We start from the raw sequence: 57,371 nt of genomic DNA, 5'->3' as shown, positions 1-57,371 counted from the left end.
GTGACACCGGATAGTTTCACAAAGGTACTCCGCAATGTCGCAAATGCCGAGAATAGTTGAGTCAAAGGACTTCGAATTCGCACATTTGAAGAAGCGCTAGAACATCTTTTTCCCTGCAAAGACCCGTACCCTCTGTCGCCATTGTTGCAGAAGAGGCAGAAACCCCCCACCGCAACGCATCTTGCAAACCCTCTCCTCGTTGCAATGACAGGGTGAACCCCCCGATGAAGGCGTCGCCCGCCCCGATTTTACTGACAACCGGAACCTTTGGGGTCCGGCATAAGTATCGCGCCGCTGATGTCACCAGCAGCGATCCCTCGGCACCAAGGCCCATCACAATCGTTTCCGCAACGCCCCGCGAAATCATACTGGTCAGAAAACTGATACTCTCCTGCAATTCTGCAAGCGGCCGCCCCGCAGCGCGTTCAGCCTCTCCATGGTCGAACCGCAGAACATGCAGAGGAGCAACAGGTTCGGATATCAACCGATGCAGTGCGCCCTTGGAGGTATCCACGACAAGCCTGTCCGTAATTCCTTCAAGGGCGGTCCGGATTTTCTCGGGAAAACGATCGCTGAGACCGGGCGCGACGCCACCGCTCAAAACTACCAACCCATTGCGCGGGGCTTGCGAAACGATTCCCTCTATAAGAAGCTCGCCGATCTCTTTCGTCAGCGTGTCTCCGGGAAGGCTGAACCGGTATTGATCACCGCTGCTCTCGTCCGTCACGGCAAAACTCAGTCGGGTTTCGCCGCCGACGTCCACGGCATGAACGGGAACACTCTCGGCTTCAAGCATCGCGCACAGCTTCTGACCGCTCGCGCCGCCTGTCGCAACAAGCGCCTTTGCCCGTCCGCCGAGCATGCAGATGGCTCTGGCAACATTGACGCCACCACCCCCCGGATCGACTCTGGGTGTTTTACAGTACAACTTCGGACCCGGAACAACAGCCTCAATAGAGGTCGCATAGTCCACTGCCGGGTTGAGAGTTATGGTAAGAATTTCATCCAAATGCACACACGAAATAACGCGATATCAGCCCGTTTTTAACCCGCGCACTCATCTCCTTGCTCAAGCCCGGCCGACGCACGAAGGCGGTTCAATCTGGCTGTAGTGACATTGCGAGCCGCATGGTCGCGGCAAGTATGGCTTGGGACAAGACGGGGGAACTACCTATACCGATCACCGCATCATTATCCCTGGCATCGCTTTCGCGCAACGAACACCTCCAATGTCCATCTTTTTCGTTGGCTCGGCCGTGGATATTCACAGACCAGTTGGGAAATGCCACATCCGCAATATGCAATGCCTGCTCTGCGCCAGAGACGTCCTGCGCGGAAAGGTCTGCAAGACTTTCTCGATCCGAAAATAAGAAGGTCAAACCGTGGGCAACGCCATCAAGGTCACCTACAGACAAATCTGATCTGGTCTCAAGCTCTTTGATCAGGATCGTAAGCTCCGGATCTTTCATATGTGTCGCTCCTTTTCTTGGGCTGTCGTTTCAAATACCTGTTAAGAAGTTCCCTCTCACAAGAAACTCAGCGGCAAAGTTTGGTTCCTTTTAGCAGGACGCGGCTAGCAGCTCTTTGATCAAACGCAAATGATACGGATCATTGGCCGATGTCTCAGAGGAGATTGTTAGATGAATAGCTTCCGGCTACCGGAACAGCGCACCATTGATCTGAGCGGCAAGACGGGGCTTGTCACCGGCTCCGGCCGTGGAGTTGGTGAGGCAATCAACTGGGTACTGGCCGAATGTGGCGCACGGGTCATCGGGGTCGGTACAACCATCGAGACCGACGACTTTAGCCTTGAAACCAAGATCGAAGCGCAGGACGGAACCTTCCGCGGCCGATTTGATAGATAAGGTTAGCTCAGGCCATCTCGTGTGCAGTCCGGGGTTCAGTTGTTGCATCTTCTTCACCAAAACCTTTTGGAACAGGCAGATCGGGTAAAGTCGCTGCACGCTTTTGCAAAGCCCGCCCAATGACAACGCGGCTGATCTCCGTTGTCCCGTCAACAATCCGAAGCATCTGCGCAAGGCGGGACAATCGGTCCAGACCATATGATTGCAACAATCCCATACCGCCCAGCACTTGGGTGCAAGTGTTCGCAGCTTTGACCGCAGCGTCAGGGACAAAGCGCTTCGCATGCGCTGCCATCAGCGGCCCTTCGGGAGTTCCAAGCACCTCTGCCGCTTTGCGATACAACAGTCGAGATGCTTCAAGCTCTGTCGCGACTTCGCCCAGCATCCACTGAATGCCATCCAACTCCAGATTCTTGCCGCCAAACATCTTGCGGTTCTTCGAATAGGACAGCGCGGTGTCCAGCGCGGATTGCATCAATCCGCAGCAACCAGAGGCGATGGACACACGTGCTATATCAATGGCCATGAGCGAACCTTGCAGGCCCTGACCTACTGGCAGGATGATATTGTCTTCACTGACAACTACCTGGTTCAGATACATTTCGGACATAGGTAGAAAATTATAAGAGGGTGTATCGTACAGTGGCCCAAAGCTGATCCCCGGTGCATCGGCGGGAATAGCGATCATTGCCATATCCTGGTGTCCGGGTGTGTCACTGGTTTTAACCACGGTGAAATAGATATCCGCCTCAGTCGCCAGGCTGACCCAGGCCTTGGACCCGTTGATGGTCCATGTGCCATCTCCATTTATTTTAGCGCGAGTGTACATCTTCATCGGATCAGAACCCGACTGTGGTTCGGTCAGTGCGAAGTTCGCCAGTTTGCGACCAGAAGTCAGGTCACGTGCCCATTTTTCCTTGAACGCCTCCGTGCCATAACCACACCCAGCAAACGTACAGATGTTGTGCATCGACAAGGCAAAGGCATAGGCACCGTCGCCGAGTCCGAGTTGTTCATAAACCTGAATGCCATCAGATAGTGGCAAGCCTTGGCCGCCAAACTCTTCTGGTGCGTAGAGACCGGTCAGGCCTACTGCACCGGCCTTGTTTGACGCATCGCGGGGCCATCTTTTTGTGGCGTTCCATGTATCAACATTGGGCAAAATGACCTGCTCTGCATGATCGCGGGCAGCATGCAGTATTGTGGCGAGTTTATCTGTCATCTGAGAATCCTTTCACGGCAGCGCATTCTCGAATAACGCCATTCCAAGCTTAGCAACGATGGCGAACAAGATTGGACTGAGTACTGAATGCGGTTTAGAACGACTGTATTAACGGCGGATTAGCGAAACTGCCCTCCGAGCTCTATCTCTTTGGGTGACAATGCATTGTCCGAAAGTGACAAAACTAAGGATATTTCGAATGATGTCGTCGGTAAGTGCTAGGCGTGCTGCCGGTCCAGCGCTGGAAGGCGCGGTGAAAATTCGCAGCGGAGGAAAAACCGACATCAAGCGCGATTGCTTCGACGCTCTTGCGTCCGGCATGTAGATCACGAATAGCAATGTCGCGCCTCAGCGCATCCTTGATGGCCTGAAAAGAAGTCCCATCTGCCTCCAGCCTCCTTATCAGCGTACGCGGCGTCATGTGCATCGCTCGCGCTGCTTCGGTCAAATTAGCCGTTTCCCATGGTGTCTGGGTCAAATAGGTTCGCACGCGCAACGATTGCGTGTGTTCACGGGAGCTTGTGAAAATCCAATCTCGTGGTGCGTTTTGAAGAAACTCATCAAGATCAGAAGGGCTGCGCGGCTTCACTGGAGAGAGCCGCGCCTCATCGAACGAGATTGAAGTCTCCGCCATGCCAAACTGCACAGGCGCAGGAAAGATAGTTGCGTAGTCTTGATTGAATTCCGGTCGTTCAAACACGAAACCAACACCTTTGACCGGCACCTCGTGACCTGCCAGCCATGACATGAGACCGTGCGCGAGTTTGAGGATCAACATGTGCCCGAATCGTTGAACCGGGACATCGCCTTGCGGCTTCAGGGTCAGCTTCAAGGTGCCTGCTGAATCATCCAGTTCAAACTGATAATCATCCAACAGTAAATTCCAGAATGTCGAAAACCGATAGAGCGCAGAGGGAATAGACGTGGCTTCTCGTACGCACGTCAATAGGTGTTGCAAGGCCCTGGGACGGATGGGTCGGGTCCAGAGTCCCATCATTTCATCGCCGGTTTCCACGGCAGCAAGTTGATAAAGACAGACGATTTGATCCAGCGTCACCCGAGCATGAGGTTGAGCTTGATCCGCAACCAAACCGGATCTGCTGATAAGCGACGACATGTGCGCTTCCGAACAAAGAGCCTCCAGCGCACTTAACCAGTCATCGATAAACTGGCGTGAAACAGTAGAAAGGATCGTCGGTGAGGTATTGGTCATGCTGTTCTAGTGGGTAGCACTGAATTGATCTGCAAAAAAGAAGCTGAATGATGCTTTCCGGTACCGACATCCAAGGGCGCTCGATTTCATCGAATGCGCTGCGTTTCATTCGGCGATCTGTCCTTCCACAACCATATCAATTTGCGGATCTTGGCCAAGAAAGCCCCCTGCCCGGAACAAAAAGGTTCTGTTGACAAGACCCTAACGCCAACGGTCAAACACCCTGCCAAATCTCAGGTGCTGAACCCAACATACAATGTTTGCAAACAGCGCTTGCGCCAGATCATTGACGCCCGTTGGCCTCGCGTGCTTTTTATCTGCCGCCGCCAAGGAGCATACGGTGCAGGGTAGATTGTCAAATGTGATTAGGCCGTATTTTTGCAGGTTTCTGGTGTTGCTTTGGGTCGTTCTTCTAGGGGCGCCCACAGCAGCGCAAGAGGTGACGGTTTATGTTTTCTGGCAGGAGGGTTGCCCGTACTGCAGCAAGGCAATTACCGCGATCACTGAGATGGCCGAGACGGACCCGGAACTGGTAGTGGAACGCATCGAGCTCGGGGCGTCCACCGAAGACAATACACTTTTTCAGACGGTAATAGATACACTTAGAGTCGAGCGCCCAGCAGTACCATTGGTCGTCGTCGGCTCAAGGTATCAGCTGGGCTATGCTGCTGGGCGCAGCGAAAATGGCTATCTAAGAATGATTGAAGCCTGTCGGTCTGAGCGCTGTCCAGACATTGTCGCAAAACTGCGGTTAGGCGAAAAGACCAGCGGTAAGGTCCAAATGGATGCGACGCCAGAGAATGATGCAGAAACCGTCGCTCTTCCCTTTATTGGTGAGACAAGTCTTTCCAATCTGTCACTTCCTGTTCTGACTTTGGTGCTGGCAGCCATCGATGGCTTCAATCCATGTGCGATGTGGGTGTTGGCACTTCTGATTGGAATGTTGTTGGGCGTCGAAGACAGCCGACGCATGTGGACACTGGGCCTCGTGTTCTTGGTGGCGACTGCGCTAATGTATTTTGCTGTGCTCTCGGCCTGGCTGAACGTCGTGCTTTGGATTGGTGCAGTGGCTTGGTTGCGGCTGGCCATCGGTGTGCTGGCTTTAGCGGCAGGCCTGTATTACCTGCGCGAGTATTGGACGAACCCAGAGGGGATCTGCAAGGTAACCAGTCTCGACCGAAAGCGGTCGGTGACCGCATCCTTTCGTCGGGTTGTACAGGAGCCCAGCCTTCTTATAGCGTCGCTTTCCATCGGTTTACTGGCGGTCAGCGTGAATTTGATTGAGCTGGTTTGCTCGGCGGGCGTACCAGCTGTGTACACCCAGGTTTTGGCCATGCACGAACTCCCGTCACTAGCCCATTACGGATATCTGCTCGTTTATATTTCGGTCTTCCTGCTGGACGACATACTCATCTTCGTGATCGCGATGGTAACACTGCGATCGGTTGCGGCAACAGGGCGTTTTTCACGAATCTCGCACCTAATCGGTGGCGTCGTACTACTTGTTCTGGGTGCCGTTATGGTGCTCAGGCCAGACTTGCTCGGCTAGCTTAAGGGCGCCAAGCCAGATTGAACGGCACTGGGTTTGCCGGAGGCTGATTTCAGTCACACACGCGGCAGTATCCCCAGTTTCCGGAGCAGCTTAGTAATTGGCCTCTGCCTCCGCCAGCGGAATGCCCCGTATAGGCTCATGCAGTCCGCCTATTACGCTAGGCCTGCATCTCCTGCAGATATGACACGGCCAAACGCGTGGTCGCAATTTTGGGGTAATCCGGTTCGGGGATACTGACACCAAAAGCTTTGTGGAGCGCAGCCACGAGGTTCAGAATATCCATCGAGTCCAGCCCAAGATCATCCTGCAGGCGCTCATCTTCGCCAATATCCTGAGCATCGAGATCAGGTGCGATTTTCACTAACTCATTAATGAAAACAGCGCGGATGTCTTCTTCGGTCATAGGCTATCTGGGTCCTTAATCCGGGTCTCAAATTCGGTGATAAACCGCGCCGCCAGACGGCCATCGCTCACTCTATGGTCAACTGACAGTGTCAAAGTGACCACGCGGCGGGGCACGATGTCGCCATCCACTACCCATGGCCGGATTTGCGGCGCGCCAATACACAGGAGTGCTACCTGCGGAGGGAAGATGATACCAGCCATCGCTTCGGCGCCCGTCTCGCCCAAGCTTGAAATTGTTATCGTTCCTTCTGTCATCTCGGAATTGCGCAACCGCCCGGAACGCGCGCGGCTGACCAGGTCTCGCATTCCGTCCATCGTTTCGCTGAGGTTCAGGCGGTTTGCGTCCATCAGAGCAGGTGCAACAAGGCCACCTCCGCGCAAGGCAACGGCAATGGCCGCGTTAACGCTTTCAGAAGGCTGGAACGCACCATTCACATAGTGACCGTTCAGTTCCTGCACCTTTTCTGCCGCCAGAACAGCACAGCGCACAAACAGCGCACCACTGAGAAGCCGCTCTGCTGGCGAAACCGCTTTGTTGTGTTCCGCTAGCCAGTCCATCGCGGGTTGAACGTCGATCATGTGCGACAAATAGAAATGCGGAATCGTTTGTTTGGATCGAGCCATTGAGGCACCAATCGCCTTGCGCATTTCCGCCATTGGCGAGGGCTTGGAGGATGTCGCGGACCCACGTGCCGATACCGCCTCGACATCGGCCAGAACGATGCCGCCACCCGGAAAAGACCCGCTCAGATCTTTCAGGTCAACATTCAACTCTCGCGCGCGCAAGCGCGCCGCCGGGGACGCCCGCACCTCTTCGAAGGGCAAAGGGGCAGCTGGCGTTTGTTGCAACTTTGGCTTGACGATGGAGGGGGCTGCTGGTGTTGTATCCGAACGAAGCTCAGCCGTATCGTCGGGCGGGGCCTCTCCGGGAGCAAGCAGTATGGCGAGAGGTGCCCCCACCGGGAGTTCTTCGCCGGTCTCCGCCATCAGCGCATGGACGGTCCCTTCTTCGTAGCACTCAATCTCAATTGCGCCCTTTTGGGTTTCGATGACGGCGACGACGTCACCCCGACTGACCCTGTCGCCCGGCGAGACAAGCCACTCGACGAGTGTTCCAGCCTCCATATCCGAGCCAAGCGATGGGAGCGTAAAAATGGCCATCAGCTTCGCCCTAAAACGGCTTTTGCGGCTGCAACGATTTTGTCGACCTGCGGTATTGCGGCATCTTCAAGATGTTTGGGATAGGGGATCGGCACCTCTTCCGAACATACACGACCAACCGGTGCATCCAGCGTCCAGAAGACCTGTTCCATAATGCGCGCAGAAACCTCTGCCGCAAGAGACCCACTTCGCCACCCTTCGTCGACGATTACAGCGCGGCGCGTTTTGCCCACTGAAGCCATGATTGTTTCGTCATCCAAGGGTCGAAGAGACCGCAAATCTACCACTTCGGCCAATATCCCCGTTGCAGCGAGTGCATCCGCTGCATCAAGGGTTTTGTAAAGCGACCCACCATAGGTGATCAGGCTGAGATCGGCGCCTTCGCGCCTGATGGCGGCCTTAGTGATGTCAACCGGACCTGCATTGGCATCAATCGATCCCGCCCGGTTATAGAGCATCACGTTTTCGAAAATCAGCACCGGATCCGGGTCTTCCAGAGCCGTCCACAACATGCCGCGCGCATCTTCCAACGTTGCCGGAGCCAATACCTTCAATCCGGGAATGTGAGCGTACCACCCTTCAAGACTGTGCGAATGCTGTGCTGCAAGCTGCTTTCCCGCACCGGTGGCCATACGGATCACCAACGGCACGCCGAAGTGCCCTCCGGACATATGACGGATCGTGGCCGCCGTGTTCATGATCTGGTCAAGCGCAAGGAGCGAGAAATTTACCGTCATCAACTCGACAATTGGACGCATACCAGCGGCGGCAGCCCCGATACCCGCACCGGTAAATCCGCTTTCGGACAAGGGCGTGTCACGAATGCGGGCTTCACCGAATTCTTCCATCAGTCCTTTTGATACGGCGTAGCAGCCTCCATATGCGCCAACGTCTTCGCCCATAAGGAAAACACGGTCATCCCGGATCAGTGCGTCGCGCAAGGCGTCCCGAACGGCGTCACGATAGGTTGTTTCGAGGGTCTCGCCCGATGGGGTCAGTCCCTCTGGCGGTTCTGCCTGACGGCCCAGCGTATTGACGTAAAGACGCTCCACCGGTTCCCAGGTGCCGGCTTCTGCGAAGGCCACGGCGTCGGCAATCTCTGCGTCAATCGCGGCCTCAATATCCGCGACCTCTTCTTCATGAACCAGCCCATTTTCTAAAAGCCAGCCTCGGAACTGAACGATGGGGCCGCAGTCGCGCCATTTCTCAACCTCGGCTTTGTCACGATACAACTGGGCGTCAAACATGGAATGCGCACGAAACCGGTACGTTCTGCATTCAAGAAAAGCCGGTTTTCCAGTCGTCCGAATGTTGTGAATGGCCTTTCTCGCCGCAGCTTCGACGGCAACGACGTCCATACCGTCGACGCGATGCGCTTCGACCTTATACGCAGAGGCTTTGGCGGCGATATCGGTCTCGGACTCTGTGCGTGTCAAGGCACTGCCCATGGCGTAGCCATTGTTTTCGCATACGAAAAGCACCGGGAGGTTCCAAAGTGCCGCAAGATTCATTGCCTCGTGAAACTCACCTTCTGCGACAGCCCCCTCGCCAAAAAAACAAGCCGTGACAGTGTCCTGATCGCGCATCCGGTCAGCCAAGGCGAGGCCTGCGGCAAGGGGCAAGCCACCGCCCACGATTGCATTGCCACCGTAGAAATGAGTTCCGGCGTCGAACAGATGCATGGAACCGCCACGCCCTCCGGAACAACCTTCGGCCTTACCATACATTTCGGCCATCACGGTTGTCATCGGCACGCCCCGTATCAGGGCATGCCCATGTTCGCGATACGTGGCAACAATGCGGTCGCGCGCTTCCAGAACTGGGATAACACCTGCGGCAATCGCTTCTTCACCGTCATATAGATGAAGAAATCCGCGGATCTTTTCCTGCGTGTAGAGTTCTGCGCACTTGTCTTCGAACTTCCGTACGCGGATCATGTCGCGAAGGAGCGACAATACATGGGCCCGGTCGAGTCGTGGCTTATCGATTGTCGTCATGTCTCATCCGTCTCCAGCGTGGAAATGTCACCCTCAGGCAGACCCAGTTCGCGCGCTTTCAATAGCCTGCGCATGATCTTGCCGGATCTTGTCTTGGGCAGCGTGTTGCGAAAGATTACTTCCCGCGGAGCGACCGCAGGGCCCAGCCTCTTTCGTGTATGGCCACGGATGTCGCGCTCCAAATCTTCGTCGGGTGTAAATCCCGGGTTGAGTGTGACATAGGCCTTGACGATTTCACCAGCGGTTTCATCGGGCAGTCCGATCACACCTGCCTCCGCTACCGCTTCGTGTTCGAGCAAGGCGCTTTCGACTTCAAACGGACCAACAAGGTGCCCCGATGTCTTGATCAGATCGTCCGCTCGACCAACAAACCAGAAGTATCCATCCTGGTCTCGGGTCGTGAGGTCGCCGGACAGGTACCAACCATCCTTGAAACACTTGTCATAGCGGGCTTGCTCATGGAGATAAGCGCGCATCATGGAAGGCCAGCCAGGTTTTAGGGCCAATTCGCCAATTTCTCCGTCAGCAAGTTCGCGCAGACGGTCACCTTCATGTTCCATGATGCCTGCTTGGATGCCCGGCATCGGCTTGCCCATGGACCCAGGTTTTACTTGTGCTCCAGGGCAGTTGGCGATCATGATGCCGCCTGTCTCACTTTGCCACCAGTTGTCGTGAAACGGCTGTCCGAAGACTTCTTCGCTCCACGTAACGGCTTCGGGGTTTAGCGGTTCCCCCACGCTTGCGAGAAATCTCAACGATGAAAGATCATAGGGCTTAGCGGCTTCCGCACCGGCGCGCATCATCAGGCGGATTGCTGTTGGCGCAGAATACCAGACCTCAACCTGTTCATTCTCAACAATGCCGTACCAGCGGTCGAGATCAAATTCAGCCTCGTCTACGATTATGGTCACGCGGTTCACCAGCGGGGCGATGATCCCGTAGGATGTACCTGTGACCCAACCCGGATCTGCAGTGCACCAGAAAATCGTTCCGGGCGTCAGATCCAGAGCCACTTTGCCTGAAAAGCCGTGGTACAAGACTGCATTGTGGACATGGACAACCCCTTTGGGTTTCCCTGTCGTGCCAGACGTAAAGTGCACGAGTGCGGGATCTTCCGGCCCCGTTCTGGCGGTCGTAAACTTCGATGACGACCCCGCCATCTGTTGATCAAGTGAAAGGCAGTCGTCGGGGGCAACGTCACCTGTGATCAAAACAAGCTTCAGCGTCGGAATTTCTGAGCGCCATTTCGCGATCTTGCGCCGGTACAACTGCAGGGTCGTGATCAAAACCTTGGCATTGCCGATTTCCATCCGCGTACGAATGGGTTCCGGTCCGAACGCAGAAAAAAGCGGAGTAAAAACGAGCCCGGCTTTGAGTGTGCCCAAAGCGGCAATATAGACATCCGGACCTCGGCCAAGGAGGCTGAAGACCGCATCCCCCGGCTCTAGCCCATGCGAGACAAGAATATTAGCGAATTTGGCCGACGCCTCCGACAGATCGCTGTAAGTAAATACCTGTCGAGACCCATTCTTGCCGAGAAATCGCAGCGCCTGATCTGCGCCGTGGCCATTTTCTACGTGACGGTCAACGGCTTCATGCGCGATGTTTATGACGCCCCCCGGGGCACCGATCATGCCGCGTGTATCGGCCCATGGATCAGCGTCAGACTGCAAGGCCCGAGATGGGCTCGGCGCCATTCGAATAGACTCATCCGATTTGGACATAGTTCCTCTCCCCTATACAAGGATCAGTCAGAACCGCTCTGGTTTGCATGACCTACATCAAGGACCGGACTATATTTGTTAGAACCCTGGACAGGACCTCAAGCCAAGTTCAGCAGAGAAGGCTTTTGCTGACGCAAAGCCCGATTATTTTGGGGAAAGTCAGCAACTCACTTGCGCTGGAGGTTTTCTGCTCGAAACGCGTCTGCTATGATTTGTGCACCTTCGTGCTGCATCATGGCAGCCGCAAGAGCTACGACCACGTCGGCATGCATGTGTTCCGTCGCCAGCCCAAAGTCATTCATCACCATAGACTTGGCAATATGAAGATAGGCTTCCGCTCTGCTTTGCGAAAGTTGCATCATTTCTTCCATTTCCGCAGAAGTCACTTTCAGCTCCCTCCTGAATTGTGATTTCAAACCGGCATAGGCCAGCTCATTTGCATTGTTCCTTGTTCTTCACTGCGGGCCTGCATGGTTTGACTATGCACCAGCCCAGACACAATTGATCGCAAAGTCTTTGTGAAACGCCCGCGATCGTTAGAAAAAGCCGTCCTGCTTTCTCAACTTGCAAACCTCAACACGGGCATTTCCGAAAGTGCCAGGAAAGCGATTTGGACATACCTGATTAATAACCAGCCTCTGCCACATCTTCAGGCATGTCCTTCAACGAACTCTCGATTGCGCTTTCAAGCTGTTAGCCTTTACGAATTTCTACTCTTGCAGTCTCATGTTTTTTGGGTTTCTTCTTGGGAATTGTGATTGTCAAAACACCATCCTTTAGTTGAGCGTCGACCTTTTCCCCTTCCGCGTCTGGTGGCAAACGAAAAGAACGACTAAACGAGCCATACTGCCGCTCAGAGAAGAACCAGGTCTCTCCGCTTTCTTCACGCGCCGATCGCTTTTCACCTTTAAGATTAACAACGCCTTCTTCTACGCTCAGGTGAATATCCTTTTCCTCTACGCCGGGAAGTTCCACAGCAATTCTATATGAGTTGTCGCTTCCAACGGCTTCGGATGCCGGCGCCAGCCACTCTGCTACTCGTTCACCCAGTTGGCGCAAGGGATCATAGAGCGAAGGCCAAAAGCCGCTGGTGTGGGATTTCTCAACCATCTCAATTCTCCTTCCGGTGTGTTCTCAGCGAAAACAGTATGTAACCAGAAATCGGCATCTCTCCTTGACCCTGATCAACATACGGTTCCGCCAGTAGCTGACAGTTTCATGACTTGCTTCTATACCAAGCTCATACCAGTAAGGAGACATCCAAGCTTTCCCCGGTGGGCCGCTTTGTTTGGTGTCAGCGTCCTGCAAGTGACCGAAGCACTCGCTTGCGCGGGGTCGGAAACCATCTCGGATGTGTGGGAGTGTTCCGGTCGAGCGTAAAGACCGCAGCAATGGCTCCGCAACCGTCTTAGGCAATTGATTTTTACGCCATTGACCAACGTCTGGGTCGCGGACGCAGCAACCGGGCACCCTGCGACCGGGCTTGCAGAGATCTTGTTCTAGCCCCTTGCCGAGAGCGGTACAGTCGGCAGTCCGATGGCTTCTCGAACATCACTTGGTAAGTTGACATTTTGTGCGAGGATATCGGCCCGTTTTGGCGCGCTTTCTGCCATTTCGGCAGCCGTGTTCGCCTCTTGGTTTCTGCCTAACTCGCTCAAAATCCAAGCACGTACAAGCCAGTAATGCCGACAATCAGGACGCAATTCTGTTGCGTCTGAAATAGTTGCAAGCGCTGGCTGCGGCTCCCCTGCCATCAATTGCGCGATTGCAAGCAGATAAAGTCGGAATGGTAAAAACGGATCGTCCGCGGAACGTTCAACAGCGTCGGTCAGAGATTTCGCAGCGATTATCCAATTGCCCGCAACCAACTCCGTGACGCCGCGGGCTTCCATTCCAAGGACATAGCCGGGGTTTAGTTGAGTGATGCGATCGATATCCTTGCGCGCTCCCTCAACATCGCCACAGAGCCGCGCACGTACATGCGCCCGGACATACCAGGAATAGTCGGACCGCGGTGACGCTTGTACGGCCTTGTTCGAAAATCTGATTATCTTTTCGCGCAGGGCCGCCTCGGCTTCGTCAAAGCAAGCTTCCAGGATGAACAGTTGACCTTCACTCCACATGGCAAGTGCGGATCCGTTTTGAGGGTCAAGGCTCAGCGCCCGCTCCAGCAAGTCGAGGGCGTGACGATAGTCAGCAACAGTGGCGCGATAAAACAGCATTGCGGCACGCGCTCTTAGTTCGCTGGCGCTCAATTGATCATCGGGAATATCGGCAAGCCGATCCCCATCGAAAGCATTGATTTGCAATCGAAGGGCGTCCGATAGCTGCTCTGCAGCCCTGTCCGTCAAAGCAAAAAGATTTCGCGGATCGCCGAAGAATACACGCGACCAAACCACCTGTCCGTCACTAAGCCGGGTCAGGCTTGCCGTAATTTTCGCCTCGGAATCGCGGCATCGGAGCCTGCATCTCAGGCTATAAGTCGCCTCGGCATCGTCCAATGAATCGGTGGCAAGCACCCGTACACCTGTCCGGCGCGACAGATTATGAACCAACTGCTCCTGCAAGTCCGCGCTGACTTCAAGCGTCTCCTGTGTTTCAGGCGCGCTCGTTACCCGCTCTACAGCGATCGCAGGCACGTCGAACTGCCCGACTTTCGGCTTGATAACCGGTCGCCATTGAAATCCGTTTACAGGATTGGCCACGTTTTTTAGCTCAAAAGTTCCAGCGTCACCAAAATCCTGGGCAAGACGGGCATCCAGCTGCCGCTTGAGGTCTTCTGAGATCATCACACCGCCGGGCGGCGCCTCAGTCTGCAAACGCGCCGCGATGTTAATGCCCGCACCGTAGACATCAGCCTCGTCTTCCGCAATTTCCCCGAGATGTACGGCCACTCTCAACTGGATTTTTTCATGGCCAGCCAATGCCTGTTGCACGGCCTGAGCGGTCTCAACAGCCTCCGTGACTGACAGAAAGGCGATGATCCACCCGTCGCCCATCCGCTTGAGAATCCTGCCACCCCGTCGTTCGGCCTCAGGCTCCAACCAGCGTTCTCGAAGTTCGCGGATCAATTCAATCGTACCGGACTGGTCCCTGCCCATGGCAGCGGAATATTCTACCATGTCGGCCATCAAGATTACGGCGAGGCGGCGTTCCATACAATTGACATTAGGTCAGCCCAAGCAAGTTGTCATCTTTGGAAATAACTGCTTCGGGCCTCTCAGAGACATCCGGGGATTTTCATCCGATGAGTGCACACCCATTTTTTGCAGTTACGCGGTGCCGCCAAACACCGCGACAGAGGCTGCCTTCACAGACCAGTGTCGATTAACGCGGGAACCGGTCCTTCGGTTGATCAACGCCCATGTCCGGGTCGTGGACGGAGCAGCCATCGATTTTTACACCCGCTCGCACGGTTCAACCTAGCGACGAAATTCGCCAAACAGGCTTCAGTTTCGCCAGATTGCAGCACAGGGCAATGTGCCCATGCAGGTTATCACAGCACGGCACAGGCAACTGGCTCAGATCGGAATATTGGCGCGGGTAATAGCCTGGTCGAGCGCCCCTCGTCGCCCCTTCGGGACATAAGAATTGATTTCGCACCGGAGGGCTTCCGGCACATCGCAGCCGGCAAGGAGTGGAGTTGAGACAGAAACCCGGGGCATGCAAATGGCCTGCCGGGAAGGTCGAGACAGATGTTCGTCGGCGCACCAGCAAGCAGCATTCAACCGATCAGAATATCTGGATCGCTGGCGGGTTTACGCGACCAGTACAGCGTAGTTGAACTGTACCGCCGCGAGGTGATCGCGACGAGCCCCCACGACAGGTGGTCGAAAGAGTTTCTTGAGGCCGGCAAGACGCGATCCACGGGCGACACCGCGCGCCAAGCCACAACCCTGAGATGAGGGGGCGACTCTGAAGGAGGCGGTGGCCGATCAGACCTAGAAGAACCGCATGCAAAAAAAACGAATGATCGGGGATGAAGGAGATGGGGAATAAGATATACGTCTGTTCTGCGTCATTGTGCTCTAATTCAGCTAGATCCTTGCACGGTTCGCACGCTATCGAGGATAATTCAGCTTAAAGGGCAATCAATTCGGTGTGTAAATGCGAATGTATGTTTGGCCGTCATCGTGCAAAAGGCGCTCGTTGAACGCAGTGAATTGATCAACGTCTGCAAGCTCTCCGGCCTTCAAAAGTTGGGTTAACGCATGATCATCAGCTATGCGGGCTCTGCCGTTGAGATCGATAGATACCAGCGGCGCTAAAGCATCGAACCAAATGCCGGTTTGCCCTGGGTCGTCTGCCGTCAGCTCCACGCGTTCCACAAGACTTTCGGCTGTTGCGACACCTGATCGCTTTCGATCAGCGTGACTTTCCAAACGTAGATAATACCCGCCTTGAGGCGAAAGTTCGAACGACGCAGATCAAGACTGTAATGGCCCTTGCGCAGCGGACCTTGCCGTTCGAGCGCAACACCCGTCGCGCCCGGCGCGGAAATTTGGGTTGTCATTTTACCGCGGAACCCTGTTGAAAGCCGCCAAACCAAAGGTGGTGTTCCAGATGACGTCAACCCGCCATTCGGCGGTACAAGCAGGAGGAGTTCCTAAGTCGCACTATCAATATCACGCGTCCCTGCCCCTAGGCGGTCAGCCGGCGCGCCGATTTCTGGAGGCACAAACACCGGGCCTTCCACAGGCGCGTCCGCCTTATCATTCGAGTCAGCGCTAGCCACCGTACAAAAGCCCAATGCGAGCGCAACCACCACGCTGTTTATCGTTGTCAGTCGCAATCCATACCTAGACATTCAGGTGGCTCGAGCTAGCAAGCCACCGAGCAAACAAATCCCTTCAGAACCAGACCCACTACGAAAGCGCAGATTCCCGCCATGTTGCATCGAAACTTTTCTGCACGAACGAGCTCGAAAATGCACAAACCAATTCGCAGATTTTGCATCCTGATCAGTGTTAAGCCTATATGCCATTTCTCTGCTAAGTTGGATCAAATGGAAAGAATCGTTTGCTGAAACGGGAGAACCAACATGAACCGTCGTGACTTTTTCACCGCAAGTGCTTTGGCTGCGGTCGGCTTGGCCGGGCTTCGGGTAGCACCTGTCAAAGCAGCGGGCTCTGCGGGCACAGGTCTTGTGGCTGCGCGAGAATTTCAGATCGGCGACGCGAAGGTCACCGCGCTGTCGGACGGGTTTCTGCCCATCGATGCCTCAGCGCTGATCGGGATCGATGCCGAAGGGTTTGCTGCTTTGCTTGCAGACGCATATCTTCCCGGCCCAACTCATCCAACCGGGGTAAACGCCTTTCTCGTCGACCATGGTGGGCGGTTGACACTGATTGACGCCGGTACCGGCACAGCATTTGGCGACGGCTTGGGCCATCTGGTGTCTACGATGACGACACTCGGGCTTGATCCGGCTGCCGTAGACGCCGTGTGCGCGACCCATCTGCATCCTGATCATATCGGCGGCATCTTGACCGAAACGGGCAACCCATTCGCCAACGCAACGCTGCATGTCAATGAGGCTGATCTGGCATTCTGGGGTGATGCCGATATCAAGTCCAAGGCGCCAGCAGAGTTTCAGGGTTTCTTTGACATGGCAACTGGGGCGGTCGCAGCGTTTGGAGACCGGTTGATGCCGTTTACGGGGGAAAGCGATCTGGGCGCAGGACTAACTGCCATGCCGCTCCCGGGTCATACGCCGGGGCATACCGGATTCATGCTGAGTTCAGGCGATGACACGCTACTGTTTTTTGGGGACATCGTGCATGTCGGTCCTGTCCAATTTCCACGCCCCGAGGTCACTATCGGCTTTGACGTCGATACGGAGATGGCGGCGGCCACGCGGGCGCGGGTTTTTGACATGGCAAGCGCAGATCGGTTGCGGATCGCCGGCGCGCATGTTTCTTTCCCAGGTGTGGGCTTTGTCGAAGCGGAATCCGAAGGCTATCGCTTTGTGCCGCAAAGTTGGCAATATGGCTGAGATTTGAGCCGCAGGGGGTCTGACGGCTTAAACGCTTGAAGGCATTGTTTTTCACGTTCGCCCATATGCCTAACTGGACGTATTGCTGACGGGTGTGGGTGTTTTTCGAGCCGTCGGTTCAATACCCTTTTCTTTTTTGATTGCTTACCGAACCGCTTGCTAATGCCACGGCTTTACGCCCGTGCAGCACTTTGAACTGGCGCTTTTTGATAGAAATTAACCCCAATCATCCAGGAGTATCGTGTAGGGACAAATTCCAAGTTGATTCCCGTTCGTAGTGCTTTCCAAGTGAGTTGAGCTCATTAACCTCTCCGGATAGGCGTTCAGGAAAATTTGCAATCTGCGTTTGGAAGCCGGGGTGTAGCGAAGTCGAAGCCGCCGTCAGTTCATCCTGTTCAGCATGTCTGAAAATGCCAAAACGGCTTTCTCTTCTGCCCGCCTCAAGTTGGTTTCTTCTGTTAATGCTGGTCCGCCTTTTTTCAAAGCAATGCGACTTTGGCGCGGCATCAAGGTCATCCCTTCTGGCCTGGCCGAAGTTGGTTCGAATTGGCTTCAAAGCATCGCTCAATATACGGATTGATCTTTGTCAAGACTGACTGGGGTAAAAAGTGGTACAGCTAATCGCAACGCAGGGGGTGCTCATGGAAGGCTTAGTTGAAATCGGAAGATCATTCGTTCAGGCCATGCGGGAACGCAGGGGAATTGCAAGTGTCGATGAAATGTATGCCGAAAACGCACAGTCGATAGAGGCGGTTGTGCCTCCGGTCCGACAATTCCGCGTTACGAAAGGTCGGGAAGCGATAAAGGGAAAAAGAGAGGATTGGCTGGCGACGCATGAGCTTCAGGAACTCGACGTGGATGGCCCCTACGTCCACCCTCCCAACCGTTTTGGAGTGCGGTTTAGGGCTGAAGTAACTCAGAAAGCTACGGGAGAGCGCATGACCTTGCGCGAGATCGCTATATACTCGGTGTCCGAAGGCAAGATAGTTCTGGAAGAGTTTTTCATGCTGCCGAAGTAAGACGAGAGGTCGGCAAAATTATCTCAGTTTTGGTTGAAATAGCGCGTTCTGCTTCCTGGCGATGTGGGATTCTGGATGGAGGTAAAGAATGCAACACGGAACTTCGACATATTTTTTAGGAGTCGATACTGATGACGCGCAGATTTTGAAATGCGCGGAGGCTGCCCGTATACAGAATAGCCGTTTAATTTGCGTTCTGACCACGGCTTTGCCTAACCTGCCTTACCTAAAGTATGAATCAAACAGGTTTGTTAAAGCAGGTCTGCCTTCAAACTGGCTGGATGCTCTGAAAGAAAAAGACGCCGCCTTAAAGTCTCGTGCCGCTAAGATTGAAGCCCTGATTGTGCGGCATGGCGTATCAGCAAACGTCATCGCCTTTATGGGTTCGGGAACAGATTTACAGCATCTTGCAGCACGGCAAGCTTATAGCTCCGACGTCGCCTTTCTGGACGCTGAGTTGCGAAAAGACCCCGACGTGTTTCACAAGATCGCATATGGGCTATTATTCCATTCACCGGTCGCTTTGATGGTCAATGGAGATCCGTTTGCCCAACGCGATTGCGTTTTTCTGGCATGGAATGATAGCTTGCCTGCGTCCAGGGCGGCGCATTTGGCCTTACCCTATTTTCTGGCGGCCAAAGAGGTTGTGGTCGGGTGTTTTGATCCGCCATTGCTTGGTGACGCGGAAGATCAAGAACCGGGAACTGCCATTGCTGCATGGCTCAACCATCACGGTTGCAACGTGGTCGTTTCGCGGCTCCCGAGTGGTGGACTATCGATTGAACACTGTATTCAGGAGAGCGCAAGAGAAATGGGGGCGGACCTCGTTGCAATGGGTGCTTACGGGCATTCCTATTTGCGTGAGTCCGTTTTTGGGGGAACAACGCAAGCAATGTTGGAACAAACCAGCGTTCCAGTTCTTTTCGGGCACTAAAGAAATAAATGGGTACCTCTGCTTTGCAATGTGTCGAAGCCGACGCGTATTATAAGCTGAGCCATCAGACCGAAAACCGCGAGCGGCGCCAGAAACATCGCCCATTTCACGATTTTCATCGAGATGGATAACAAGGCTTCCATCAGCAACAGGAAAGGCTCGGCTCTTGCACTCCGAATGGTCTGCGCAATCGAAGCCGATCCAAAGTACCGCGAACACCTGCGAGGTGAGACGATTCAGCATCGCATTAAATGGTACTAAGCCGGCGGGTTTACTTGGACGAAAGGCCCGCGATTCCCGCCCAGACCTCTTGCAAATAAACGCCTAAACCTGAGATCTTCGGACAAAGCCCTCGTCTGAACTGCCATGGCAGCGCCGGGGTAAGTCATCGACGATGGACCTTTGGGAAACGGTCAAGGTCTCCGAATTTTGCGGCAGCAGCAGTGACCACCGCAGGCTGCGTTCACCCAAAAATGCGAAAAAAACAGTCCATCACGTAGGCAACGGCATTTGCATTTCTAACTGGAATGTTCCGCATGCCCAGCCGCCGGTATCTTTGTAACCGAGCGCGGGACCTGCCGAGGCTGTTGCACGCTATGTTCTGGATCGAGGCACAACTGGATCTCATCGAAATCCAGTGTTTCTTTGGCTTCAAGCGTCGAGACCAGTTCTTCTATCCTAAGCTTGTGTTCTTTAAGAGTGGCGGTTGCCCGCGCCTCGGCCTCGTTGAGCAAATTGATAATAGCTTGGTCCACTTGGGCTGCAGTTGTGTCGGAATGACTTCTGGGCTGCGCGATTGACCGCCCCAGAAACGGGTGATCTTCGCTTTGCCGCAGATCGATGGGGCCGAGTTCTTCAGTCATCCCCCAACGCGCAACCATTGAACGCGCGATTGCAGTGGCTCTCCGGATATCGTCATCGGCACCCGAACTCACAGTCCCAAGGAACAAGCGTTCAGCGGCACGCCCTGCAAGCAGTGTTACAAGTTGGTCTCGAAGGAAGGCCTCATCAAGTGTATGGCGCTCTGCCTCTGGTAAGGAGTGGGTTCCGCCAAGAGCATGGCCACGCGGTATGATTGTAACCTTGTAGAGCGGATCAGCTTCGGGCATGAAGTAAGAAACGGCGGTATGGCCAGCCTCATGTACCGCGAGACGGTGACGTTCCTCCGGTCTAATTGCCAGTGTGCGTACCGTTCCCATCATCACCTTGTCACGCGCTTCGTCGAGATCAGGGCGCGAAATCAGACTTGCATTGCGCCGCGCCGCGCCGATTGCGGCTTCGTTGAGGAGGTTTTTCAAATCTGCCCCCGAGAAACCCGGTGTCCCAGCTGCGATGTGGTCAAGATCACCGGAATCTTCCAACGGCAGTTTCCTGGCATGGATATCGAGAATCGCGCGTCGCGCTTTTTTGTCAGGAAGGTTAAGCGTGACGTGCCGGTCAAACCGGCCCGGCCTGAGTAGGGCCGGATCCAGCACGTCTGGCCGGTTGGTTGCGGCCAACACGACAACCGCTTCGCGTTCGGTGAACCCATCAAGTTCGGCAAGTATCTGGTTCAGTGTCTGTTCCCGCTCATCATGGCCACCGCCAAGCCCGGTGCCGCGTGTGCGTCCGACACTGTCCAACTCATCAATAAAGATGATCGAAGGGGCCGCTTTGCGTGCTTCTTCAAACAGCTTGCGGACCCGACCTGCACCGACACCTACGAAAATCTCTATGAATTCAGAACCTGACGTCGAAAAGAAAGGGACATCCGCCTCACCGGCAAGCGCCTTGGCCAGCAAGGTTTTGCCGGTACCGGGCGGACCGACAAGCAAAACACCATGCGGGACCTCAGCGCCAACGCGGGTAAACCTTTCCGGGTCACGCAGGAATTCGACCAATTCCGCCACCTCACGTTTGGCCTGATCCTGGCCTGCGACATCGTCAAAGGTTAAAGTTTTCCCCGATTTTGCCGGCTTGGAAAAGCGGCCGCTGAGAAGGCTACCGGTCATGCCGCCAGGGCTACCCGGAACACCGCCCATCATTCGCCGCTGAAGCCACAAGTAGATGCCAAGGATAAGGACCCAAGGCAGAATATAGGTGAAGAGCGAAATATCAGCTGGTTCAGTAGCAGTGATATCGACACCTTGGTCTTCGAGCAATTCCAGCAATTCCGGATCACCCACAGGCGGTATGACAGCTCGCAGAACCTGCGTGTCATCTCCTCCTTCTGTTATTGCATCTATGACAATAACATGTTCGCGCAACTCTGCTGATTGAGCCCGGCCTTCGCGCAGAACCTGTTTCAACTCGGTGTAAGTTACCGTTGTTTCCTTTTCGCCGGGCTGAACGAGGAAGTTGGCGATCAATACAAACACCAGAATGAACGCGAAGACGATGTAATTGGTCCAAACCGACCAGTTTGGCCCGTTGCGTGGACTTTTAGGGGGCTCTTGCGGCATTGGTTTTTTTGCTTCCGGTTTGATCAGCGCTTTGTTCAAAAGGACCAGCAGACGCAACACTTTAACGAGAAGCACAAACTATGCAACATCGACCGGCGTGCAGGCGGCGGCTGTTCCCGATACGGCCAACGCCCGCACCAAAAGCACCGTCTCACATTAGCAACCAAGGTCCTAGAATTGATGTCAGGACTACAGTGATGACCAAAGCAATCAGATCCAGCGGCGCACCCGCGCGTAGCATGCTTTGCCGCGTAACAGCGGGGTTGGCGAAGACGATGGCATTCGGTGGTGTTGCCACGGGAAGCATAAAGCCTATCGAGGCGGCCAATGCGATTGGCAGCAAAAACGTTACTGGATCAGAGCCAAGTCCTGTCGCGATTGCACCGGCAATTGGCAAAAATATTGCCGCCATTGCAGTATTGCTTGCCAGTTCTCCAAGATAAACAATAAGCCCCGCTATGGTGAACAAAACAGCCAACTCCGGCCAGTGAGCGATCACCTGAAATCTCCCGCCCATGCTTTCCGCCAAACCGGAGCTTTGAATAATATTGGCAAGGGCCAGACCGCCGCCGAAAAGAATAAGTACGTCCCAGCGTATTGATGACCCGGTCTCCCAGTCGAGCAACCGACTACCTTTCCCGTCCGAAACGATGAAAAGCGTAACAGCCGCAATCATTGCGATACCCGCGTCCGAAAATTCAAGTGTCGGCAACAGCCATTCCACCAAGGGGCGCGATAGCCATGCGGTCGCTGTCAGACCTGCGACAATTGCGACTCGGCGCTCGGCCAAACTTACTTGCATGCCCGATCGCTCATCCAAAACGTGCAGTTCACCCTTGCGCACACCCGGTGAAACCCAAGCGAGAAAGACCCATGTCACCAGCAACAGAACAAACGCGACAGGAATGCCAATCACCGCCCATTGCGCAAAACCGACGGTGACATCGTAGGTGGTGCTGACATAGGCCGCAAAAATCGCATTGGGCGGTGTGCCGATCAAGGAGCCCATCCCCCCAATCGTGGCCGAAAATGCCACGCCGAGCATCAGCGCGGTACAGAAGCCTCTGTCATCGTCGTGCGCACTCACAATCGCAGCAGCAATCGGAGCCACAACCATTGCAGAGGCCGTATTGCTGATCCAAAGGCTGAGAAATGCGGTGCAGGCCATGAACGCGCCAAGAACACGACGTGGACTCGTACCTGCCCGTCGCACCAGCGCAGTCGCGAGACGGCAGTGCAAATCCGATTTTTCGATAGCCTTGGCAATAAGAAAACCGCCCAAGAACAATATGACCAGCGGATCACTGTAAGATCGAGCCACGTCGTCCAGTTCGGCAAGAGCGAGGATTGGAGCGCAAGCCAAAGGTAGTAGCGCTGTTGCAGCTAATGGCAGCGCTTCCGTGAGCCACCAAAAAGCCATGGTAACGGCTAAGCCAGACGCTCGCCAGCTTGGCTCTGACATACCAGCCGGAGCCGGTACGAGGACTGGCACCAAAAGCACGACCAAACCGGCGGCAATGGTCAATGTGTTCAGTTTCATCGCGCAAGATTAACAGCAAGTCATTCGGGTTCAGGCAATCATCTTATCGATCTGTGCGTTCTCGGCCAAACAAAGAATTCTCAACACAATCAAAGTAGTGAAAGTATTTGCAGCGGCTGCCACTTACATTCGACGCCTCCCAAAATCTGTAGCTTGGTCATGCAAAATGCTGACGGTTACAGCACCGATCGGTTGAAGCAGGATGCAGGCGCCCAATTTTTGGCTCCGCTTCGCGATGAACAGCAATATCTTTCCATCCCCATTCAAACGGTGTTGCCGTCGCGTCTCGGAAGTTCCGCGCTAAAACTGACGACACAGCTGAGCGACCCGAACAAAGCTCATCACCACAAGTCCCGATGAGCGAGATCGCATCCCCGTCAACGAAGAGGGTCATCAACCGTTCAAGGTCCTTGGCACAGTGCGCATGAGCGTATTCCTCCAACGTGGCGAGTATTGGCTCAAGATTAGTCATTGCGGCCTCTAATTCGTGTGACCCAACGTAGTTCTACCACAAGCCGGAAACTGGTTCGTATTGGGCCCTTGAACGGAGGGGGCTTTCAGATGTTGGCAGTGTCTGGTCTGATATGGCGGACGACTGCCACCAACCGACAAAAGCTGTTCTCTCAATCTTCTGGCGAACCGAAACGGCCAGCCCGTATTGCTGTGGATGACAAGGTTTAACAGCGCCAAGTCTTACAAATTGTCCGTAAGCTCAGGCTTTGCCACCGCGCCGATGCACGCACCCTACTGTCTCTGGACCAACGGCCGCTTTGAGACCAGAGGAAACAGAAGGTGTCGCTCCGGCGCAATCGTGCGCGTTGAGCTTAGAGCAGGCATTTCAACCAGACCCCATGGAAACCCCTTGCCCGCCTCAGCCCAAGTTCTTCTTGTATGGCCCTCGCGTGTGACCGCCTTGCGGGCAAAATGAACCCTCGCTTCGGATGCACTAACGGCATTTAGGCACAGCGCGATATGTGCAATCAATGGTAGAGTTTTGTGAATGCTCTCTCATAGCGCGCTAGAATTTGCGGACGCTTGGGCTTAAGTGTCGGCGTGATTAGACCGCTTTCGAGACCCCAGGGTTCAGTTTCAATGACAATGTCGCGGATGCGGGCAAACGGTGGGATATCTTCCAAACCAATGGCTAAAAATTTGACCAGCTTCCTTCGTACTTGTTCGGACATTGGGTCAGCCAGAGAAATATCCAACCCTCGGCACCAAGCTTGGAATTTCGGTACATTTACAACAACAACCGCTGAGCACCACGGCTTACCGTCACCCAAGACGCAGACCTGATCGACCAGAGGATTGGCAGCCAGAGCTGTTTCTATAGGCGTTGGGTTTACGTTTTCCCCGGTCGATAGCACGAGGATGTCCTTTATTCTCCCGTTTATGTAGACGCGTTCATCAATTATTTCGGCAGCGTCCCCCGTACGGAGCCAGTGATCTTGATCGAAAGCGGCGTTTGTGGCGTCTGGATTGTTCCAGTATCCGATCATTGCGCTTGGCGAGCGGATCAAAAGTTCTTGGCGGTCGCCTATTCTCAGTTCGCTGCCAGGTAGCGTGAACCCGACGCTGTCACAGCGACGATCCTCAATTGTCGACCCGGTAACTGCAGGTCCAGCCTCGGTAAGCCCGTACCCTTGAAGCAGAGGTATTTCCATTGCTGCAAAAAACCGGGACGTGTCTGCAGACAAGTGCGCGCCACCGCAAATCAACATCCTAATTTGACCCCCGAAAGCTGCGTGTACACGCCTTGCGACACGTTTGCCGATCAGGCTCCAATAAAGTTTCGCCATAGTAGAAGGGGGAGGTAGGTTTTTTTCAATTACTTGCCGACGGTGCCAGCCGATTGCCTCGGTCCAAGCTAACAACTTGCGTGCGATTAGCGAACTTTCTGCTTCAGAAATCACCTTGTCATGGAACCTTTCGAAAAGTCGTGGCACCGCCAGCATCACGGTTGGATGCAAAGTTTCCATGTCTTGAGCTAGTTCTTGTATGGAACGCGTGAAAGCTACCGGGCTGTTCGCAAGCATCGGACAGATATAGCCCAAGGTTCTCTCGAATGCGTGAGCCAAAGGAAGGACAGACAGGAATAAGTCCTTATTTGAAATCGGATTAATTTTCCCCACTGTCGCCGCGTTCCAAAGGAGTGCTTTGTGAGCTAGCATCACCCCCTTTGGAGCCCCCGTGGTCCCGGAAGTGTAAATAAGTGTCGCCAGGTCATTTGGCGAACCGAATTCCCCTGGATCTTGTTGGTGACGTCCCTTTGCTGGGTCGGGGCAGGCTATCGCTCGTCCTCTGGAAGGCTGTTCCCCGTTGAGCAGCCAAACGTGACTTAATTCGTGCAGGGACTTACGGTCAGGCCCCAACCCTTCCCAGCGATCTATACTGTCGGTCACACATAAAGCCGCACCGCTGTCGTTCAGGACGTGGCAAATATTGGCGGCACTATCCCGCGTGTAGACCGGAACGGTTACAAGCCTCTCGCTCATGGCTGCCAGATCGGTGACTATCCACTCAACACCGTTGGGTAAGAAAATCCCGATCCGATCACCGGAACGTAAACCAGTTTGCGCAAAGGCAGCGCGTCGTTTGTCGACACGTTCCTTCACCATGCGCCAAGTCAGTGTCTGCCAGGCACCGTTCACGAACTGAATATAGGCGGGGCTGTCAGGCGTATCACTGACTCTTGCTTCAAATGCCTCTGGAATCGTTTGGCATAGCGCATCCCCTACCCCGCTGGTTGGCGACCTTTCAAGCATGGCCGATCTTCCCAGTTGGTGTTCAAAACCTCCATGATTCAAATCAATTTCATTCAACGTTGAGGGGGTTAACCTTTCGAAGTGGGTCTTGAATTGCTCGAAAATTCGAGGCTTGGAAAGAAAGGTTCGACTAATGGCAGGAACTGCTTCTTCACCCGCTGCGCGAATAAAGTCTTTGACAGAACTCGTGCAAAATTCGGGACTTTACCCGAACAATCCCATCGTAAACAGTGCGACGACTGAGCCTGTAATATGGGTCGACGGTCGCGATCATCTGTTATTTTGCTCCAACAACCTGCTTGGCCTATCCAACCATTCAGAAGTCAAAGCAACAGCCCAGAAAGCGCTCGAACGCTATGGGCTTGGTTCCGGCGGATCACGACAGATGGCGGCGAACATCGATGTTCACAGAGCGCTTGAGCAGCGTATCGCCGAATTTGTCGGCCAAGAAGACGCTATCTGTTTTGCAGCAGGGTACATGGCCAACGTTGGGGTGATCCCAGCGCTTATGAAGGTAGACTTTCTTCAGTCGTTGGCTGAGACCCACCTTGGCAATTCTAGCGTAGATAAGATAGGAGAGGATGATACCGCTGGTTGGGAAGTTTTCAGTGAAGAACTGAACCACGCAAGCGTCGTAGATGGTGTACGCCTTGCAAAAGCTAAGATCAGCAAGTTCCCCCATAAAAATATAAAACGCCTCGCTGAGGCTCTTGGCATGTCGAAAATGCCATCCAAGCTTATCGTAAGCGACGGCGTGTTCAGCATGGATGGAGACATCGCACCGATCCCGGCGATTGCCGATTTGGCACGCGAACACGACGCCATGCTGATGATCGATGATGCGCACGGGGTCGGCATGCTCGGGGCAAACGGACGGGGCAGCCTTGAACACCACGGGGTCGCTTCCACCGACGTCGACTTGCAAATGGGCACATTTACAAAGGCCTTCGGAGGCGTTGGTGGATATGTTGCTGGAGATAAGGAAGTTATCGACTTTTTACGTATTTCCGCACGCACCTATATATTTTCGGCGCCATTGCCACCCGCCATCGCAGCCGGGGTTACTGAAGCTATCGACATTGCTGAACGCGAGCCCTGGCGACGCGAAAAAGCGCTTGAGAACGCATTCTACTTTAGGCGTGAAGTGGAATCGCGAGGGTATAGAACGCTTGGCAGCGAAGCACACATTGTCCCGACCTTGATTGGCGATGAACTAAAAGCGGCAGAGGTTACCCGCTTGCTAAGACATCGCGGTATCATTGCACCGCATGCTCGTTACCCCGCTGTTGCACTCGGCCAAGCTCGCATCAGGTTCGTGATGACATGCCAACACGAACGTGAACAGATCGACTTCCTGCTGGGCTGCCTTGCCGAAATGCGTGAGACCCTGAACCTTTAGGAGCGCGTGACGTTGGAAACCCTAAACAACAGAACCGCGCTCATCACGGGGGCGTCCTCGGGTATCGGACAGGCTTTTGCGGAAGAATACGCATCCAAAGGCGTCAATTTAGTCATCGTCGCACGTCGTATTGATCCCTTACAAAAGTTGGCGTCACGGCTGCGATCACAACATGGCATAGACGTAGTAGTTTGGACCGGAGACCTTGCCATACCTGAGACGCCTCGACGCCTGTTCGATTACCTGACGGGGCAACACATCCACGTGGATATCCTCGTGAACAATGCCGGATTCGGGGTTCCCGGAACTCTGTGCGAAGTGGAATGGGACAGGCATCGTGAGGCCATCGAAGTTATGGGCGCGGCCCCGGTTCGGCTGTGCTATCTTTTTGCTCCGACAATGCAGGAAAGAAGGTCGGGTTGGATCATAAACGTATCCTCACTGGCGGCTTTTGTCCCACCTCACGCAGGAGGAACTCTGTACTACCCTTTAAAATCGTACCTCGCTCGGTTTTCAATCGCGTTGCGGGCGGAATTGAAAGCGAGTAGCGTACACGTCACCGCCGTTTGCCCGGGGTTCACACATACTGGGTTTCAAGCCGCGGCGGGTGGGACTGTGGAGTCTGTCGCAATCCCGAAGTGGATGTGGAGCGAACCGAATGATGTTGCGGCCGCCGCTATACGCGCCGTGGAAAAAAACCAACCAATCTGTATTCCGGGCCTGTTCAACAAGGCAGTGGCGTTGTTCTTCAAGGTCATACCCGGTGCTCTGGGGCGCAAGATAGTTGGCGAGTGACCGATCAGAAGACGTCACCAGCACTCACCATTACAGGTCCGTTTCGCAACTTCGCGATCATATCCTCGCCCATTCCCACAACGTCGATCCTCAGTTTGGCGGACCCTGACATGGCATGAGATAGCAGTCCCATTTTTCCACTTTCTCGAATGCGGCGTAATACGCTGCTTCGTTCATCAAGCATTATGAGGCCAATTTTGGCTTGGTAGTGATACAAACAGGCTTCCAACAGCTTAAAGAACGCTGCTTCCTGTCCCTCTTTCACAACCAAATTCCCCAATCTGACCACCCTCAGGTCCCGTAAGTTCAAAACGCCATTTAGTCCCGGCAAAAAAGGAAGAACCCTCAGTAAAAAAGCTCCCCGGATTCCGGGTATCGAGATGATCGACCACCGCAACAGTTCTGCCTGAGCAAGCGCTACTATTGTCGCTCCTTCTCGAGCGACGAAACACTCGTCCGGTTTGAATGATGAGCGGAAATCGGTCAATTCGTGGCCTTCGTATGTCTGCTCCAAGTCAGCCAAAACCTGTTCCGCTTCCCCGGGCAGGACCAAGCCCACATTGGGATCATTACGCGGAGAAACCCGAGTAAAGAGCGCCAGAGCAATGTTTGCCTCAACTGTGTGACCAATCTGATCCGATAGGTGCAGCGAGTATTCAGTTGTTTCTTCGACATAGGCAAATCCGAACCCCGGTGACCCGACGGTCGAGGTGCAATAGTTCCGGACATGCTCAATCAGCTGTCCTGCAAGTCCCTCGTGCTGTCGATCAGGCCTAGTCGAGGCCATTACGAAGTGGAAGCCATGGCACCTTTTCCCCATCAACAGTTTCAAACACTTATCCAGAACGAATACGCAAAGCTCCTGCCCGGCATCTGACAAAACAAAATAACTTGGGTCACGCAACCGAGCCAACGTTTTGGCGATATCAATAATGCGGTATTTCGTGGACCGGCTTCCCCAGACTGTTTGAGCAAGCAACTCAACGGTTGCCGCTGAAGGTTCGTCCGATCGCGTGATCATTCGGCGTGAACTGGGGTCTTGCCAAATCACCTCAACCGTCATGACTTTGACCTTCGGTTGCCTGGCTCAAAATAGCCTTGCGCATGTCATCGAACAAACTGGCGTCCGTCACGAGCCTGGGAACCTTATACTGGCCGCCCAAACCGCGGCGAGATTTCATCCATCTGAGGAACCCTCCCTTGGCAACGAAATTCACCTCTGGTGCAGACAGAGCGAGACCTCCTGTACGCAATTCTGAATAGTCATCATTTTGCGCGCACAAAACTTTGTCGACTATTGCCGCGAACGATTCTGCGGCATTCGGCTGAGGTTTTCTTTCAACTTCGATGAGATAGAGGTGGCGATTGCGTTGATCTTGGCAGACGGTACCAACGCTATAGTCGATAACGGAGAGTCCTGTGTTCGATGCAGCGGCAGCTACTGCGTCCGCGATCTCGGCCTCAATCAGATGTTCACCGAAGACGGACAACCCGTTTTCCACTCGCCCGACCACCAACAAGCGTGGTGGCGAGATATCCACGAAGCGTACGATGTCCCCCACAATATATGACCATAGCCCAGCGGCCGTTGAAATTGCCAAGGCGTAATCGACTCCGGTTTCAATATTACCAACCCAGTGCCGATCGGGGCTTTTGGAATGGATCTGTTCCGCAGGAATAAACTCGAAAAACACATTCCCGTTCAAATGCAGGCGCATCCCCTCCCCGTCGCCTTTGTCGGCATAAGCAAATACACCCTCACTTGCAGAGTACATCTCTCGTGTTTCTGCATGACCTCCCTGCATCAATCTTAAAAACCGCTGCCGGTAAGGGGCGAAGTTTACACCTCCATGAACGATGAGCTCCAGGTTTGGGTACCAATCGACCAGTTTTACACCTGAAGTGTCCCCCGCTTGGGCCAATTCGTCCAAGAAGATCAGTAACCAGTTTGGTGAACCACCCAAGAAACGCACATCTTTCCGCAGAGACAACGGAGCAAGACGGCGGATCTTTTCCTCCCAGTCTTCAATCCCAGCAATATCGGGGGGCGGCAACACACGACCCTCAAACCAATTCGGCAAAGCACCTGCCGTGATCGCGCTGACCGAACCAACATCGACACCTGAAGCAGCACGCTGTAAGTCAGTCGGGCCGGTCAATCCCAGAGCAGCACCACCCAGTAGTCGGCTGTCTGGCCTGTTTACGAAGTGAAAACACAATAAATCTAGAAATCCTTGCGCTGCGGAACGCCGCATCTCGGACGTATAGGGAATGTATTTAGAGCGGCCCGTTGTTGTCCCGGAGGTCATTGCGAAATACGGAATTCGCCCCGGCCAAGTTCGGTTGATGAGATCGGGGTATTTTTCCTGCCACCACTCCTGCCAGAACTCGGTGTAGTGACGGATAGGCACTCGCTGCTGGTAGTCTCTGAGCTTGGCGATTTGGTCGAAGCCATGGGCTTGCCCGAAATTCGTGACAGACGCGCGGCGCACAAGCCGGGTCAAAAGGCTCGACTGAACAACACAAGGGTTCTGTCGGTTCAAGCTCCAAACCCTGGCCTTCGCGCACCGACGAGCCAACGGACTGAAGTCGACAATATGCCCGGATTGGCTGTTTGCGCGCTTCGGTTGCGGTTTACTCATCGCCCTAGTCACCCAGTTTGCAAGGTTAGTTTTTGAAAACGTTTACTTTACCGGTATTTTTGCCCGCCAAATGAAGTTGTCCTTTGTCAGATAATTTGGGTCAATCGAGGTTCGGCGTTGTTTAAGACCTCCAGCCATCTTGTATCCGATCGCGCTGTGGGGTCGGTCCTCGTTGTAGTGTCTTCTCCAAACTTCCAGCTTTTTAACCGTATCTTCAAGCTCCATGACCCAATACGCGTTCAGGCATTCGGATCGGAGTTTGCTGTTGAAGGCCTCTATGCAAGCAATGTCAGCGGTCCGAAAGTGAACTATGTTGGGGCGCGGGCAGTAACAATCATTTCGACGCGCATGCCAGGCCGGGCGAGCGGCACGCCGCCAGTGGCGCGGGCGGGCGGGTGTTCGGGATCGACCCAGGCATCCCACACAGCGTTCATACCCTGGAAATCGGCCATGTCGGACAGCCAGACCTGAACCGAGGCGATGTCGGCCTTGCTGCCGCCCAGCTCGGCCATCACCGCGTCGATCTTGTCCAGCACTTCGCGGGTCTGCGCGTTGATATCGCCGGTCAGGTCATTTGGCACCTGTCCGGCGAGAAAGGCGATGTCGCCTATGCACACCGCCTGACTCATACGCGGGCCCGGGTTCAGTCGTTTAAGGCTCATGAGGTCTTCCTTTACGTGTCAATCGTTGTCGCCCGCCGCGCCTGCTCCGGCGCGCGAGACATCAGAAGCAGGGACGGTGATACGCATGGCAAGCGTATTGAGCGCGCCAATAGTTTCGGCGGCCACCACCATCGGTGCCATCGGATCCGAGTCCGGCTGGCGCGTTGCGAACTCTGATCCGATCAGAAGCTCGGCCTCCACCGGCAAGGCCGTTGCCAGTGCGCCGATATCGCCAGCTACCCGGCCATCGGGGCTTGCCACGACCGCGCCGCCGGGCCATTCGATCCGAACCGGCTGTTGCCGTGCCCGAGCCATGTCGGACAGGAACGGCAAGAGCAGGATTGGCTGTGTGACCGGACCGATCCGCAGGCTGTCACATTGCATCACGGGCAACGCCACATAATCGCACAGCGCCGACCCCAAGGCGATCGGGCACAGCAGGCCACCCTCGGGCGCTCGGAATGCGCCAGCGTCGACTACGGGGCAGATGTCGCGCCAGGCGCGGTCCTGCGCAGCCTGCAATTGCGCTAGAAGCGCGCCCGGACCGTCCAGCCCCTGCCGCGCCAGCCATGCTGCGGCAAAGCCAGCCTCTTCTGCCTGTCCCCAGCTCATGCCCGCTCCGCGCGCGGCCTTAAGGCAAAGCTGTTCGATCTCGTTCAGAGACAGGCTGGCACTCTTGCCGGTCGGCATTGGAGAGCCCGAGCGGGTCGGGTCCATGGCTTCGATGTCTTCATGCAGAACGGTCATGTCCAGCCTCCCGGGCAGATATCTGAGGGATAGGGCATATCCTGGAACAAGCTGATGCGAACCCATTTGTCGGATCTCGGATCAAACCGGCTGGCACCGAAGCACGCCAGCTTGCAACGCATCAGGTCGATCGGCAGCATATCTTCAGCGATCAAGTTATCGCGCACTTCGCCAAACGGGTGATTGGCGGCGATCTGCGCCCGGCGGGCCATGAACCGATGATCGGGATGCGCCAGTAGAAAGGCAGCGAGCGGTTCGTCATAGGGGCGGTCAGCAAGGGCGGCGTGTAGTTCATTAGCCAGGCGGGCGATGCAAAGTGGTTGCTCTAGCGCGGCACCATCCTCGGCGAAGCGGTTGCCGAGCCGGGGTTCCAGCTTTTCCTCCGACACATACCAGAACCGGGCGATATTTTCCGGGGCGTCGAAATCGATATCCAGCGCCCAATCGTAGTGATCAGCCAGTATGCAGGTCAGGGCTCCGGTCGTCATAGCGCCATCGAGCCGGAAGGTTGCGGATTCATCAGCCGTCATCTGTTCGGCAAGGTCATCGATCAGCGCGCCGTGCGGCTCCAGCATCAACGCCACCAAGGCCTCTTGCCCTTCGAGTGATAGCTCGGCCTCGGCCCAGCGCCAGAGCGCGTCCCAAGGGTATAGTGCGTCTGGTGCGGGCCAGTCGCCAAGCCAGTTAGCCAGCAGGTCGAGGTCCTTGCGAAGGGCCTCGAGCTTGGCGACTTGCAGCGGATGGGTTGAGGTCCATTTTGCAGCATTGACCTGCGCAGCCGAGAGCGCCGTGCGCAGCTCATCTGCTACCTGCGGTGTCACAGACTCCTGGGCCCGCACCCGCGCCAAAGCCTCTTCACGCGCCATCATCCAGTTGTTCAGCAACACCGGGTGCCGCACGAGGAACGGTGCCATGCCGAGGCCTGTTGAATTCCCCACGCCGAGCATTCTGCGGATGGCCGGGTCCAACCGCACGGCTTTTGCGCCACCTTGAACCGCGGCGAGATGTTCTGCGATGTCGACAGTGAACTGCCGGGTCAGCCAGACCGAGAGCATCTCGATCTGGAACGGCGCGTTGAGTTCCGGGCGGTCGGCAATGGCCGCCCGATCGGCAGCGCCGAATTTGCCCGAGCCGTAGACCGCAGTGGTGCGCATCAGGTAGCCGACGCTTTCGACCTCGGCGATGTCGGGCTGCTGTCCCTGCGCCAGATGGTCGATGACATGGGCGAAAAGCCGGACAGAGCGGTTGGCGCGGCTGAGCGAAAGCTCGCGCGGAGAGATTCGGCCTGCTTCCTGAAGGGGAACGTTGGCCTGAAGGCGGTCAAGATCGGCCTTGGTCGGTTCACCGTCGAAAAGGGCAAAGGTCGCGTCCCAGGCCGTTGCGATGACCCGGTCCGAGCGCATCTCGTCTGGCAGGTCATGGGCAAAAGCGACAAGGCAATAGGTCCGCTCGGGGCCCTTGGCGCGATAGACGGCACGGCCTACGCCCAGCGCGTCGATTTCCCACACCGGGCGGTCGAAGACCCAGCCCTCGCGCTCGATCCGGCGCAGCAGGGTGCGCAGAAAGGACAGGCGGGTGGGATGCGCGCAACCCATCCGGTCGAGGCGCATGACCTGCGACGGCGCGCGGCGGAACGGTGCGGTTTCGGGGGGCAGGCAGGTATGCGCACGATCCATGATGTCCTCCTCGGGGTAGTAGGTGTTGGCGCGGGCGGCCTGCCCGCGCCCCTTTTTCAGGTCTTCTTGCCCAGCATCAATGTGATCCGCAGCGCATCCCAGAGCGATGGCAAGAGCACCAGCGACACCGGCACGGCCGTGACCACGATAAAGCTCTGCAACTTGCCGATGCCGCCTGATCCGGTCGAGATCAGGATAAGTGCCATGATCCCCATTGCAATCCCCCAGAAGGCACGCAGCACGGGTGACGGATTGTCGTTTGACATCGACGTGGCGATGACAAAGCTCATCGAGTCGCTGGTCGTGGCAACAAAGATCATCGTCAGAACCAGGAACAGAACAGAAAGCAGGAAACCCATCGGCAGTGCCTGCGTAGTGGCGAGCAGACCGGCAGGCAGGTTGAACCCTTCGAAGGGGCCAGAAATCGCACCCGGAACAGCCTGCTCCAGCGCGATCCCCGTGCCGCCGATGATGGTGAACCAAAAGTTTGTCACGATGGGTGCCAGGACAGACAGCATCAGGATGATCGACCGGATTGACCGGCCCCGGCTGACGCGGGCGATGAAGATCGCCATGAGCGGCCCGTAGCCCAGAAACCAGCCCCAGAAGAACACTGTCCACCAGCCTAACCAGCCCGGCGCGCCAACGATGCCCGCTTCGCCGCGATACATCGCCATGTCGAAGAAGTTCGACAGATACACGCCCATCCCGCCGGCAAAACCGTCGAAGATGAAAAAGGTAGGGCCGGCGACCAGCATGAAGGCCAGAAGCACGAAGGCAAGGATCACGTTGACCCTGGACAAGAGCTGGATGCCTTTCGAAAGGCCCGAGATCGCCGACACGGTGTAGACGCTTGCAAGCGCCAGGATCACCACCGTCTGTGTGGCAAAGGTGTCAGGAATGCCGAAAAGCGCATTCAACCCGTACGACATCTGAAGCCCGAGAAAGCCGATAGGTCCGACCGTTCCTGCGACCACCGCGATGATACAGGATGCGTCGGCGATCAGGCCGATAGGTCCGTTGAGCGCGCGGTCTCCGAACAGCGGATAGAGCAGCGTGCGTGGTGCCAGCGGCAGGCCTTTGTCATAGTGGTAGTGCATCAGCATCACCGTTGTCAGCGACCCCAGGATCGCCCAGGCAAGAAAGCCCCAGTGCAGAAAGCTTTGCGCCAAAGCGGCATAAGCTTGTGCCGTGGGGTCAGCGCTCAGGTCTCCGAACAGCGGTGGCGTGGACAGATAATGCGCGATTGGTTCACCGGCAGCCCAAAAGACACCGCCGCCCGCCAATAGCGTGCACATGATCATCGAGCCCCACTGGAACATCGTGAATTCAGGTGTAGTCAGCGCGCCCATGCGGGTTCTTGCGCCGGGCAGAACGCAAAGCCCAAGGCCGATCACAAATGTGGCCAGCAGCAGCACCTGCCAATAGAGGCCAAAATAGGTTGCAGAGAAGTTGAAACCCCAGTCGACCATGCGCGACAGAAGGTCGATGTCGATCAGCGCCAGTATACAGAACAGTGCGATGAACCCGCCGGTGATGGCGAAAAGTGGTTTGTCCACTCTGCCCAGGCTGGCCGGCTGGCTGCCGGTTGTCGTTGTATCCGTCAATTTGTTGTCCTCCCAGACAAAACCCCGCCTCCCGCGGGGATGATCATTCCGCTGCGCGAGCGCTGGTGTTTTTCACCGGCCTTTTCGCGCCAAAGCTCTGTTCGAAAAATCGCAGCCAGTTGCCGCCCATGACGGCATCGACCTCTGCGTCGTCCATCCCGGCAGTGCGCAGACCGGCCCGGATGTTCCCGAAATCCCGGTTATCGGCGAACCAGCTAGGCATTTCAGGAAACCCCGGCTCTGCTGCGCTGCCTTCTCCATAGTCAATTCGCTTGGTCCACCGGCCAACGCGCATCCATTCGACGATGCTGTCGGGTTGGTCCTGGCACAGGTCGGTGCCAATTCCGATGTTGTGGACGCCCATCAGGTCAGCGGTGCGGGCGACCATGTCGCAGTAATCCTGCAACGTGCATGCGCTGCCGTCCTTAAGGTGGTGTGGGTAGACCGAAAACCCCAGCATCCCGCCGCTCTCTGCCAGTGCCTTGAGCACTGTATCCGACTTATTGCGGAGTGCCTTGTGCCAGCTAGACGGATTGGCGTGGCTGATGGTGATCGGACGTGACGAGTGTTCGATGGCCTCAAGCGTCGATCGTTCTCCGGAATGGCTCATATCCACGACCAGCCCGACGCGGTTCATTTCAGCCACGACCTCGCGACCCATACGGGTGAGTCCCGTGTCGTCGTCTTCGTAGCACCCCGAAGCCAGCAGCGACTGGTTGTTGTAGGTCAGTTGCATGAAGCGCAGGCCAAGTGTGTGCAGAATCTCAATCAGCCCGATATCGTCTTCCATGCAGGACGGATTCTGCGAACCAAAGAAGATCGCGGTGCGCCCGGTTTCCTGCGCAAGCCGGACATCAGCGGCGGTGCGCCCCTGAAAGATCAGGTCGGGAAACTGTTCGAACCAACGGTTCCAGTGTTCGATTTGCAGGACCGTTTCGCGAAAGGTCTCGTGGTAGGTGATGGTGACATGCACCGCATCCACCCGGCCCTCGCGCATCTGGCGGAAAATCTTCTCGGACCAGTTGGCGTATTGCAGCCCGTCAATCAGGACGCTCATGCCGGTTCTCCCGCCGCGACATAAGCGGTTTTGACCGTAGTATAGAACTCGGCGGCGTAACTGCCCTGTTCGCGCGGGCCGTAAGATGATGCACCGCGCCCGCCAAAGGGGACGTGATAATCGGTGCCTGCAGTCGGCAGGTTCACCATGACGCAGCCGGCCTGCATGTTGGCGCGGAAATGGCTGGCGCGGGCAAGGCTTCTGGTCATGATCCCAGCGGTGAGGCCGAAGTCGCTGTCATTGGCGATAGCAAGCGCTTCGTCATAGCTCTCGGCCTTGATCACGCAGGTAATCGGCGCGAACATTTCCTCACGGTTGATACGCATATCATTGGTTGTGCCCGCAAAGACGGCAGGGGCCATGTAGTACCCCTCGGTCGCACGCTCCAGCCTGTCCCCGCCTGTCAGAAGTTCGGCGCCTTCGTCCCTGCCAATCTGGATGTAATTCAGGTTCTGTTCCAGCTGTCCCTCGCTGACCACGGGGCCGAGCTGAGTGCCGTCTTCCAGCGCATGGCCGACCTGAAATGCCTCGGTGGCCTTGACGAGCCTTGAAACGAATTCGTCATGGATCGCAGCGTGCACGATCAGGCGCGAGGCGGCGGTGCATTTCTGACCCGTGGCGCCAAAAGCCGCGCCGGCAGCATGCGTCACGGCGAGTTCGAGATCTGCATCTTCCATAATGAGCATAGGGTTTTTCGAGCCCATCTCCATCTGCACCTTGGTCATGTTTCCGATCGCCGAGGCCGCGATGCCGCGCCCAACCGGAACCGACCCGGTGAAACTGATCGCCGCCACGTTACGGCTTTCCACAAGCCGCTGGCCGACATCACGGCCCGGTCCTGCGACGAGATTAAAGAGACCGGCGGGAATGTCCTGTTTGGCGATAATCTCGGTCAGTGCAACGGCGCTGGCGGGCGTCAGGTTGGCGGGCTTCCAGACCACCGCGTTGCCAAAGGCCAGGGCCGGGGCGATCTTCCATGCGGGCGTCGCCACGGGGAAATTCCAGGGCGATATGATCGCAACCACGCCCACAGGTTCGCGACGCACGTCAATCTCGACTCCGGGACGGACGCTTTCGGCCAGATCGCCGTGACCGCGCAGACATTCAGCGGCGTAATAAGTGAAGAACTGCCCGGCGCGGTAAACCTCGCCCCTTCCCTCGGCCAGCGGTTTGCCTTCTTCGCGCGACACGAGGCGTCCAATCTCATCAGCCCGCGCCATCAACTCGGTTCCGATTGCCATCAAAACGTCATGGCGTTTCTGTATGCCCGCTGCCCACCAGATCTTTTGCGCACGTTTCGCGGCATCGAGCGCGGTGTCCAACTGATCCGCGCTGGCCTGGGCAAAGGTGCCGATCAGGTCCGATACGTCCGAAGGGTTACGGTTTTCGATCTCACCTGCGCCGTTTTGCCAACGACCATCGATATAGAGTCCGGTTTGCATGGAACATCCTCGTCTTTGCTTGAGATCGCTCCTAGACGAAGTATGTGATTTCAGGCAATCTGGAAGTATTGAAGGTAATTTCAGGAAAACTGAAATGGCGATCAAGCTTGAGATGCTGCGCACCTTTCGAACCGTTGCCGAGCAGGGATCGCTTGGGTCGGCAGCCGAACAGTTGGGGCGGACACCATCGGCGGTGTCAATGACGCTGGCATTGCTGGAGGACCATATCGGCGCGCCGCTGTTCGAGACAGACCGCAAGAACAGACTCACACCGCTGGGTCAGCTTGTCCTTCAGGAAAGCAATCGCGCAACCGACGCATTTTCACGAAGTGTCGATGCGATTGGGCGGCACGCTGTTTCCACCGCCGGCACCGTACGGCTTGCCGTCGTCCCTTCGGCGACCGTGACCTTCCTGCCCGGCATCATCGCCTCTTTTCAGCAACAACGTCCGGACGTACGGCTGGAAATCAGCGATGTAGACAGCGCCACGGTTCGACAGCGGGTCAAGCTTGATGATGCCGATATCGGGATCCTGTCCGAGCCCGTTGAGGACGCAACCGAAGACACTGTGATCTACGAAGACGATCTTGGCATCGTCTGCCGCAGGGATGGGGCCATTTCCGATGCGATGGCAGACGGCGAAGCCTGTTCGTGGCAACTGCTGCTTCGCGAGCCGTTCATCGCCAATCCGCTTTGCCATTTGGTCGCGCATGCTTGCCTTGCGCCGCTGCTGGCCACCTGCAACCTCGAAGCTCGGAACACCACCGCTCTGCTATCTTTCGTCCGGGCCGGTCTTGGGGCAACGGTTTTGCCACGAAGTGCTGTGCAGCACCAACTCGACGAAGTGTCCTTCCTTCGGCCCGATGACCCGCCGACCCGTCGACAACTTCGCAAAATCCGGGAAAAATCACACCACCTCAGCCCGGCGGCAGAAGCATTCTGGTTGTCGCTGTAAGTAAAGTGAATCGTGCTGCGGACGGCACGAAGAGTGCTTTAACATGATCGGTTGAATCGGCAAGTCAAGGCGGCCACATCAGCGCTTTTGTCAGCTGTTCACTTAGGGTCCGGATAGCAGTCCGAGCGCTTCTAGACGTCAAGTTCTGCTACTTGGCCATTCCTGCCGTTTTGGATGGCGGAGGCAAAAGTTTGCATCGCTTCGCGGTGCAGGCTTTCAGTTCTGGTTGCACTCCGCGGTGCGCAAGGAAAGCGGGTGAGTTCGCCGGTGACAGACCCATGCTTCGAACTTCATATACAGATGCGGCAGACCGTCACCATGGCGGGAATGGGTAGAAAAAGGCTGCCTTTGAACTAGTTCGACTTGCAAGATGTTAAGACGCAACCAAACCGCACACACACTACGCAACAGTTTTCTTTTAACGGCAACCAGTCAAAAAGCAGAGAGTGTCCGAACAGACATCGGCGTGCCTGACGTCATCGGCGCAGTCTGATTTCTTCCAACAAGAGCACGCAGAGGACTTAGTGTTGACCCTCCATCAATGGAACAAAAAGAATGTGCTCCCTTGTCCCAAAAGGGTCTCAATGTCCGCCAAAATAAGCTTCAAGCAATCTCTTGTCATTTCGCAGTTCATCTGCTGTGCCCGAAGTCTGCATACGGCCTGACTCGAGCACATAAATACGGCTTGCAAGAGAAAGAGCAAAATTGGCGTTTTGTTCTGTGATTACCACGGTCAGACCGTATTCCTTGTTGAGCTTTCGCAGGACCTCGGCGATTTCGTGGCAGATTTTTGGGGCCAATCCAATTGTGGGCTCGTCGACCAATAACAGCTCGGGACTCGTCATTAGGGCGCGACCGAACGAAACCATTTGTCGTTCCCCACCTGATTGGGTCGAGGTTTCCTGCCCTTCCCTCTCTTCAAGACGCGGGAAGAGGCTGTGCACCATGCTCAGATTGCTCTGGATATCATCACGAGCCGTGAAGGCACCGACCATCAGGTTGTCACGCACCGACATGTAGGGAAACAGGTTGAAACGCTCCGGCGCATAACCCACTCCGTGCCGCACAATTTCCGAAGGTGTTCGACCGACAAGACTGTGGCCTCGAAGCCGAATGTCACCGTCGATTTTGACCAAACCCATAATGCTATCCAGCAACGTGGACTTTCCAGCACCATTCGGACCAACAACAGCTACGATCTCGCCGGGTTGTACAGTTATAGAAATATCAGTCAGCGCTTGGGCCTTGCCATAGAAAGCAGAAAGGTTTTCGATCTCCAGATATGACATCACACGCCCCCCAAATATGAGGCTTGAACCGCCTTGTCGTTCATGACCTCACTGAACGTGCCCTCTGCGATCATGGTGCCTCTTTCAATGGCGATCGCACGATCAATCAAAGGTTCAAGCGCAGGCAAATCATGGCTGACAATCAGAAAGGTCATCCCATCTTTGCGCATGGACTGAATGAGATCGGAAATCTGAGCGATCTCACCGGTTGTAAGGCCTGCAAACACCTCATCCAACAACATCACCTTGGGCGCCGTCGCCATGGTTCGCGCCATCTCAAGCTTGCGCAGATCGCCCATCGCCAATTCAGTTGGCATACGGCCAAGGTCCGCCTTTAGGAAACCGACACTGAGCGCAAGTTCTCTTTCACGTCTGGTATCAGGGGGTGACACGATCATTTGCCAGATGTTGTCCGGCATCAGACCTACACGAATATTCTCAGCAACACTCATCTCACCAAACGGGCGCGGAATCTGATAAGTTCTGCTGACACCGGCCCGAATACGCTGAGGCGTTGACAACGTTGAGATTTCGTCTCCAAACAGTTCAATTGTGCCACTGTTTTGGCGTAGCTCACCCATGATCTGGCTGAATACGGTGGTCTTGCCCGCTCCGTTGGGGCCGATCAACCCCAAGGACTCGCCCTCTTTCAGTGAAAACGACAGATTATTTGTCGCGACCAACCCGCCAAAACGCTTTACCAGATTTGAGACCTGTAAGGCTGTGCTCATGCCGTTCGCCCCTTGTTCAAACTTTTGAAGCCACGTCGGACAAGTTCCACAAGACCTTTCGGCTGATACATGTAAAGGAGCAGCGCAATGGCACCGTATACAAAGTAACGCTCTGCACCGGGAAGAACGGGTCTTAAGTACTCTAGCAGGAAGGTCATGAAGAAAGCGCCAATCATTGGGCCAATAATGGTTGATGTTCCACCCAAAAGCGCAGCGACAATGATCGTGAACAAGAAATTGATATCAAACAGAGCACGCGGCGCGAGTGATCCCAAGTAGTGGACGTAGAATGCTCCGCCTAGCCCGGCGATCATTGCGCTTGTCAGAAAGGCAAATGCTTTCAGACGTGTAGTGCTCAGGCCCGAACCCCGAACACTTTCCTCATTCATGCCAATAGCGGACAACGCAGTGCCAAGCCGCGTTTTCATCAGCAACCACATACTGACAGCAATCGTCAGCATCAACGTAGTGGACAGGTAATACCCGTTCGCTGCACCGCGTGTAAGCGTTTGAATTCCAGACATGCCCCGCGTTCCACCGGTCAGATCCGGACGAATAACTTGAACGAGCTGATACAGCAGCTCCATGAAAGCTAGCGTGACCAAAGCGAAATAACTGCCTCGAATACGCAAGGCTGGCAACAAAACCAAAAGGCCCGCGATCATTGTAAACAGAACTGCCACGGGTATCGAGATTTCGACCGGAACATCGAACCGCTTGGTCAGGATTGCAGTGGTGTAAGCTCCGATACCGATCAGGAACGGATGGCCGAAGCTTACATACCCTGTTCGACCCGATAGCACATCCCAACTGATGGCAAAGATCGCCAGATAGTTCGCAAAGATCATCGTTCGCAGTGTTCCGTTCGAAACAACCTGCGGCAACAGGAGCATTCCGACGATCAAACCGCCCCAGAGTGCAAAGTGAAACCAGCGCAGCCCCATCGTCACAACTCCTCGCGGCCAAACAGACCCTGCGGGCGCGTCACCAACACGCCGATGATCAACAACATAGTGAAGACACCGCGCAATTCTGGTGCAAGTGTTGCCACGACAATGACTTCAAGGAACCCGATAATGTGGGCCACCACCAGCGTTCCAAGGATCGAGCCGATGCCACCCACGATTACCACGGCCACTGAAATGATAAGTGGTGCTACCCACATAGATGGCGATAATTGCGTATAACTGGCAAAGAAGACGCCGCCGATCGCTCCCAAAGCGCCAGAGATACCCCACGTAATCAGGTTGATGCGATCAGGATCAATTCCCGAAATCGCCGCGCCCTTAGCATCCATCGACACGGCCTGCATCGCCCGTCCGGTATGTGTGAGCCGTACAAAGGCAAACAGCCCCAATAGGATTGCCCAGCTGATAAGGGTCGCGATCAGGATGTTATAAGTAACTGATGCCCCGGCCACGTTGATCACGCCCGGGACAATCGGCAAAAGTATTTTGCTGCTGTCTCCGAATACCAGAACGATCCCTGCCTGAATAACAACCGCGAGGATCAGCGTCGAAATCTCGACCGCCACATGATCGCCTTTGAGCGTTTTGACGATCAGGCGATATTTCAAGAAACCCATCAGCACACCAAGCACGGCCGCCACGGCGACACCCAAGAGCTTTGGCATCCCAAGCGTCTGAGAAACCCAGAAGTACATGTAACCGCCGACCATCAAATATGCGCCATAAGCGAGATTCAGAACGCGCCCGATGCTGAAGATCAGCGTAAAACCCATAGCGATAAGCGCGTAGAGGCCGCTGAGCAAAAGCCCCTGAATCAATATCTGTAACATGTCGGGATTCCTGGCTGCGGGCGCGCACCTGCGCGCGCCCGGTTCGGGCTATCTGGGCGAGCGGTCTACTGTTTTACCCAGCTGGGCAGCGTGAACTCACCCGTCGCGTATTTTTCGGGATACACAACAGCCGCAGTGCCATCCTCGTACCACTGAACCACGACCATTGACGGAGCTGCATCGTCAAACGGCTCGGACAGATCAAAGCGGATATTGTGCGGATAGGTGCGGCCCGTCACGGGCTCGACCTCATCATCGCCCCAGAAGGCATAGCGCAGCCAAAGCTGACCATCCATCTCCAAAACCAGATCCTGTTTCTTCATCGCATCGGCCCAGCCTTCGACATTGTCGAAGCCTCCAGCCTCTTCTGCCGCAGCCATGGCCTGTTTCAGACCGTGATAGGCGTTGAAGCCGTTGAAATGCGGCAGCAATGGGCGGCTGTCATATTTGGCTTGATAGGTGTCCACAAAAGCCTGACTGGCCGGGTCCAGCTTGAACCCCACAGACGGTATAGGTGACAGGGTCGAGATGCCGCCACCGGCTCCGCCAGTGTCTTCCCAATACTCCATACCCAATGCGGATACGTTTACGCCCGTCATCGCCATTGGCACTTGCAGTTTGACATATTGCGATGAGACAACCTGCGAATTCACAGAAGAGACCTGATAGATGAAGTCCGCCCCGGTGTCTTGTGCCCGGCTGAAAATTGGTGCGAAATCAACAGTCGCAACGTCATAGGTGATGATGTCCTTGACCTCGATCCCGGCAACCGGCGCAAGCGCTTCAGTAACCAGACCGGTGATCGCCTCACCAAAAGCCGTGTCCTCGGCCAGAATGACGACCGAGTCCCAGCCCATCTTTTCCTTAAGAACATCCGCGCCGAAGTTTATGTAAAGCGTTGCCAGCGCCTCATCTGAGGCAATATTCATGAAATAGGGCGCCATACTTTCGGGGTCTTCGACCACCATGTCGATTATGCCAATATAGGATGTCCATGTGTCCAGCGTCGGAATTCTATATTCCTGCATCCTTGGCAGCCAACCTAGGGACACATCGTCAATCGAGCCTGAGATGATGAAATCGACCTCTTCGGTCTCGGCGAGGTATTCGTATGCGCGCACCCCTTCGGTTGGGTCCTGTCCGGTATCGGCTGAAACCAAAGTTATCTGCTGGCCCATCACGCCGCCATTGGCGTTCAACTCCTCGATCGCAACCTCGGCCCCCCGCAGGGTCGATAGGCCGGTATCCGAGGAAAGCGACCCGATAAATCCAACCTTAATTTCCGCCCCGGCCGCCGAGGCCATGAGCGCGATGCATGTCCCGCTGAGTAGCGCTGTCTTCATCATCACATTAGCTCCCTGTGTCTTATTATGCCTTTCTTGTATTCTGTATACAGTACACAAGACGCTTGTCCGATCAAATCCTTTCTTTGCAACTCATGTTCAGATTCCACTGATTTCGCCGTTTTCGTCGTGAATAACCGCGTCGACATCGATTTCTACCATCAAACCGGGCTGCGTCAGGCCCGCTTGAACAGCTGTCAGGACCGGATCGATGTCACGGAAGACAGTTCCATGAACGTGGGCGAACTTTCCTGCACTGGACATGTCTGTCAGATATGCCCGGACGCGTCCAACATGGCGCATCTCGGCTCCGACAGCTTTTAAAGCCTCTTCTATACGGGAAAGGACATAGCTTGTTTGGGCTTCAACATCTCCTGGCGCGTGAATGCGCCCGCTGGGCTCGATAGCTGTGGTCCCGGCGACCCAAACGAAGGGACCGATGCGTTTTGCGCGGGAATAAGACGCGACCTCCTCAAACCGTCCGCCTGATTTCCATATGCGGCGGGTCAAAGACCCAACCTCGACCGGATAGCATCAGCCGCCTCATGCAAAGCCGCTTGTTCTTGATCAGTCAGACGCAACTCCTCAACCTCAATCAACCCGGTGGACCCGAGATGGGCGGCAACGCCAAGTACCACGCCGTCAATTCCATACTCACCCTGCAACATGACGGACACCGGAACAGGGCCGGTACGTGCACCCCGGATATGGTCAATCAATTCAATCGACGCATGCGCTGGAGCGATGGTTGCGGAACCTGACTTCTTGAGGGAAACGACCTGCCCCCCGCCCGTGACTGCGTCTTGAACACAGGCGTCGATCTGATCAGAAGACAGAAACACATCCAAAGCCCGGCCTTTTATTTTGGCCCGGCTGGATATTGGCGCCATTTCGTCTCCATGACTTCCAAGAGTAAAGGCTTCAACATCAGCGGGACAAACTCCAGCGGCCACGGCAAGGGCATTTCGAAAACGGCTGCTGTCCAACGTGCCAGCCATCCCAAGGACGCGTTCGCGGGGGAACGCAGTTGCACGCAGCATTTCAAAGGTCATTTCATCAAGCGGATTAGTGACAACAATGACGATAGCATTTGGAGCGGCCGACCGGATCGCCTCGGCGGCCTGACGGATTACGCGCGCATTCACGTCGATCAAATCTGCTCGGCTCATACCAGGGCGGCGAGCAAGGCCCGCAGTTACGACAACCACCTCGGCCCCAGTCACAAGATCTAGCGACTCACCCCCTATGCACCGCGCACGTGCTCCGGTAATGCCTGTGGTGTGATTAAGGTCCAAGGCGGTTGCGGCGGCCATACCAGGTACGATGTCGATCAGAGCAATCTCATCCGCGATATCCTGCATGGCCGCCAGATGCGCTATATTACCACCGACCCCCCCTGCTCCGATCAGGGCAAGCTTGCCCAGCCTGCGCGCCTTACGCTTAGTGCGAACCGGAGCAACCCATTTGGGCGAGCGGCGATATAACACCCGCTGCATTGAAATCGCCGCATCCGTGCGCTGTGGTTGCTGCCTCTCCAGCGGGCCATCGACCAATGTAACACCGAGACGTTCAGCGGTTTCGCGGGCCAAGGCTGTCACGATATCACCGGGTAACAGCTCGAATACGATCCGACCACGACGGCGGGCATCTTCGACCGCTTCTGTACCTATGACACGCGGATCTGCCATCAACCGGCCTGTCCATCCACCGCCTCGACGGCGCTTGTCGCGGCCTCGACGGCGGTTTTGACCGAGTTTTCCGACCCGGAGATAAACAGCCTTCCAAACCGCCCCACAGCACGCACTTCGACGATGTCGATTTCTGCTGCCTTCTCAGCCTCATTCGCGGCGATTGAGATATATGCGGCCGGTGCACATTCCACGATCCCCAAAGTCTGACCCGGAACGATCAGCGCACCCTTCCGCCATTTGTTCAACAGCTGCGCCTGATAGGGCTCTACACTCGTTATGATTTGAGTGGAGCTTATCGCTGGCTTTAGGCGGTCAGACATCGTGGCCCCGAGTTCGGACAACATCGCATCCCGCGCGGCGGACACCTCGGCATTCGACGGAGACCGCAGGATGAAAAACCCGAACTCACGCTCTACCATCTGTGTCGTAGCCTCGACCGAGGACGCCTTGAGCGCCCGGTCGATAAGCGAAAACACCCCGTTGCCAGGCGCGAACTCTCCGATCAGAACTGTATCGCCGGACAAAGGCACCGAACCCTGAACCGTCGCCCCGTTATAAGCGGCGAATTTGGGTTGCAGGTTGTCGATCTGCATCAGCGCCCGGATCGTGATCTCGCTCATGCGCCATACTCCTCGTAAATGTCGCGCCAAGGTCTACTTTCATAGGCGACCCGTTTGATGTTGATGAGGTGTAGCGCCGTGACGTTGTCAGAAGTAATCGACCCCGACCACGTGCCTGTGCCCAGCATGAAAGATGGCTCAAGATCGGTGGAATAGCCCATTCCACCCATAATGCCCGGCGTATTCACCAGTACTCGCCCAGTGGGCACTGAGGCGAAACGGGCGACGACCTCGGGGTCATCCGAATGGATAACAGAGGAATGACCCCAACCTTCAAATTTGGCGATGGATTGCGCCAGTTTAATTCCATGATCTGTGGATTTCGCTTCATAGAACGCCAAAACGGGGTTTAGTTTTTCAGCAGATAGCGGGCGTTGCCAACCAACTTCACTCTCTTCCGACACAAGGCACCGGGTGCGCGGCGGAATCGCAAATCCCGCCGCATCTGCAAGCGCTTGTGGGCTTTGCCCAACCTTGTCGGGATCCATTACCCGCACGCCTTTAAAGATCACCTTGGCAAGACGGTCCGCCTCGGCCGGAGTGCAGAAATAGGCACCTTTCAGTTTAAGTTCGTGGCGCAGATCACGTGCGATTTCCGGGTCGGCCACGACAGCCTGTTCGCTGACACAGGCCGTTCCATAGTCGAAACTTTTCGATGTCACGATCATCTCGGCCACTTCGGCCAGATCGCGTGCTTTCGACTTGTGCACATAGCAAGGCACGTTACCGGCACCGACTGCGAGCGTCGGTTTGCCACTGGAATATGCGGCTTTAACCATTGCCGGGCCGCCAGTGGCCATCACAACCGACGTACGGCGATGTTTCATCAACTCAGCGGTGCCCTGAATTGTCACTGAATCCAGGCATTGAATAAGATCTTTTGGAGCCCCCATCTGCTCGGCGGCACGCGCCATGATGCGCACGGTTTCGATCCCGCACTCAACGCCGCGCGGATGTGGCGCGCAAACGATTGCATTGCCTGCCTTTACCGCCGAGAGCACCTTGTAGATGATTGTCGACGTTGGGTTCGTCACAGGGATAAGGGCTGCGACCACACCCATAGGCTCTCCAAAGGCGGCGATCTTCGTCGCATCATCCCGCCAGAGCATCCCCAGCGTTGTCACGTCTCTGAGGTAGTCCGCGACAGAAAGAGCATTGAACAGGTTCTTGACCCGTTTGTCCGGAACATTTCCATAGCCGGTTTCCTCGACCGCCATTTGCCCCAGCCGTTCGGCTTCCGGCTCGATAGCGCGCGCCATTGCGTCAACGATTGCGTCCACCTGCACCGGGTCAGTGCCCAGAAAAGCACGATAGGCCTCAAACGCGCTGTCAGCAGCGCGCCTCGCAGAGGCAATCGATTTCAGATCTGCGTCCATCACGAAGCTCCGGTGACGATGGTGTCAAAGATACGGCGTGCCTGGTCGACGTCGCCCGCTGTAATACCAATAGTTTCAAGGCGCCGCCCGGCAGCAGCTATGTCAGCGCCTAGAATGCGGTCAGACATGGTAATCAGACTGCTTGTCAGCGGGCTTGGAATACCCGCAAGCTCACCGGCAGACACAAGTGGAACAAGTGAACCCAACACCCCGTCACGCATCATGGAACGAGACCATTGCTGATCTGGGATTGGACGGGCACCTGAACCCCGTTCAGAACCGGCGAACACGGATACCCAATGCTCAGTTTCAGGTAGTTTGCGAACACCGAAGGCCGCCGCAATGCGCCGCCGCTCGTCTGCAAGCCCCCGGATTACCTCTTTCTGGTCGGGCCCAATCAGCGATGCAAAAGTCTGGTTGTCCTCTAACGGAACGCCACCCATGGGAACATTTGGACCACCTGTGCCCATTGCAGTCCCACCGAGGATCAAAGCCGGTATTTCAACAGCGGCTGAAAGATCGTTGAAGCCAGATGCCAAGACGGAGTCGACTTTTTGTAAGTTGGGAAGGTACGTGGACAAGGCTTGCAAAACCTCGTCACGTCCGCGTGGCAAAGTTGCCGCAGCCATCGGAGCCGCCTGCGAAAGTGTCAGCCCAGCGCCTTCGGACCGGAACCAATACGGTAGACCCTGAACCTCAACCAGCGTGACGTCCGCCACACAGCCTCCGATCCGCAAGAGCCAAGCCGTTTCAACAGCGCCCAGCGATCGGCCCGGCGCAAGAACTAAAACCTGCCCGTCGCTCAGATGATCCGCAAGAACCATGGCGTAGGTGCGCTGTTTATGAATCGGACCGGTCAGAAAAATCACCTGCGCTCCGCTCACTGCCGCATCCAGTTCAGCGGTCGTGCGCACCGATGGCCCGTCCCGGTCAACCTGATAGGTTCCGACCGGCCCCTCACCCCGAAGCGAGATACCAGAGGATTGCGCCAGCAGCGACAGTTCAGCGCCATAGGCGGAAAACAAGGTGACCTCAGCCCCTTCCGCAAGACACAAAGCTGCCAATAGCCGCGCATCTGCACCGCCACCCAGCACCGCAATCTGGTCGAGCTTGGGCAGTTCAGGCGCACCCCGCGTCGCGCCGCGTGTCGCTGCACGTGTGAATTCCTCGAATCCGGCTGACATAGCGTCTCCTAGTAGCAGGCGGATTAGGCCGCAGTGCCAGCACCAAGCCCGTCGATGATGGCTTCAAGCTCATCATGCGGGCGCGCAATCACATGTACGGAAACGACTTCTCCGACTTTGTTAGCAGCCGTGGCACCCGCATCGGTTGCCGCTTTGACCGCGCCAACCTCACCCCGTACGAGGGTCGTGACCAGACCTCCGCCAGCCTTGGTCTGACCGACGATCGAAACGCTGGCCGCTTTGACCATCGCATCCGCCGCTTCGATCGCGCCGACAAGTCCGCGAGTTTCGATCATCCCCAGGGCCATTTGCCCTGCAACTGGTTTCGCCATTTTCTGTTCCTCCAAAGAAATGTTGATGTGTGCTGTGTTTGGTTCAGGTCGTAGTCACGCGATCCACCACCGCAATGATTGCCAAATCGACCGGTGCGGTGGACAAACCGGCCGCCATGCGCGCCGCCGAGCCGTTGACAACAAGAACCATGTCACCAACTCCGGCGCCGCAAGTGTCGACAGCAACCCGCGCCGGATCGACCACTTTGCCTTTGCTGTCCACCAAATCCGTCACCAGCAGTTTCGTACCAACCAGTTTTGCGTCTTTGGCTGTAGCGGTGACGGTTCCGGCAACCTTGCCCAAATGCATCAGAAAGTCCTCAGGTATCGGTCCAACTCAATCGGTGTGACCTGTTGATTGAAGAACTCCAGCTCGCGCTCGGCCTGTTGCAAAACCAGCTCCCACTGCATTTCGCCCATTACATCACGCAGCCAATCCGATCCCCTCGCCAGTTCGATAGCAGTTGGCAAATCGGTAGGAATGGGATCGCCGATCCCTTCCTCGTAACCATTGCCGGTTGTCGGCTCTGTGGGCGTCATTCCTTGCTCGATCCCGTCCAGCCCCGCCGCAATTTCAGCAGCCAGAAGAAGGTAGGGGTTCGCGTCCGCACCTGCATCACGCTTTTCGACGCGCACCGCGCTGTCAGACCCTTCTATCACCCGAATACCAACCGTACGGTTGTCGTGGCCCCAACTCGTATTGATCGGGCAGAACGTATAGGGCTGGCGACGTCGATAGCCATTTACCGTACCGCTGCCGCAAATTGCCGTTTCGCACATGCGCTGTTGCAGCCCGGCGATGAATGATCTGCCTACGCCACTGATCTTGCCGTTGTCAGCAAAGACATTCTTACCGTCTTTCCACAGTGAATAATGAGTGTGAAATCCATTGCCTGACTGTTCAAAGAACGGCTTAGGCATAAAGGTGGCCAGATACCCATGGGCGATCCCCAACTGGCGGATCAAAGACTTAAACAGGACAACTCGGTCGGCAGCTTGCAGAGCTTCCCCGTACCGGATATTCACCTCAACCTGGCCCGCGGCGTACTCAGGGTTCGATTGCTCAATGGGAATACCGCATTCATTGATCTGTTGACGGATTGGCCCGACAATGTGCTCCATCCGCGCTGCGCGACCAAGGCCGTAAACCTGAATTCCACTGTCACGAGGCTTCCCGGTTTCCGGATCCAGAAGATAGAACTCAAGCTCAGTGCCGACATTGACCTCGAACCCCATCTCGCGTGCCCGCTCAACCTGACGCACCAATGCTTGCCTTGGATCGATGGGAACCGGCTTGTGGTCCATACCCTCTGCGCGCCCGAAACAAACAGCAACTCCCGGTTCCCACGGCACAGCAACGGGCTGGGTCATAGGGAAGACGTGCATATCGGGGTAACCGTTGTCGAAATTGACGTAAGGCGTATCCCAGACGTCGCATGTCATGTCGATTGCCATCAAAGCAATCGACAACGCATTGCCGCTTTCGCAGACGTGGTCCCAGTGGCTGGCCGGAATGCGCTTCCCGCGCATGATGCCGTTCAGGTCACCCACACCAAGAATGACGGTGTGCGTGCCCTTGGGCAAATCAAATCCCGAACTCATTGGTGCGCTCTCCCTGTTTTTTGGCTTTATAATTGCTGTATTCTGTATACAGTATCCACAAAGACAACCGATAAACAAGGAAAATCTGCACCATGTCCAAGAGCTCGGTCATCGTTGTCGGAGGCGGCATCGTCGGCGTAATGACGGCGCTTACACTGCAACGACGCGGCGAGGCGGTGACTTTGATAGACCGCTGGGAGCCGGGACATTCCCGTGCGTCTTCAACGGATTACAACCGTGTAATCCGCGCGATTTCCGGGCGGGACGAATTTTATACGAGGTGGGCGCGCGAAAGCCGCCTGCGCTGGCTGGAATTGCAGGCCGAGAGCGGCCAGAACCTGATGTATGAGTGCGGTGCACTGATTCTGGCGACCGGTGGTCATTGTGATTGGGAAAACGCCACAACCGAGACCTTCGATCGAGTTGGCGTGCCCTACTACAAGTTCGGGCAGCAGGATATCGAAAGTCGGTTCCCTCAATTTCGCGTGCCTGACATCGAATACGCCCTGTTCGAGCCCGAAGCCGGAATGCTGATGGCACATCGCTGCGTCCTGACCGCGTTGGAGCTGTTTCGGCGTGCAGGCGGGATTGTGCAGCGCGGTCGCGTAACTACCGATGGATCAGAGCGCCCGATGCTGGATGGAAAACCGCTTGAGGCGGACCTTATCGTTGTTTCAACGGGCCCTTGGATGGCGGACATGTTTCCCAGAACGATCAAGCCGATATCAACGGTGGTTGGTGTAAACGTTCTGTACACCTCGACGCCCGACGGATCTGAAGATTTCGACATGAGCCGGATGCCCTGTTGGATCGATCATGGCCAGGGTTCGTTTGGCCTACCCTCTTCCGAAGGTTCAGGCGTAAAGGCGGCTGTGGTCATTCCGGACAAAATCGATTTGGATAACGACGAACGGCTGATCCGTCAGGAAACGTTGGGCCGCACTCGGAGTTACATCCGACACCGGCTTCCGGGCCTTGAAGGTCAAAGAGTTGTGGATTCAAAATTCAACCAGATCATCCTGACACCAGACACGCATTTCATTGTCGACTGGCACCCCGAGCACGAAAACGTGTTGTTTGCGGGCGGCTGTTCAGGCCATCTGTTCAAGCACGCACCGGTCTTTGCCGAGTTTGCTGCAGGGGTTGGAATGAATGACTTCGGAACGGCTGATCGCTTCAAAATCACCGGTCGCAGAAAGCTGAGTGCAAAAGAAAGCCCAAGTGGGCGTTAAACTTCTGAAAGCGCCGCATACAGCCCCGAGTTCGGGCATTTCTCTTGCGGCAGGCGGTCGCCTGATCTGATTGCGTCGCGGCAGGTCTTTGCCTGACGGCAATGCCCACACTTTTCCGCCAACTCAAGGCTAAGCTCGGGATGTGCGTCAAGATCGTCTTCTGTCAGACCAAATTGACGGGCCATGGACAGAATGCGCTCCCGTGCATTTGGCACACCAGACCGAAGCATGATAAAATCTGCTTTGGAAAGGCCAAGATCCGATAACTCTGGATCGCTAATACGCCGTTCACGCGGAACCCCGAAAATACGCGCCATCCGCTCAATGAAGCCCTTGTCCTCTGTCATCCCGAGCCCTCTCGATTTACTTCGTATACAGTATACACGGAAGCAATCAGGCGAACTTGATCAGGATCAAAAGCCCTTTTTATCGAAAGCTTGTCACTCCGGGACGTAGGTGCCGCGAAACAATTCCACCGCCTGAAACGCTGCAAGATCGTCTGAGACCTTTGCAGAGCTGACCGACGACATCCCTGCATCCGCTTCAGCTGGCGACAGCAAATCCCCTCGCCCCCTAGTGAACAAATCACGCAAATGATCCACCCTGTATTCGGGATGAAACTGAACTGAGCGCGCGGGAAAGTCGTAATCCAAAGCGCCCACGGGGCAGTGGCTTGCTGAACCCGCCACCCGGGCCGAGCTGGGAACCCGTGTCACCTGATCCTGATGCCAGACAAAAGCGTCAACGTTGTCACCGCCAAAGTTGAAGGGTCGGGCGCCAACGACTTTGCCCACCTCGGCCTTCTCGGCCCGCCCGCCATAGACGTCAGCCATTATTTGGTGCCCGAAACAAATTCCAAACACCGCTTTGCGAGTCTCTCGACAGCGTTCAAGGAACGTACGCAGCGGCTGCATCCATTGCGTGACGTCATAAACGCCAAACTCTGATCCGCCGACAATAACACCGTCGAAATCATTGTCGTTGGGGAGCGGCTCTCCATCAACGACTCCGACCACATCAAAATCGGCCTCCGGCAGATGCGGCGCGATCCACGCCTGAATCTGCTGCGCGGTTCGCGGCATTCCGTCCAGCAGTGGCAGCGGGTGGCTCGTCAGTTCAAGAACTGCAATCCTCACCAGTCGAAGGCCCTGTCAATTCCGGCCATTTTCACGCCGGTGAAGGCCGACGCTTGAAAGCTAAGGGCACGCAGGTCTTCGGTTTCCAGGTTGTGAACAGACGACTTGCCACAGGCCTTAGCCAGCGCCGTAATCTCCATCGTCATGGCCGTCAAATAGCGCGCAATTCGCTCTGCCCCTGCACGCGGGTTCATCCGTGATTCCAGCTCTTCATCCTGGGTTGCAATGCCAACCGGGCAACGACCTGTGTGGCAATGATGGCAGGCGCCGGGGGATGTTCCCAAGGCCGCGTAATCCTCCAAGTACCGCGGGCTGTTGCACCCCAGAGCAACCATGGCCGCGTTTCCGATCATGACTGCGTCGGCGCCAAGTGCCAGGCATTTCGCAGCATCTACACCAGATCGAATGCCACCGGCAGCCACAAGGGAAACCTTTCCGGTCATGCCACATTCATCCAATGCTTCGCGCGCTGCACGAATGGCGCTCATCGTTGGGATACCGGTATGGTTCAACAACAGTTCCGGAGACGCTCCTGTGCCGCCTTCAGCACCATCAACGACCACGACATCCGCGCCGGCTTTGGCAGCAACCGCCACGTCAAATCGGGGCCGTGTCGCACCCATTTTGATAAAGATCGGCACCTGATAATTGGTGGCAATGCGCAATTCCTCAATCTTGACCGCAAGGTCGTCGGCCCCGAGGAAATCGGGATGGCGGATCGTCGAACGCTGATCGACGCCTTCTGGTAAAGTCCGCATTTTGCTGACCCGCGGGCTGACCTTCATGCCCAGCAGTAGCCCTCCGGTACCCGGCTTCGCCCCCTGCCCTACAACAAGTTCCAGCGCATCAGCGCGGCGCAAGTGATCCAGATCCACGCCATACCGGGCAGGTGACATCTGATAGAGCAGGCGTTGGGAAGCTTCGCGCTCTTCCTCTAACATACCACCCTCACCCGTGCAGGTCATGGTGCCCACCTTGGAAGCACCATAGCCCAGCGACGCCTTCGCCGACGCTGACAAGGCGCCAAAGGACATCGAGGCGATATAAATCGGGATTTTCAGTTCCAGCGGACGTTCAACCAATCCGCGCCCACCGCCAAGAACGGTCGTCGTGTCGCAGCTCTCGCGGTACCCTTCCAGTGGAAGACGCGTCATTGTGGCGGGCACGAATGTCAGGTCATCAAATGTCGGCAATTGCTTATTGAACGTATTGTACCCGCGCACCTGGTAGCGCCCGAGCTGCGCCAAAGCGTGAACTTCCGAGATCGCTTCGGGCGTCCAGCGGGTAGACCCTCCCTCATCATAAGAGGATGGAACACCGGCCGGGCGGCCATCAACCGCACCGGCATCCCGGAACCTGATCTCCTCTTCCGATGCGACGTCGAACGGATATTCGTAAGGTTTACTCAGATCATGAGCCATGCGCTTGCGTCCCTGCTTTCAAAATACCAAAGACGCTGGCCCGAAACCATTTTGCGCCAATTTCGCGAACTGTCGACCAACCCAAGCGGTTCGAGGATCGCATCTACCTCGGCCACTTCTTCGGCAGTCGGTTCGATCACGTCGACATCCACGCCCAGACTGTCAACTTCTCCGGCAACCCAGACCTCACCTTCCCAAAGTGCGTCAGCGCAGGATTCCCCTGCCCCACCAAGCGCTATAATCCGCCCGGAATGGGCCATGAAACCGGACTGATATCCGATCTTGCCCTCGACAACGATGTTTCCACCCTTCATCGCAACGCCGACCCTTGGCCCGGCATCACCTTTGACGTGGATCGTGCCACCGATCATGGCGGCCCCGCAGGACATGCCAGCATAACCACCCACGGTTATATGCCCCTTGGCCATACCCTCACCAACAGCCCAGCCACAGTTGCGTTCGATTGAAATGTTCGCACCAGTATTGAGACCGCCGCAGTAATAGCCGACGGACCCTTCGAATGTTATATCCACGTTGTCTGGAAGACCCACCCCAAGGTTATGGCGCGACAGCGTGTTTACGACACGGATTGGCCGACCAGTGGCACACGCATCCATTATGTCCCGGTTCACCTCGCGGATATGTCGCTTGCCGACTTCGATGACGATCTCGTCCATCCTTTCTGCCACCTCACTCATGCCGCCAAGCTCCGGTTTCCAACACCCCAGATGCCCGTTAATGATGGCCCGTCATAGTTGATTACATCGCATTCTTCGGTCATCACGCGCCGGACCGCTTGTTCCTCGGTCGCGGCGGCCAGATCACCATTGCGATTGACAACGACCAGAGGCTTCATGGCAAATCGGTCTTTGGCAAAACCGATACCGTTTTGTGTAGCAATCATGTAGGTGAACACGCCGTCGATCGAGGTGATAGATTTTTTGAGCGCCTGCTCCATCGTCAACCCCGCCTTCATCTGGTCACTGACCCACACGGCAATCAACTCACTGTCATTTTCGGTCAGGAACCGATAGCCCATCCTGGTCAGCCTATCGCGCCAGGTGAAGTAGTCGGTGATCTGCCCGTTGTGAACAATAGCGACATCCGAAAACGGACGCGCCCAGAACGGGTGCGATGCGTTGGGCAGAACTGAGCTTTCTGTAGCCAGCCGTGCATGCCCCAGCCCGTGCGTTCCGATTAAATCGCGCACACCGTGCTTTTCGGCCACGGCCTCAGCACCACCGATATCCTTGATGATCTCAAGGCTGCGACCACAAGATTGTATTTCAATTCGATCCGTCAGTTCATCAGCATCTGCGACCCACGCTTTCAAATTTGCTGGATCCGAAATCTCCATCCGAAAGCAGTAATGAGGGTTATCATCCGCGACGATTGCAGGATCGGATAGAAAACTGCTTCCGTGCTCACGCAGTATGGCCTCAAACTTGATCAGATCCGCATCTAGTTGGGATTTGTCAAAGCCCATGCCTCGCAATACGTACCCGGTTTCCCGCGGCAAGCCATAAACAGCAAACCCAGTGCTGTCGGCACCTCGATGTTCCTGCGCGTCCATCAGGTCAACTAGGTCCGCCCCAACCTTACCGGGCGCGGCCAGTATCCTGCCAGCAATTCCACACATAAAGGACTCCCTGTTCATTCATGCCTGTATACTGTATACAGTACACGGACAATAGCAACCCTATTCGCCTTGGCACCCGCTGCATTTTTGAATACAGAATTCAGAAAGAACAGAAAGAGAGGCTTCGAGTGGCTCTAAAGCAGATCAAAACACAACGTAGGCGCCTGGCGGACGAGGTCTATGACCAGTTGGTCGAAGCCATCATGAGTCGCGAGATCACCGGCGAGGATCGGCTCGTGCAGGAGAAACTTGCGGCCGAGTTGAACATCAGCCGGACACCGGTACGCGAGGCGCTCATGCGGTTGGAAACCGAAGGCGTGTTGGAAGTTGCCGCAAGTGGCGGATTTCGACTGGCTCGCATGGATCAGACCGAAGTTCGGCAATTGTATCAGGCACGTGCTGCGATCGAAGGCCAAGCTGCTCGCATACTTGCTGTTCACGCAGAACCGGAAGTCCTTGATCGACTGCGCGATTTAATTCGTCGCGAAGAAGATCTAGTCCAACCAACAACCCGCGACTATTTCATCGCTAATCGCCGCATCCACCGCGCGTTCATGGTCGAAGCGGGCAACAAATTTCTTATCGACATGTTCGATATGATCTGGGGCAAAGCAATGGCGTTCCATCTGTTTTCAGCCATTGAAAATGTGGATATCTCCAAGTCCCTCGGAAACCATCTTGCACTCGTTGACGCAATTGCGACCGGTGATGTAACCGAGGCTCTTGAGACATTCACCAGTCACATTCAAGAGGGTTTCGACCTGCAGATCGAAGGTCTGAAGGAGATGGCTGATTGAAATGTGGTGTCAGACCAATTCGAACTCGTCTACGTATGGACAGTATGGCTGCCCATTTTCCGCACCCAGACCGCGTATTCAGCAAAAGCAGCGGCGCGGTTCAGCTTGGACTCTGATCTGGGGTAGAGACTGCGTTCCGAATTGAAGAGGTTGCAGGATGTCCGCAACCTCGGCATTCTACCCGTTCGTCCACACCGCAGCATTGGTCAGAGTGGGCTCGATGCAGTCTTTCAGCGAGTTCCGCACTATGTCTGTTTCCCGGGACGAGGACGAAACCGCTCTCGCGGTATTGGCGCTGGTGGCGTTCGCTGGGCACTGATTGGGGCACAGAGATTTTGTAGATGGGCGCGTCTGCCTGACGATTG

General features: G+C 55.8%; 57 protein-coding genes (1 of these 57 running past the window's edge). 12 read left to right on the top strand and 45 right to left on the bottom strand.

What is annotated here, in order from left to right:
• Positions 1-60 carry the final stretch of a phosphoenolpyruvate synthase gene (gene ppsA / locus AVO44_RS18475; protein ID WP_068340369.1) on the top strand. It extends 2,319 nt beyond the left edge of the window, so the window shows 60 of its 2,379 coding nt (coding positions 2,320-2,379); its start codon lies off the left edge, out of view; the stop codon is at positions 58-60.
• A gap of 1 nt (position 61) precedes the next feature.
• Here the strand turns inward: ppsA and AVO44_RS18470 are convergent, their stop codons facing one another.
• Positions 62-1,009 (bottom strand): 1-phosphofructokinase family hexose kinase, encoded by a 948-nt coding sequence (locus tag AVO44_RS18470; RefSeq protein WP_157770039.1) that lies wholly within the window; start codon positions 1,007-1,009, stop codon positions 62-64.
• A gap of 88 nt (positions 1,010-1,097) precedes the next feature.
• Positions 1,098-1,469, bottom strand: coding sequence for a hypothetical protein (locus tag AVO44_RS18465; protein ID WP_068340364.1), 372 nt, complete (start codon positions 1,467-1,469; stop codon positions 1,098-1,100).
• A 171-nt stretch (positions 1,470-1,640) separates the two neighbouring features.
• On the opposite strand from AVO44_RS18465, the gene AVO44_RS18460 reads away from it, so the two are divergent.
• Positions 1,641-1,865, top strand: a complete 225-nt coding sequence (locus AVO44_RS18460; RefSeq protein ID WP_068340359.1) for a hypothetical protein — start codon at positions 1,641-1,643, stop codon at positions 1,863-1,865.
• 7 nt (positions 1,866-1,872) lie between these two features.
• Here AVO44_RS18460 and AVO44_RS18455 read toward each other — a convergent pair whose 3' ends face one another.
• Together AVO44_RS18455 and AVO44_RS18450 are read right to left on the bottom strand one after the other, a co-directional pair.
• A complete protein-coding gene (locus AVO44_RS18455) occupies positions 1,873-3,087 on the bottom strand; it encodes an acyl-CoA dehydrogenase family protein (RefSeq protein WP_068340357.1) in 1,215 nt (404 codons plus the stop codon).
• Positions 3,088-3,271: 184 nt separating this feature from the next.
• On the bottom strand, positions 3,272-4,300 hold the full coding sequence (locus AVO44_RS18450; RefSeq protein ID WP_068340355.1) for an AraC family transcriptional regulator: 1,029 nt from the start codon (positions 4,298-4,300) through the stop codon (positions 3,272-3,274).
• A 256-nt stretch (positions 4,301-4,556) separates the two neighbouring features.
• Here AVO44_RS18450 and AVO44_RS18440 point away from each other — a divergent pair, with 256 nt between their 5' ends.
• Entirely contained in the window at positions 4,557-5,849 is a 1,293-nt protein-coding gene (locus tag AVO44_RS18440; protein ID WP_169794880.1) for a hypothetical protein, read from the top strand.
• Between the two features lie 160 nt (positions 5,850-6,009).
• Here the strand turns inward: AVO44_RS18440 and AVO44_RS18435 are convergent, their stop codons facing one another.
• From AVO44_RS18435 to AVO44_RS18390, 9 genes are all read right to left on the bottom strand, one after another.
• A complete protein-coding gene (locus tag AVO44_RS18435; RefSeq protein WP_068340346.1) occupies positions 6,010-6,255 on the bottom strand; it encodes an acyl carrier protein in 246 nt (81 codons plus the stop codon).
• A complete protein-coding gene (locus tag AVO44_RS18430; protein WP_068340343.1) occupies positions 6,252-7,418 on the bottom strand; it encodes a dihydrolipoamide acetyltransferase family protein in 1,167 nt (388 codons plus the stop codon). The genes AVO44_RS18435 and AVO44_RS18430 overlap by 4 nt, the downstream gene beginning before the upstream one ends.
• Positions 7,418-9,415 (bottom strand): pyruvate dehydrogenase (acetyl-transferring) E1 component subunit alpha, encoded by a 1,998-nt coding sequence (pdhA, locus tag AVO44_RS20810; protein WP_082677560.1) that lies wholly within the window; start codon positions 9,413-9,415, stop codon positions 7,418-7,420. The genes AVO44_RS18430 and pdhA overlap by 1 nt, the downstream gene beginning before the upstream one ends.
• Entirely contained in the window at positions 9,412-11,139 is a 1,728-nt protein-coding gene (gene acsA / locus AVO44_RS18420) for an acetate--CoA ligase (protein ID WP_099045684.1), read from the bottom strand. Before acsA ends, pdhA begins: the two co-directional genes overlap by 4 nt.
• A 167-nt stretch (positions 11,140-11,306) precedes the next feature.
• A complete protein-coding gene (locus tag AVO44_RS18415; protein ID WP_157770037.1) occupies positions 11,307-11,525 on the bottom strand; it encodes a hypothetical protein in 219 nt (72 codons plus the stop codon).
• A gap of 307 nt (positions 11,526-11,832) precedes the next feature.
• Positions 11,833-12,249 carry an Hsp20/alpha crystallin family protein gene (locus tag AVO44_RS18410; RefSeq protein ID WP_068340337.1) on the bottom strand — a complete coding sequence of 139 codons (417 nt, stop codon included), beginning with the start codon at positions 12,247-12,249 and terminating at the stop codon, positions 11,833-11,835.
• Positions 12,250-12,638: 389 nt separating this feature from the next.
• Positions 12,639-14,297: an adenylate/guanylate cyclase domain-containing protein gene (locus AVO44_RS18405; RefSeq protein WP_068340335.1), complete on the bottom strand. Its 1,659-nt coding sequence runs from the start codon at positions 14,295-14,297 to the stop codon at positions 12,639-12,641.
• Between the two features lie 933 nt (positions 14,298-15,230).
• The gene (locus tag AVO44_RS18395; protein WP_205626558.1) at positions 15,231-15,458 is read right to left on the bottom strand and encodes a hypothetical protein; all 228 of its coding nucleotides are present in this window, start codon (positions 15,456-15,458) and stop codon (positions 15,231-15,233) included.
• Positions 15,449-15,652 (bottom strand): hypothetical protein, encoded by a 204-nt coding sequence (locus AVO44_RS18390; RefSeq protein WP_157770036.1) that lies wholly within the window; start codon positions 15,650-15,652, stop codon positions 15,449-15,451. The genes AVO44_RS18395 and AVO44_RS18390 overlap by 10 nt, the downstream gene beginning before the upstream one ends.
• 528 nt (positions 15,653-16,180) lie before the next feature.
• Between AVO44_RS18390 and AVO44_RS18385 the strand changes: the two genes are divergently transcribed.
• From AVO44_RS18385 to AVO44_RS18375, 4 genes are all read left to right on the top strand, one after another.
• On the top strand, positions 16,181-17,134 hold the full coding sequence (locus AVO44_RS18385) for an MBL fold metallo-hydrolase (protein WP_068340325.1): 954 nt from the start codon (positions 16,181-16,183) through the stop codon (positions 17,132-17,134).
• A 400-nt stretch (positions 17,135-17,534) separates the two neighbouring features.
• The gene (locus AVO44_RS21365) at positions 17,535-17,714 is read left to right on the top strand and encodes a hypothetical protein (RefSeq protein ID WP_169794879.1); all 180 of its coding nucleotides are present in this window, start codon (positions 17,535-17,537) and stop codon (positions 17,712-17,714) included.
• A 61-nt stretch (positions 17,715-17,775) separates the two neighbouring features.
• Positions 17,776-18,153: a nuclear transport factor 2 family protein gene (locus AVO44_RS18380; RefSeq protein WP_157770034.1), complete on the top strand. Its 378-nt coding sequence runs from the start codon at positions 17,776-17,778 to the stop codon at positions 18,151-18,153.
• Positions 18,154-18,241: 88 nt separating this feature from the next.
• On the top strand, positions 18,242-19,087 hold the full coding sequence (locus tag AVO44_RS18375; RefSeq protein WP_068340320.1) for a universal stress protein: 846 nt from the start codon (positions 18,242-18,244) through the stop codon (positions 19,085-19,087).
• Here the strand turns inward: AVO44_RS18375 and AVO44_RS21830 are convergent.
• From AVO44_RS21830 to AVO44_RS18355, 5 genes are all read right to left on the bottom strand, one after another.
• Positions 19,084-19,266, bottom strand: coding sequence for a cation:dicarboxylate symporter family transporter (locus tag AVO44_RS21830; protein ID WP_420865726.1), 183 nt, complete (start codon positions 19,264-19,266; stop codon positions 19,084-19,086). The two genes, AVO44_RS18375 and AVO44_RS21830, sit on opposite strands and share 4 nt — an antisense overlap.
• A gap of 339 nt (positions 19,267-19,605) precedes the next feature.
• Positions 19,606-21,528: an ATP-dependent zinc metalloprotease FtsH gene (gene ftsH / locus AVO44_RS18370; RefSeq protein ID WP_082677568.1), complete on the bottom strand. Its 1,923-nt coding sequence runs from the start codon at positions 21,526-21,528 to the stop codon at positions 19,606-19,608.
• Between the two features lie 151 nt (positions 21,529-21,679).
• Positions 21,680-23,068: an SLC13 family permease gene (locus tag AVO44_RS18365; protein WP_068340318.1), complete on the bottom strand. Its 1,389-nt coding sequence runs from the start codon at positions 23,066-23,068 to the stop codon at positions 21,680-21,682.
• Positions 23,069-23,225: 157 nt separating this feature from the next.
• The gene (locus tag AVO44_RS21825; RefSeq protein ID WP_420865725.1) at positions 23,226-23,462 is read right to left on the bottom strand and encodes a hypothetical protein; all 237 of its coding nucleotides are present in this window, start codon (positions 23,460-23,462) and stop codon (positions 23,226-23,228) included.
• Between the two features lie 586 nt (positions 23,463-24,048).
• Positions 24,049-25,890, bottom strand: coding sequence for an AMP-dependent synthetase/ligase (locus AVO44_RS18355; RefSeq protein ID WP_157770032.1), 1,842 nt, complete (start codon positions 25,888-25,890; stop codon positions 24,049-24,051).
• A 76-nt stretch (positions 25,891-25,966) separates the two neighbouring features.
• Between AVO44_RS18355 and AVO44_RS18350 the strand changes: the two genes are divergently transcribed.
• Both AVO44_RS18350 and AVO44_RS18345 read left to right on the top strand, forming a co-directional pair.
• Entirely contained in the window at positions 25,967-27,232 is a 1,266-nt protein-coding gene (locus AVO44_RS18350) for an aminotransferase class I/II-fold pyridoxal phosphate-dependent enzyme (RefSeq protein ID WP_068340310.1), read from the top strand.
• Positions 27,233-27,244: 12 nt separating this feature from the next.
• Complete coding sequence (locus AVO44_RS18345; protein WP_068340458.1) at positions 27,245-28,027, top strand: SDR family NAD(P)-dependent oxidoreductase; 783 nt, start codon at positions 27,245-27,247, stop codon at positions 28,025-28,027.
• A gap of 4 nt (positions 28,028-28,031) precedes the next feature.
• On the opposite strand, the gene AVO44_RS18340 is transcribed toward AVO44_RS18345, so the two are convergent.
• The 9 genes from AVO44_RS18340 to AVO44_RS18300 form a co-directional block, all read right to left on the bottom strand.
• Positions 28,032-28,859, bottom strand: coding sequence for a hypothetical protein (locus AVO44_RS18340; RefSeq protein ID WP_157770031.1), 828 nt, complete (start codon positions 28,857-28,859; stop codon positions 28,032-28,034).
• A gap of 220 nt (positions 28,860-29,079) precedes the next feature.
• Positions 29,080-30,570, bottom strand: a complete 1,491-nt coding sequence (locus tag AVO44_RS18335) for a GH3 family acyl-acid amido synthetase (RefSeq protein WP_169794878.1) — start codon at positions 30,568-30,570, stop codon at positions 29,080-29,082.
• 141 nt (positions 30,571-30,711) lie between these two features.
• Positions 30,712-31,092, bottom strand: a complete 381-nt coding sequence (locus AVO44_RS20795) for an integrase core domain-containing protein (protein WP_082677555.1) — start codon at positions 31,090-31,092, stop codon at positions 30,712-30,714.
• On the bottom strand, positions 30,978-31,331 hold the full coding sequence (locus AVO44_RS18325) for a RidA family protein (RefSeq protein ID WP_068340301.1): 354 nt from the start codon (positions 31,329-31,331) through the stop codon (positions 30,978-30,980). The genes AVO44_RS20795 and AVO44_RS18325 overlap by 115 nt, the downstream gene beginning before the upstream one ends.
• Positions 31,332-31,349: 18 nt before the next feature.
• Positions 31,350-32,078: a DUF3726 domain-containing protein gene (locus AVO44_RS18320; protein WP_068340298.1), complete on the bottom strand. Its 729-nt coding sequence runs from the start codon at positions 32,076-32,078 to the stop codon at positions 31,350-31,352.
• Positions 32,075-33,754 (bottom strand): hypothetical protein, encoded by a 1,680-nt coding sequence (locus AVO44_RS18315; RefSeq protein WP_068340296.1) that lies wholly within the window; start codon positions 33,752-33,754, stop codon positions 32,075-32,077. The genes AVO44_RS18320 and AVO44_RS18315 overlap by 4 nt, the downstream gene beginning before the upstream one ends.
• A 56-nt stretch (positions 33,755-33,810) precedes the next feature.
• On the bottom strand, positions 33,811-35,313 hold the full coding sequence (locus tag AVO44_RS18310; RefSeq protein WP_233422027.1) for a BCCT family transporter: 1,503 nt from the start codon (positions 35,311-35,313) through the stop codon (positions 33,811-33,813).
• 91 nt (positions 35,314-35,404) lie between these two features.
• Positions 35,405-36,418 carry a membrane dipeptidase gene (locus tag AVO44_RS18305; RefSeq protein ID WP_068340291.1) on the bottom strand — a complete coding sequence of 338 codons (1,014 nt, stop codon included), beginning with the start codon at positions 36,416-36,418 and terminating at the stop codon, positions 35,405-35,407.
• On the bottom strand, positions 36,415-37,860 hold the full coding sequence (locus tag AVO44_RS18300) for an aldehyde dehydrogenase family protein (protein ID WP_068340288.1): 1,446 nt from the start codon (positions 37,858-37,860) through the stop codon (positions 36,415-36,417). The genes AVO44_RS18305 and AVO44_RS18300 overlap by 4 nt, the downstream gene beginning before the upstream one ends.
• A 94-nt stretch (positions 37,861-37,954) precedes the next feature.
• On the opposite strand from AVO44_RS18300, the gene AVO44_RS18295 reads away from it, so the two are divergent.
• Positions 37,955-38,815, top strand: coding sequence for a LysR family transcriptional regulator (locus AVO44_RS18295; protein WP_068340285.1), 861 nt, complete (start codon positions 37,955-37,957; stop codon positions 38,813-38,815).
• A 581-nt stretch (positions 38,816-39,396) separates the two neighbouring features.
• Here AVO44_RS18295 and AVO44_RS18290 read toward each other — a convergent pair.
• From AVO44_RS18290 to AVO44_RS18230, 13 genes are all read right to left on the bottom strand, one after another.
• A complete protein-coding gene (locus AVO44_RS18290) occupies positions 39,397-40,104 on the bottom strand; it encodes an ABC transporter ATP-binding protein (protein WP_068340283.1) in 708 nt (235 codons plus the stop codon).
• Positions 40,104-40,835 carry an ABC transporter ATP-binding protein gene (locus tag AVO44_RS18285; protein WP_068340280.1) on the bottom strand — a complete coding sequence of 244 codons (732 nt, stop codon included), beginning with the start codon at positions 40,833-40,835 and terminating at the stop codon, positions 40,104-40,106. The genes AVO44_RS18290 and AVO44_RS18285 overlap by 1 nt, the downstream gene beginning before the upstream one ends.
• Positions 40,832-41,779, bottom strand: coding sequence for a branched-chain amino acid ABC transporter permease (locus tag AVO44_RS18280; protein ID WP_068340278.1), 948 nt, complete (start codon positions 41,777-41,779; stop codon positions 40,832-40,834). Before AVO44_RS18280 ends, AVO44_RS18285 begins: the two co-directional genes overlap by 4 nt.
• Positions 41,780-41,781: 2 nt before the next feature.
• Positions 41,782-42,633 (bottom strand): branched-chain amino acid ABC transporter permease, encoded by an 852-nt coding sequence (locus AVO44_RS18275; protein WP_068340275.1) that lies wholly within the window; start codon positions 42,631-42,633, stop codon positions 41,782-41,784.
• Between the two features lie 65 nt (positions 42,634-42,698).
• Entirely contained in the window at positions 42,699-43,979 is a 1,281-nt protein-coding gene (locus AVO44_RS18270) for an ABC transporter substrate-binding protein (RefSeq protein ID WP_082677552.1), read from the bottom strand.
• 96 nt (positions 43,980-44,075) lie between these two features.
• Positions 44,076-44,486 (bottom strand): Rid family hydrolase, encoded by a 411-nt coding sequence (locus AVO44_RS18265; protein WP_068340268.1) that lies wholly within the window; start codon positions 44,484-44,486, stop codon positions 44,076-44,078.
• Positions 44,483-45,664, bottom strand: coding sequence for a malate dehydrogenase (locus AVO44_RS18260; RefSeq protein ID WP_068340265.1), 1,182 nt, complete (start codon positions 45,662-45,664; stop codon positions 44,483-44,485). The genes AVO44_RS18265 and AVO44_RS18260 overlap by 4 nt, the downstream gene beginning before the upstream one ends.
• Entirely contained in the window at positions 45,664-46,287 is a 624-nt protein-coding gene (locus tag AVO44_RS18255) for a BMC domain-containing protein (protein WP_068340262.1), read from the bottom strand. The genes AVO44_RS18260 and AVO44_RS18255 overlap by 1 nt, the downstream gene beginning before the upstream one ends.
• Positions 46,284-47,663 carry an aldehyde dehydrogenase family protein gene (locus AVO44_RS18250; protein WP_068340260.1) on the bottom strand — a complete coding sequence of 460 codons (1,380 nt, stop codon included), beginning with the start codon at positions 47,661-47,663 and terminating at the stop codon, positions 46,284-46,286. The genes AVO44_RS18255 and AVO44_RS18250 overlap by 4 nt, the downstream gene beginning before the upstream one ends.
• A complete protein-coding gene (locus AVO44_RS18245; RefSeq protein WP_068340258.1) occupies positions 47,663-48,847 on the bottom strand; it encodes a hypothetical protein in 1,185 nt (394 codons plus the stop codon). Before AVO44_RS18245 ends, AVO44_RS18250 begins: the two co-directional genes overlap by 1 nt.
• Positions 48,848-48,870: 23 nt before the next feature.
• On the bottom strand, positions 48,871-49,179 hold the full coding sequence (locus tag AVO44_RS18240) for a BMC domain-containing protein (RefSeq protein WP_068340255.1): 309 nt from the start codon (positions 49,177-49,179) through the stop codon (positions 48,871-48,873).
• 43 nt (positions 49,180-49,222) lie between these two features.
• Positions 49,223-49,489: a EutN/CcmL family microcompartment protein gene (locus tag AVO44_RS18235; RefSeq protein ID WP_068340252.1), complete on the bottom strand. Its 267-nt coding sequence runs from the start codon at positions 49,487-49,489 to the stop codon at positions 49,223-49,225.
• On the bottom strand, positions 49,489-50,781 hold the full coding sequence (locus AVO44_RS18230) for a glutamine synthetase family protein (RefSeq protein WP_068340249.1): 1,293 nt from the start codon (positions 50,779-50,781) through the stop codon (positions 49,489-49,491). The genes AVO44_RS18235 and AVO44_RS18230 overlap by 1 nt, the downstream gene beginning before the upstream one ends.
• A gap of 92 nt (positions 50,782-50,873) precedes the next feature.
• Between AVO44_RS18230 and AVO44_RS18225 the strand changes: the two genes are divergently transcribed.
• Positions 50,874-52,013 (top strand): FAD-dependent oxidoreductase, encoded by a 1,140-nt coding sequence (locus AVO44_RS18225; RefSeq protein ID WP_068340246.1) that lies wholly within the window; start codon positions 50,874-50,876, stop codon positions 52,011-52,013.
• On the opposite strand, the gene AVO44_RS18220 is transcribed toward AVO44_RS18225, so the two are convergent.
• From AVO44_RS18220 to AVO44_RS18200, 5 genes are all read right to left on the bottom strand, one after another.
• Positions 52,010-52,360 (bottom strand): hypothetical protein, encoded by a 351-nt coding sequence (locus AVO44_RS18220; RefSeq protein WP_068340243.1) that lies wholly within the window; start codon positions 52,358-52,360, stop codon positions 52,010-52,012. The genes AVO44_RS18225 and AVO44_RS18220 overlap by 4 nt on opposite strands.
• A 93-nt stretch (positions 52,361-52,453) precedes the next feature.
• Positions 52,454-53,149 (bottom strand): type 1 glutamine amidotransferase, encoded by a 696-nt coding sequence (locus tag AVO44_RS18215; RefSeq protein WP_068340240.1) that lies wholly within the window; start codon positions 53,147-53,149, stop codon positions 52,454-52,456.
• Positions 53,146-54,570, bottom strand: coding sequence for an FMN-binding glutamate synthase family protein (locus AVO44_RS18210; RefSeq protein WP_082677551.1), 1,425 nt, complete (start codon positions 54,568-54,570; stop codon positions 53,146-53,148). The genes AVO44_RS18215 and AVO44_RS18210 overlap by 4 nt, the downstream gene beginning before the upstream one ends.
• On the bottom strand, positions 54,555-55,268 hold the full coding sequence (locus tag AVO44_RS20790; RefSeq protein WP_082677567.1) for a GltB/FmdC/FwdC-like GXGXG domain-containing protein: 714 nt from the start codon (positions 55,266-55,268) through the stop codon (positions 54,555-54,557). The genes AVO44_RS18210 and AVO44_RS20790 overlap by 16 nt, the downstream gene beginning before the upstream one ends.
• On the bottom strand, positions 55,265-56,209 hold the full coding sequence (locus tag AVO44_RS18200; RefSeq protein ID WP_068340233.1) for a class II glutamine amidotransferase domain-containing protein: 945 nt from the start codon (positions 56,207-56,209) through the stop codon (positions 55,265-55,267). The genes AVO44_RS20790 and AVO44_RS18200 overlap by 4 nt, the downstream gene beginning before the upstream one ends.
• 20 nt (positions 56,210-56,229) lie before the next feature.
• On the opposite strand from AVO44_RS18200, the gene AVO44_RS18195 reads away from it, so the two are divergent.
• The gene (locus AVO44_RS18195; RefSeq protein ID WP_082677549.1) at positions 56,230-57,006 is read left to right on the top strand and encodes a GntR family transcriptional regulator; all 777 of its coding nucleotides are present in this window, start codon (positions 56,230-56,232) and stop codon (positions 57,004-57,006) included.
• The last annotated feature ends 365 nt before the right edge of the window (positions 57,007-57,371 follow it).

It is taken from the genome of Ruegeria profundi, from assembly GCF_001507545.1.
GTDB lineage: Bacteria > Pseudomonadota > Alphaproteobacteria > Rhodobacterales > Rhodobacteraceae > Ruegeria > Ruegeria profundi.
Note: the sequence above shows the minus strand (reverse complement) of the source record. Positions and strands in the feature narration are given on the sequence as shown.

Bases quoted from the DNA above. Each gene is read 5' to 3' on its own strand.
- AVO44_RS18315 (WP_068340296.1), bottom strand. From the start codon at position 33,754: ATGGATCGTGCGCATACCTGCCTGCCCCCCGAAACCGCACCGTTCCGC.
- AVO44_RS18430 (WP_068340343.1), bottom strand. From the start codon at position 7,418: ATGGCCATTTTTACGCTCCCATCGCTTGGCTCGGATATGGAGGCTGGA.
- AVO44_RS18250 (WP_068340260.1), bottom strand. From the start codon at position 47,663: ATGGACGCAGATCTGAAATCGATTGCCTCTGCGAGGCGCGCTGCTGAC.
- AVO44_RS18325 (WP_068340301.1), bottom strand. From the start codon at position 31,331: ATGAGCCTTAAACGACTGAACCCGGGCCCGCGTATGAGTCAGGCGGTG.
- AVO44_RS18375 (WP_068340320.1), top strand. From the start codon at position 18,242: ATGCAACACGGAACTTCGACATATTTTTTAGGAGTCGATACTGATGAC.
- AVO44_RS18230 (WP_068340249.1), bottom strand. From the start codon at position 50,781: ATGAGTTCGGGATTTGATTTGCCCAAGGGCACGCACACCGTCATTCTT.
- AVO44_RS18455 (WP_068340357.1), bottom strand. From the start codon at position 3,087: ATGACAGATAAACTCGCCACAATACTGCATGCTGCCCGCGATCATGCA.
- AVO44_RS21365 (WP_169794879.1), top strand. From the start codon at position 17,535: ATGTCTGAAAATGCCAAAACGGCTTTCTCTTCTGCCCGCCTCAAGTTG.
- pdhA (WP_082677560.1), bottom strand. From the start codon at position 9,415: ATGACGACAATCGATAAGCCACGACTCGACCGGGCCCATGTATTGTCG.
- AVO44_RS18390 (WP_157770036.1), bottom strand. From the start codon at position 15,652: ATGACAACCCAAATTTCCGCGCCGGGCGCGACGGGTGTTGCGCTCGAA.
- AVO44_RS18245 (WP_068340258.1), bottom strand. From the start codon at position 48,847: ATGTCAGCCGGATTCGAGGAATTCACACGTGCAGCGACACGCGGCGCG.
- AVO44_RS18385 (WP_068340325.1), top strand. From the start codon at position 16,181: ATGAACCGTCGTGACTTTTTCACCGCAAGTGCTTTGGCTGCGGTCGGC.
- AVO44_RS18220 (WP_068340243.1), bottom strand. From the start codon at position 52,360: ATGACAGAGGACAAGGGCTTCATTGAGCGGATGGCGCGTATTTTCGGG.
- AVO44_RS18435 (WP_068340346.1), bottom strand. From the start codon at position 6,255: ATGACCGAAGAAGACATCCGCGCTGTTTTCATTAATGAGTTAGTGAAA.
- AVO44_RS18270 (WP_082677552.1), bottom strand. From the start codon at position 43,979: ATGATGAAGACAGCGCTACTCAGCGGGACATGCATCGCGCTCATGGCC.
- AVO44_RS18410 (WP_068340337.1), bottom strand. From the start codon at position 12,249: ATGGTTGAGAAATCCCACACCAGCGGCTTTTGGCCTTCGCTCTATGAT.
- AVO44_RS18275 (WP_068340275.1), bottom strand. From the start codon at position 42,633: ATGTTACAGATATTGATTCAGGGGCTTTTGCTCAGCGGCCTCTACGCG.
- AVO44_RS18280 (WP_068340278.1), bottom strand. From the start codon at position 41,779: ATGGGGCTGCGCTGGTTTCACTTTGCACTCTGGGGCGGTTTGATCGTC.
- AVO44_RS18260 (WP_068340265.1), bottom strand. From the start codon at position 45,664: ATGGCAGATCCGCGTGTCATAGGTACAGAAGCGGTCGAAGATGCCCGC.
- AVO44_RS18465 (WP_068340364.1), bottom strand. From the start codon at position 1,469: ATGAAAGATCCGGAGCTTACGATCCTGATCAAAGAGCTTGAGACCAGA.
- AVO44_RS18225 (WP_068340246.1), top strand. From the start codon at position 50,874: ATGTCCAAGAGCTCGGTCATCGTTGTCGGAGGCGGCATCGTCGGCGTA.
- AVO44_RS18295 (WP_068340285.1), top strand. From the start codon at position 37,955: ATGGCGATCAAGCTTGAGATGCTGCGCACCTTTCGAACCGTTGCCGAG.
- AVO44_RS18380 (WP_157770034.1), top strand. From the start codon at position 17,776: ATGGAAGGCTTAGTTGAAATCGGAAGATCATTCGTTCAGGCCATGCGG.
- AVO44_RS18440 (WP_169794880.1), top strand. From the start codon at position 4,557: ATGTTTGCAAACAGCGCTTGCGCCAGATCATTGACGCCCGTTGGCCTC.
- AVO44_RS21825 (WP_420865725.1), bottom strand. From the start codon at position 23,462: ATGACCCTCTTCGTTGACGGGGATGCGATCTCGCTCATCGGGACTTGT.
- AVO44_RS18305 (WP_068340291.1), bottom strand. From the start codon at position 36,418: ATGAGCGTCCTGATTGACGGGCTGCAATACGCCAACTGGTCCGAGAAG.
- AVO44_RS18255 (WP_068340262.1), bottom strand. From the start codon at position 46,287: ATGAGCGAGATCACGATCCGGGCGCTGATGCAGATCGACAACCTGCAA.
- acsA (WP_099045684.1), bottom strand. From the start codon at position 11,139: ATGTCCAAATCGGATGAGTCTATTCGAATGGCGCCGAGCCCATCTCGG.
- AVO44_RS20790 (WP_082677567.1), bottom strand. From the start codon at position 55,268: ATGAGTGAGGTGGCAGAAAGGATGGACGAGATCGTCATCGAAGTCGGC.
- AVO44_RS18195 (WP_082677549.1), top strand. From the start codon at position 56,230: ATGCCTGTATACTGTATACAGTACACGGACAATAGCAACCCTATTCGC.
- AVO44_RS18290 (WP_068340283.1), bottom strand. From the start codon at position 40,104: ATGTCATATCTGGAGATCGAAAACCTTTCTGCTTTCTATGGCAAGGCC.
- ftsH (WP_082677568.1), bottom strand. From the start codon at position 21,528: ATGCCGCAAGAGCCCCCTAAAAGTCCACGCAACGGGCCAAACTGGTCG.
- AVO44_RS18450 (WP_068340355.1), bottom strand. From the start codon at position 4,300: ATGACCAATACCTCACCGACGATCCTTTCTACTGTTTCACGCCAGTTT.
- AVO44_RS18365 (WP_068340318.1), bottom strand. From the start codon at position 23,068: ATGAAACTGAACACATTGACCATTGCCGCCGGTTTGGTCGTGCTTTTG.
- AVO44_RS18350 (WP_068340310.1), top strand. From the start codon at position 25,967: ATGGCAGGAACTGCTTCTTCACCCGCTGCGCGAATAAAGTCTTTGACA.
- AVO44_RS18285 (WP_068340280.1), bottom strand. From the start codon at position 40,835: ATGAGCACAGCCTTACAGGTCTCAAATCTGGTAAAGCGTTTTGGCGGG.
- AVO44_RS18300 (WP_068340288.1), bottom strand. From the start codon at position 37,860: ATGCAAACCGGACTCTATATCGATGGTCGTTGGCAAAACGGCGCAGGT.
- AVO44_RS18320 (WP_068340298.1), bottom strand. From the start codon at position 32,078: ATGACCGTTCTGCATGAAGACATCGAAGCCATGGACCCGACCCGCTCG.
- AVO44_RS18405 (WP_068340335.1), bottom strand. From the start codon at position 14,297: ATGGAACGCCGCCTCGCCGTAATCTTGATGGCCGACATGGTAGAATAT.
- AVO44_RS18460 (WP_068340359.1), top strand. From the start codon at position 1,641: ATGAATAGCTTCCGGCTACCGGAACAGCGCACCATTGATCTGAGCGGC.
- AVO44_RS18240 (WP_068340255.1), bottom strand. From the start codon at position 49,179: ATGGCGAAACCAGTTGCAGGGCAAATGGCCCTGGGGATGATCGAAACT.
- AVO44_RS18210 (WP_082677551.1), bottom strand. From the start codon at position 54,570: ATGGCTCATGATCTGAGTAAACCTTACGAATATCCGTTCGACGTCGCA.
- AVO44_RS18235 (WP_068340252.1), bottom strand. From the start codon at position 49,489: ATGCATTTGGGCAAGGTTGCCGGAACCGTCACCGCTACAGCCAAAGAC.
- AVO44_RS18200 (WP_068340233.1), bottom strand. From the start codon at position 56,209: ATGTGTGGAATTGCTGGCAGGATACTGGCCGCGCCCGGTAAGGTTGGG.